This window comes from Legionella sp. (assembly GCF_047605385.1).
Classification (GTDB): domain Bacteria; phylum Pseudomonadota; class Gammaproteobacteria; order Legionellales; family Legionellaceae; genus Legionella.
Genome location: NZ_JASGFU010000001.1, coordinates 115,344 through 161,388, shown reverse-complemented (window position 1 = coordinate 161,388; position 46,045 = coordinate 115,344). Strand labels below are relative to the sequence as shown.

Genomic DNA, 46,045 nt, shown 5'->3' with positions numbered 1-46,045 from the left:
GACATGCATGTCTAGTCTTTCTAATTTATAACTCGTCTGTTTTATATCTCTTTTTTTAAAAAATTTGACGGGATACCTCAGGGTCAAGCCGCTTTTTGCTCAAGAGAAACAAACGACTACGGGCAGTTCTTGCTGTGTTCACAGAACCTAGGCAAAGACCCTATTTACGTTACTCTAAACTTCTCAAAAGCAATAACTAAATTCTATTGATAGTAAAAAAGGGTGTCTTTAAAGAAAGTAGAAATTATCTCAAGGGTGTACTCTAGTGAGAGTTAATAAATAATTTGGAATGTAAGTAAATGTCTTATATACTTAATGTAAGAATATTTCTTACACTTGCAGGGGTAGTTATGGCTCGCACAATGACCGTTGATTTAGGCAATGAACTTCGCAACTATGTGGAGTCACTTGTCGATTCAGGAGATTATCGAAGTAATAGTGAAGTCTTAAGAGAATCACTTCGGTTGCTTCGTGAAAGACAAGCCGAGTCAAAACTTGAACAGTTACGTCATCTTATCGATGAAGGGAAGGCGAGTGGAGATCCTCTAAGATGGGATGCGCATGAATTTCTTGAGCGAATGAATAAAATATCTCATGCTAAATAAAAAGTATCGTCTTTATTCCAAGGCTGTAGAGGATCTTGAGTCCATCTATTTGTACAGTGTGCGTGAATTCGGCATTAAAAGAACAGAAGACTATTGATTTCCAGAAAATGTGATTATGTTCGCGAGGATTTGAGGGCATTTAATATCGGTTCACATGTTATTTTCTTTAAAATCACAAGTTATGGTATCGCAGTTATTCGCGTGTTGCATCAATCTATGGATTTTGGCAGACATGTTTAGCTATAAGGGGTTTGGGTGAGTAGAATGGCCAGATCACTCTGACCAAACCTTCCTCAGAACCAGACTTGCAGAGCTACCGCATCCGGCTCCCGATAGATCAGTGCCCCCACACATATTCAGCGAGTTAGAACATCGATATTGTTTTCCACATTTTTGGAAATCCTAAGACCTTTAGTATGTTTAGCAGTTTATTCCAAGTGTGGACTAATCTATACCACAAGGTACCCAAAAATTAGAGTTTTCTCTCAAAAAATACAAAGATGAATTGAGTATAAAAGAATTACAAGAAAGGGATGCAGTTATGGCTGAAACAATACATAACGATCTTCAAATGACACTTTTAACTAAAGAAAATCGCTGTGGATTTTATGCCTCAGGGGCTCGCCATGTAATTGGTGAATATCCAAACAGCTTACCTAAATTGTTGAAACAAAAAGGCTGGATATTAAATAACCATCAGTTTTGCTGCTAGAAGAGAAAAATTCATTGAATAATATGCAAGTAGGGGTCTCACAAAATAGATTTTTCTCAATCGATGCCGAATTGCTTAAACCGCTTAAACCATTGTTAGAGGATCATACGCGTTGGACCTGGAGCAATTATTCTGTACAGAAATAGCTAATCCCCGAAAAGATATTTTTTGAGATGTCTTCAAGAATCGGTCTTGCTGTTTTTGCTCCGCTGCTCCCCAAGCCTGATTTTCACCTATAGTGTATAGTTTTGCTTGCCCTGGTTTTTTGTTACTGCAATTGTTGATGCTACACCGTGAGCAAAGATCAAGGGATCATACATTGCTTCAGCATATGCTGGTGGTACTGTATAAGTTCCCACGTTAACAGCCTTAATCTTATAAACAATTTCTTTAGTCGTACTGGTAACGCCGCCAAAGAAGTTCACTCGGTCTTCACGAACATCAGCATAATCCATATCTGCATTATTTTTTACTGAATTTGTAACTACTTCAAAACCACCAGGTAGCAAATCTTCTATGGCAATGTGGGATAAATAATCAACATCCAATGCGCGGATTTGGAGATGTACTTCAAGCTCACTGCCTAAAGTTACTGTATTCACTACTTGATTATTAACATCACGATATTCTCTAAAAACCTCCAATCCATGTTTCACGGCTTCTTTAGGCGTCGATTTATCAAATCCTGATTGACTAAGCAAGTAAAAAAAGCTTATCTTGCCTGGATTATCAAATCGTACTTGTTTGGTTTCGGTATCCAAACTTACTTTTTGATAATGTGTATCATTAACTGGAACCGGAATTTGTTGATTATTCGCCATAATTTTAGTTATTGATAAATTATCGGTATTAGGTGTTGTTGCGCTCGGATAAGCACCTAAGGCGAGGCTGATGTAGCCTGAGAGAATCGTATTCATATCATTCTCATTAATGACTTTAATCAAACGCATAAGTACAGCATCACTAATTTGTGGCAGTAAATTAGGAAAGTGTTTAGCCACAATATAGAGGTATTGGGCATCCGCAATAGTGCTATCATAAAAATCAGTATTCGACGATTGATTCGTTTGAGGAGTATATTGGCCAATTAGTTTATTAGCTTCTTGAGTACTTTGTAATAACTGATAAGAAGCAGCCAGATAAACTGCGCTGATGTCATTTCTCCAGCTTTTTGCATAGTTCTGTTCTAAATATAATTGCAGGTTGGTAAGGTAATTGGTGGTCACAATTTCATTACGAGTCAGTATGTAAATAGCATAAGCTTGAATTCTTGCGGCATCAAGACTGCTAACATTTTGACTTGCCAATGATTTTAAATACTCAATTCCTTTATAAAACATATCTAAAGGTATGGTTAAGCCTTGTGTTTTCATTTCAGTTAAGAAGTGCATTGCATAAACCGTTGCAAAATCATTGCTTTGGTTGCTGCCCAATCCTGGCCAATAACTAAAGCTTCCATTCGACATTTGACGTTGGTTTAACATTTGGATGGTGGCATTGATTTTTTTGTTTATATCTTTTGTTTCATCAGCAAATTCAGTATGGTTATGCATTGCCAGTAAAGGCATTACTTTACTGATGAGCTGCTCGGTACAACCATAAGGATAGTTATCCAGATAGCGTTGTAAACCAAAAACTAGAATCAGTGGGCTGGATGATAGAGTTGCGGTGGCATTGCGGTATTCTGGGTAGAATGTTTGCATTAGCTCCAGTGTTTTTTGTGCCACTTGTGATTTACCACTGTTGATGAGGGTCATCAATGGTGAAGAAGGTCGAACACTAAGTGTTGTGCTCATGGTGCTGGTTTTATCACCAGCACTTGCTTTAAGTTCTAAAGTTGCTGAACCTAAAATGTCTTTGGCTTTTAATTTAAATTGTACCGTTTGTTCTTTTCCTTCCGCTATTTCTATGGTTTGTGTTGAGGGTTCTATAATGCTTATTTCAGGTGTAGTGGAGAGCTCTACATTGATTTGGGCATGTTCACCAGAATCTTTGACGTTATTAGCAACCGAGGCAGAAATTTCAAACTCATCACCAGGAGCAACAAAGGTGGGAACGTTAGGACTAATGATGAAGTCGCCGCGAATTTCTGTAGCAGTTTCTTGAGAGCCAACTGCATTAGCTGCTACGGCCACAGCCATGATTTTAAGATTGCCATTAAAATAATCCGGTACATGATACATCAACTGTCTAGTTGTAGTGTCGGTATCTTGAATTCCTGACCAAAAGGCTACTGGTAAGTCAGTTTTGCGTTTAAAGGGGTTTAAACGGGTTGCCATATTTTCTTCACCATTATCACCACCAACTGCGAAGCGTTCACGGTCGAGGATAAATTGCGGCATGATTTGATCTACTGTTTGTTGAGTGATCACTTCTAGAGCGCGCTTTTGGAAAAAGAAGGATAATGGATCGGGGGTAATATATTTAGCAACTTGTAAAATACCTGCATCTACCGCAAAGATAAGGATCTTTCCTGGCTTATCACTGCGGTAGTCAATAGTTAATGATTCACCTGGGCGTGAGATTGCTGGTGTTTGCAGATCAATTTTAATGTTTTGTTGCTCGTGATTTACTGTAAAGGGAGCAATGCTGTAGCTTAGCGGGTTGACAAAAACTTCAGGGGAATTCCAGTCTCGGATAAATGCCACATTCACATAACCATTGCCTTTAAAATCTGCAGGAATGTGAACAGTTTGTACAGAGTTTGTATTGTCGGTTTTAAACCACTGCGTGGCATATACTTTGTCACGTTCAATGGTGATCAAGCCTGAACCGGTATAAGGTGATGTAACTTGAATTTCAATATCTTCATTGGCTTGATATTCTTTTTTGTTTAATTTAATCGATAATTCAGCATTTTTTGTAAGTTGTGCTTGACTCATACCAACAACGCTAAATTTTAATTGGCTTAGTACTGTATTGTCTTTGGCTAGAATCACCAAGGAAAAATCACCAATTTGTTGCGTTGGTAGCACATAATTGCTACCTTGTTTGTTGATACTAAAAGGTGCTGTGTTTAATACTGTTGACTGGATAATCGATTGATATTGATACGTTCCATCTGCTTTTTTCACCAGGGTAGTCACTGGGTGTAAAGATACTAATTGAATTTGTAAGTCTTTGACTTCAGCTGTGGCTAATTCTGGATTAATCGCCAGGTAATTAATTACCCGGGTGTCATTTTGTTTGATGAACGATAGATCTCCATCTGGTTTATAGCCAACAAAATAAGGCAACGGGCTTATCAGTGTTTGAGACTGGCTTGTAACACTGCGACCACCATCGGCTTCAAAACCTTCAGCGAAGAACGTTAATTGATAAGTTGCTTTTTCAAAGCGGTCTAAATTTAAATCAAATTCTGCTTCACCTTTGTCGTTTGTTTTAAGGTCAGTTAAACTTTCAGTAAATACTTTTGCAAGTTTTTTCGGATCTGCTAATGGATCAGCAAAAATATAGTCAGGATATTTAGAGAACTGTACTTTTTGAGGTACTAATAAAATTTTAGCATTAACTATTCTATTGGTTGCAGGGGCTCCATAAAGATTCCATAAGTTTACTTTGCCCTTTAACTCTTGAGGATGGCTCCAGCCCGCAGCTGGTTGGGGTATTAAATTGGTGGTAATGCGCATTCTATCGGGTAAAAACTCAGAAACACGAACGGTTGTTGAGCCTAATAAATTCTGTGGATGATTATCTTTCACTAAAAATAAATTGATGGTGTACTGGCCTGTTGGAGAACCTGATGTTGTTGCAAAATCAAACTCCATAAAGCCGGTGTCATTTAAGGTGATAATTTCTTCTTTAACGGTTGTTCCTCTTGGGTCAATGACAGAAACCTGCAAAGGCAAACCAGCTGGTTGCTCTTGAACGTAAGCTTGTTTTACAATCATGCCTACATGCGTGGTATCTCCTGGCCTGTATATGCCTCTATCAGAAAAGAGGTAAGCACTTAAGCTTTGCATGTCTTGGCCATAATAGGTATATAGTCCACCGACATCGAATTTAGAAAAATTTAATTGGCGATTGCTGCGATTAAAAGGAATGAAAGAAACATCATTTCCTTGTTGTGCTAGATAAGCCACTGGTTCGCGATCATCGATAAAATCTTTGAGGGTTGGGAAGTTTGCTCTTCCAGAAGCATCGGTAACACGTGATAAAACGGGTAAACCATTTTTGCCTAAAACGGTTACGGTGGCATTGGCAACTGGCGTTCCTTGAGTGATGGAAGCAACAAACACATCATGACTACCGTCATTATTGTCTTTTACTACAAGTGCCAGATCAGTGATTAAGATCATACGATTGCTTTTAACATCCAGTGCCGTATTTTGAGCAGGATCCCAACCGGTAGCCTGTAATAAAAATAAACCTTGAGGGCCTGTGGAATTGGGTTCCATCGCTAGATACTTGCTAAAATCAAGAGCAAGGTATTCTTGTTTTGCTAAATCAGAAGAAGATAAGTGTTGGATATCAGAAGCAATTTTACTGATATTTTGCTGATTAAAATTGGGATTAATAAAGTAAGGATTATTAAAATCACCTTGAGTCTGAGTGACTAATTGATTCACGTTGTCTGGCAATACTCGAGCAAACTCAAATTTGATGGCTGGGACACCGCGAGCAAGCACGGAAAGCTTTTTTTCACCACTAAGTGCTAAAAGTGAACCTTTGTGCAAAAAGCTAATTTCTTTTGGATAATCAGGTACTTGCACCACAGCTGCATAGTCATTATTTAAGGTATAATCGCCAAAGCCTTTCATGCCTTTATCGATTTTTATATAAAGGTAGCCTGGTGTTTGTGCAGTGAATTTAAAACTATGCAAGGTTGCATAATTTTGCTCTGTAGGGATGGCTTTTTTAGTTAATGGCTTAGCTAGAGCCAGGATGTTATTGGTCACTTCACCAGGGTTCATCCAATGGTAATCTTTTACTGCATTTTGTGATGCTGTTGCTGGCAGATCTTTAGGAAGCAAATACACATGAACGGATTTATTAAATTCAGTTTCGTTAATACCTATGGTCGTTTCAATGGTTAAAACTTGCTCTGGCCGATCTTGGGCATTGCGGACAATAGAAGCGGTTGCAGAAGAAACTTTAAGGAAGTCATGTGCATCAGGAATGTAAATCTTATCCGTAAGTTCTCGCCCGGTGACGCCAGAGTTTGTTGAAGAGCTCAACTTTTTATTTAACGTTAAGCGTAAAAAGCGGGCAATATCTTTAATTTTAATAAGATCTGAATGCAAATAAGCGACACGTTTATGGGCATCAAACGTATAAGTGAAGGGCAGTGACTCCTGCGTTTTGCCACTTTCTGTCAGGAAATTCAAAGAGGTGTGTTGTTCTAGGCTTTCAGGATTTACTGGGAAGTTAAATTCAATAGTGGCTATCGCTTTATTTATTTCTGCATGCAGTGGATCTTGGTAGAGCGAGAAGCTTTTAATATCCGCTTTAAAAGTATGAGTAGAAAATGAAAAAGTATGGGACTCCATATTGGCATTGGCAGCAAAGAACTCAGGAGCAAAGGTAATTGTATATTTTTGATTTGCAGGCCAATCTTCAGCTGGAGTAAAGGTCAGTTCACTGTCACTGGTCCAGACCCAGGTACCAGGTATTTCAGGTTTCATTTCAATGCCTTTAGTAACCAGTTTGCCAATCTGGTTTAATGGCGCAACTGACTTATTAATGAATCCATTTTGTTTGATACCAAAATCTACGACCAGATTATCAGGTACTAAAGTTTCTTCATTAGCGGTAATCTTAGGAGTATTGATGATGGCAGTAGTATAAATAGGTTGAGGCAGATTTTTATACCAATGAATGCCATAGCCAGAAGCAATTACTGCCAAGATAATAGCCCCAAAAAACGTTTTAGGAGACGTACTCGATTTACTTCGTAAATACGTTAACCAAGGAGGACTATTCCAGTTTAATTTTCCAAATACAGCGGAAAAAGCATTCACTAGTTTATTGCTCATAATTAATCCTGATTGATTGGTATATGCTCATTGGTTCCTGCACTGTTTTTAGTGCATAATAGCGCTTATGAAAAAAATTTTAAAACGCTTAAGCATAATATTTGTTTTACTGTTTGTCAGTGGGTATTTGCTATTATTTTTTTTACCTACACCAATTTTATTGCCAGAAAGTCGTTTTTCTAAGGCAGTGTACGATGAACAACATCATTTATTAAGGTTAACGTTAAGTAGTGATGAAAAATATCGGCTGTTCACGCCTTTATCTAAGATTTCTCCGCAGTTGGTTACAGCAACCTTATTGCAGGAAGATCAGTATTTTCGTTTTCATTTTGGCATTAATCCTATAGCAACCTTGAAAGCTTTTTGGCAAACCTATGCCTTAAAATCACGGCGTATGGGGGCATCGACAATTACTATGCAAGTTGCACGTATGCGTTTTGGAATTCACTCGAAAAAAATTAGTGGCAAGTTGTGGCAAATGGTTAAAGCCCTGCAATTAGAGATACATTATTCAAAGGATCAAATTTTAGAAGCTTATTTAAATCTGGCACCTTATGGTGGCAATATTGAAGGAGTAGGGGCAGCCAGTCTGATTTATTTTGGAACTTCAGTTGACAGGCTAACGTTACCTCAGGCTTTGATCTTGAGTATTATTCCGCAAAATCCGGGCAAGCGTACACTGAATAATCAAGACTTAAAAAGTATTCGTGCACATTTATATCAACGATGGTTATTGATTCATCCTGAAGATGCGAATAAAAAAATGATGATTGATTTGCCATTGGTTATGCAAAATAATCATACGTTGCCTTTTACTGCTCCTCATTTTGTAAACTTGGCCTTACATGATGCATCACAGCAAAATATCCTGACCACTTTAGATTCACGCGTGCAAATCATTCTTGAGCGAATTACACGTAGCTATCTGGCACGCAAACGCAGATTGGGCGTGAATAATGCCGCGGTTTTATTGGTCGATACGCGTGATATGGGGATTAAAGGAATGCTAGGTTCATCTGACTTTTTTAATCAAGAAATTAGCGGGCAAATTGATGGCACAAACACCAAACGCTCCCCTGGTTCTGCTCTAAAACCATTTATTTATGGTTTGGCCATCGATCAGGGCTTAATCCATCCTGATACTATGTTAAAAGATGTTCCTCATAGTTTTAATGGTTATAACCCCGAAAATTTTGATTATGATTTTATGGGCCCCATTAAAGCTAAAGATGCTTTAGTTTTGAGTCGCAATATTCCTGCAATTTATTTAGCTAATCTTTTACGTCAGCCTTCATTGCATCAGTTGCTCGAAATGGCTCATGTTAGTCATCTGCGTTCGGAATCATTTTATGGTTTGTCTTTAAGCTTGGGTGGTGTGGAATTAACCATGCAGGAATTAGTAAGTTTATATGTTATGTTGGCTAATGATGGTTTATGGCATCCTTTGCGTTTATTGCAAGATGATTTGCAAACAGCGGGTGTGCGTTTGCTTAGTCCCGAAGCCAGTTTTTTAGTTTTAGATATGTTACAAAATACACCGCGGGTGGATGTCAGTTATCTGCATGGTTCACTTCTGCCTGTAGCGTGGAAAACTGGAACCTCTTCGGGTTATCGTGATGCATGGGCTGTAGGTGTTTTTGGACCTTATGTTTTAGCAGTGTGGGTGGGGAATTTTGATAATTCAGCTAACCCTGCATTCATTGGGAAGGATATTGCAGCCCCTTTGTTTTTTGAGTTGATTGATGCAATAAAACAAGAGCGTGGGCCCTTACATGCTTTAGAAAAACATCCTGAATTGATGAATCTTAAAAAGGTTGAGGTCTGTAAAACTTCAGGAATGTTGCCTACTCGATATTGTCAGGATAAGGAGTGGACCTGGTTTATTCCTGGGAAATCACCGATCAAAACGGATACAATTTATCGTGAAGTAGCCATTAACAGTAAGACTGGGTTACGTACTTGTCATATCGATATGGACACACGTTTTGAGGTTTTTGAATTTTGGCCTTCGGATTTGTTGCAAATTTTTAAAAAAGCGGGGATTCATCGTCGTGCTCCGCCGTTTTTTGAGCCGGAATGCACTTTGTCCGGAAATTTAGGCATTAATCCGCAAATTACTTCACCACAAGTTGGATTAAGTTATATTATTAGAGCAGATTCACCACATAACAATACAATACCTTTTACTGCCGTAACTGATGCGGGTATTGCATATGTATATTGGTTTATTAACGACACTTTTGTTGCGAAAACCGTAGCAGGTAAATCCTTTATGTGGAAAGCTAAGCCTGGTCAGTATGTAGTTCGAGTTGTGGATGAACACGGATTATCGGATGCGCGGGATCTGCGGGTGATTCTGGATAGTTAGGGAGAATAAGGAATGTTTAATTGGATTATCCGAGCACTTTTGGTAATTTCAGGTTCCATTACCAGCTGGTTTGTTGCTCAGGATGCATTGAACTTTGCTATTGTGCAAATGGTCATCGCAGTTTTATTGTTTACATTAGTGATTTTTATTATTGCATTTTGGCCGTTAGTAAAAAAATTATTTAAACGTAAGGAGTAAGGGAATGAAACAACATTCACAGGGATTTTTAGCATTGGTTACAGAAGCGAAAAAACATATTAAAGAGCTTAGCCCTAAAGAGTTAAAAAAGAAGCTAGAACATCAAGAACCATTGAAATTGATTGATGTACGCGAGGAAAGCGAGTGGGCAAGTGGCGGTATTCCTTCTGCGATGCATTTGGGACGTGGAATTATTGAGCGCGATATCGAGAAAGTAATTCCTTTACGGCAGCAGCAAATTGTAGTTTATTGCAGTGGTGGTTTTCGTTGTGCTTTGGTTGCAGAAAGCTTGCAGAAAATGGGGTATCAGAATGTATATTCTTTAGATACTGGACTGCAAGGATGGATTGATGCAGGGTATCCAATGGAAAAATCGTAGGCGTAGTAAATGCTAAGAATCACTATAAAAAAAGCGCTTGAGCAATATGATAATAATAAAGGTTATGTTCGAGCACTTATCAAAGAAGAACCACATATCAAGGAATTACGCAGGTTTTATGAAGAGCTGAAAGAAGATAATTTATTCCCTGCTTCATTACTGAACTTAGCCTTGATTTTAATTGGCAAGAGCACACGTACAGAGCAAAGTGAAAGTGATAAAACATTTGAGGCGCTGGCTAAAAAACTAGGAGGGTATGAAGCACTTGATATCTTAAATAATTCGAAACAATTGACTGAAGAGAGCATAGTGTTACTGGAAAGATACCCAACTTCAGGAAAAACTTTGGCTGCTTTCATAGTCTCTATCTCAAAAAACACTCTAGTCGGTGATAGAAAAAAGATATTCCATGCTCTGGAAAAAATTAAAAATCATCAAGAACTAATCACTATTGTTAAAGAATTAGAGTTAATTTCACGAACAGAAGATGCTCATTTTTTTATTAATGTATTATCTATATTAAATAACTATGATTTAAATAGCGATGAAGTATTACCTTTATTGAAAGAAACAAAACATATTATCGGTATTAACAAGATACTAGAAACATTGGCAAAAGAAAATCCATTGCTGATTACTTTGCCTAATTTGATTAATATTTTAAAAGCAAAAAAACACTTTCTCTTTTGTGAGTTGTTTCTGAATCTTCCTCCGAATCAGCAATCTTTAGATAGTTTATTTCAAGCAAATGATACATTGAATTATTGGTCCAAAAATATCATTATAAATTTTAAAAAAGGTGGTTGGGATATACAACTGTATTTAGGAACGATTCTAAGCGGGAAAGTCGATGACTGGGCATTAAACACAGCTACTGAAGAATTAATTAAATTGGAATTAAAATCAGAGTGCTTGCCACTAATTCTGCAAACTATTTTTGCCTATTCAAATGAATGTCGCGCATTAATAGAGGCAGTAAAAACACTGAATAAAGAGGGTTTGGATGAACGTTTTCTTAAATTAGCCTTTGAAGTACCTAAATATTCCAATGAAGTTGCTGTAGCTCTTGTAGTACTACAAAAAGCACGATGCTTTAATGAAATTACACAAAAATATGTTTGTTCAAATCCCAAATACGCTTTGGGCTTGGCTCAATTTTGGATCCAATTTTCTAAAGCAAAATGCATCGATCTAAGCCTACGTGAGTCTATGTTAAAACAACCACAAAGAAATTTTAGTAAAAATTGCTCAATATTCTGGTAATGGACATTTAGAAGAAGAAACAGAACATCATATTGCTCAAGACTCTTATTCATCATTTTTTAAAATTTGATAAATAACAGTTTATCAGGTGTTTTGATGTTATAGAAATTTAAAAGTTAAATAACTGTTCAACAGTTTTGCTTTTCTATTGTTTTGATTAGGTTATTTGCAGTTTGAGCTAGAGTTGTTTGTATTAATTGGCTAGACTCAACCCAGCTAAATCCATCATTTTTGTATCGTGGAAACACATGCATATGATGATGGTTCACATCATTAAAATATCCACCATTTTGCATTACACTTGGGTTAAATTACAGAAACGGGGTAAATGCGAATTAGGGCTTTAATGGATCGGAGAATTTTGCATAAAGTTACCCCCAAAAGATGCTTAATAAATGATGCTCAATAAATTTGCAGAATTATGGTAGAATGGCAACATTCACGACTTTTTTGGAGTACTGATATGTCAACATTTTTTCGTATGTTAAATCCAACAGAAAAGCATACTGGATTTATTTATGAAGTTTTAGATGGGCCAGAAGAGATGGTTGATCTAACCGTTTGTGAAAATATTTCTCGGAGATATAGAGGAAACAAAGCACATTTCTCTTTAGGTAGAATTTTTGATTTATTAATGGGCGATCATTATTATATATTGCACCCATGTGATTCTCCTCCAACTGCTAAAGGAATATTGGATTTCTTAATATTTCCATTAATCTCTAGGGCATTAATTTTATCTCCCGAATCTGCTGTCGCAGGTATATTCGGTCTTATCATTGCTATTCCATTGGAAATTGCTAGATTTAGTCTTGGAGTTGGGTTAACTATACTTCTCGCTCCTATTGCGGCACTTATTGATCTTATTCAAGTTTGTCTTCCCAAGAAAAATATAGAAGACACGCATCCTATTCCAAGTAATGCCTTATAAAAAATTAATCGCATAATAATCCTTATGCGATGAAATTACCATCAACTCATCGCATAATCCATTTTTTTATGTTAGATTATCTCAAGAAAATCTAATCGTATAATTAGTAATGACGCAAAATACCCAAATTGAAGCATACATCACTTATCAAAAATCGACTGATAAATCGCCACTAACCTTGGAAAGTTATCAAAGCGATTTGCTTCAATTTGCGACCTGGTTTGAATCGGTTAATAAAGTAGACATGAAATTGACTAACATCACACCGACTGATGCACGCCAATACAAACAATATTTAATTGACTCAGGATTCAAAGCTCAAACGATTAATCGCCGATTACTGTCTCTAAAGTATTTTCTGGAGTGGGGATGGCTAACAAAAAAAATCAAATATCGATTCCCATTACCTAAAACAGTCAAACAATCTCAATCAATGCCAAAATGGTTGAATCGCAATCAACAAAATCAGCTACTGCGCCATGTTGAGCAAAATGGCCGCAAGAGGGATATTGCGATTGTAAAAATCCTACTGAATACGGGGCTTCGTGTCAGTGAGCTATGCAACTTAAAATGGAGTCATATTGTTTTAAGTGAGCGTAAAGGACACCTAACGATCAATGCAGGGAAAGGATGCAAATATCGTGAAGTCCCTTTAAATAAAGAATCACGATTTGCATTTCTTACGTTAGATTATGCTTTACATGCTGGAAGCGATGCATTTGTTTTTAATGGTCAACGCGGGGTACTTAGTCCTCGGGGAATCCAGCTCATGCTGAAGCGATTACGCACCCCAGAAGAGTTAGGCATGATTTCCCCGCATCAACTAAGGCATACATTTTGTAAAAATTTGGTTGATGCCGGCATTAGCTTAGAAAAAGTGGCTTCTCTTGCAGGCCATGAGCGACTGGATACAACAAAATTATATTGCCAACCCTCTTTTTCCGATTTGAGCGAGACGGTAGAGCGAATTGGGGAAATGGACTAATGCGTTTAATTGAAGTATTGCCAGATTATGAGGCCAAACGATTTAGCCGTCCACCTGTGCTCAGTTCGGATGAAAGAAAAGTAATTTTTAAACTCGATCCTTTGTTTAGTGAGCTTATTAAAAAAGCAAAACAAGCAGATAATCAAATTGGATTACTTGTTCAATATGGCTATTTCAAGGTAAGTGGTAAATTTTTTACAACAAAAACGTTCAGAGCATCTGACATCAAAGCGGCAGCAATTGCAATTGGCACCGATGTCCCAGAAGACTTTTTGAATCAATATCATGACCGCACTCGACAAAAACATCGATTACTCATTTTAGAGCATTGTGGTTATATTGATATTAACCATGCTCTACCTATCTTCGATGAAATGATTGAAGACATGGTAGATAAGCAAATGCATCCACGAAAACTATTCTATATCCTTATCGAGCAATTACGACAGAAAAAGATTGAATTACCAAGTTACGATCGTAGCGCAAGAACAATCACTGACAAATTCCATGATTTTGAGAAAAATGTCATCCAAAAAATGGCAGAAATTATTACGCCAGAACAACAAGAAGCATTAAATCAATTAATTATGAATGACGGCGAATACTATGAAAGAGTATTGCTGACGCGCCTCAAAACAATTAATCAATCCATGCGGCCAGCCAAAATCAAACAAGGCATACGTAATTTCCTTATCATTAAAAAGCTTCATCAGGAATTAATGCCTCTCATAAAGAAACTGGAGTTGTCTTCAGAAGCCACAAAATATTATGCCCAATGGGTAAACAAAGCTAAAGTCACACAAATTGCAGAGATGGTAGACCGTCATAAGAGAAACTTATATTTAATAGCCTTTATTGATCACTGGTATAGGCTTTGGCAAGATACATTTATCGATATATTGTTAAAAGCTGTCCAACAGCAGATAAATAAGGCTGCGCGTGAAGTTGATTTATTGGTTAAAAGCCGTCTCCCTGAAAAAAATAATCTCACTGAATCAGTGCTTTCTGGCTTTAATGAAGCCAGTGATACTTTACATGAAGTACGAACAGTTGTTCATGATAACGAATTGAATAATGATGAAAAAATCCAAAAACTTCATAAGATTTTACCTGCTCATAAGGAAAATAATGCATTTAGCCAAGCAGAAGATGCTGCGAAAAAATTATACGATCAAATTGAAGATGAGAAAAAAAGAACCGATGAGTTTGATGCTTTAGGTAATTTATCAAGAAAACTGCAAAATCGGGTAGCAGAAATTGTGAAATACTTGGAGTTTGAAGCAGCGAGCTGTGCCCAAGATCTCTGTTTGGCGATAGTACATTATCAGAACAATAAAAACATTACCTCTATGGCCCCAGATGGATTTTTAAATGATCACGAATATAAGGCAATTTATGGTGACGGGAAATTTAATATATCACTCTATAAATCAATTCTCTTTTGTAAAATTGCTGAAGCTATTAAATGTGGGAGAATAAGTCTTATCCATTCTTATCGATATCTTTCTATTGATGCTTACTTGCTTAACGAACAATATTGGCAAGAGAATAAAGCTCATCTCATAGAAAAGTTAGGACTAACTGATTTTAGTGATGTGGATAAGGTACTTTCTTTATTAAAAGGCATTTTAGACAAACAATTTTTTGAAGTGAATAGGTGTATTACCCAGGGAAAAAACAAATATGTGACCATTCATAAAGATGGACATTTCTCAATTCATACACCTGCTGTTACAAAGCTCGATTATGATTCAATAACTACCATTATTGGCAAGGACAAGTACATTCCAATCTTACAAATGATGGCAGAAATTAATGCTGTAATCAAATTCACTACTTGTTTCAAGCATCACAAAATCACAGGTTCGAAGTCAGTTCCTGAAAATGAGGTTTTTTATGCGGGACTCTTTGGTTTAGGCAGCAATATTGGGTTACATAAGCTGAGTCCTACAGCCATTGGGGTTAATTACAATACTTTATCAAATACGGTTAACTGGTACTTTTCTTTAGATAATCTTTATGCAGCAAATCAAACCTTGGTTGATTTAATGGGAAAATTATGGCTTCCTGAAAAATTTAAACGAGAACGCAATTTATTACATACCTCCAGTGATGGCAAAAAACAATGTGTTTCGGCAGAGTCTTTAAATACTAATCATTCGTATAAATATTTTGGTAATGGAAAAAGCGCTAGTGTTTACCGCTTTATTGATGAGCGAGGCATTTTATTCTATTCAACCGTATTTAGTAGTGCCGAGCGAGATGCAATCTATGTCATCGATGGCTTATTGCACAGTGATGCAATAACTAGCAATTTCCACTCAACTGATACGCATGGCTATACAGAAATGGTTTTTGCAGTCTCTCATTTAATCACTGTTACCTTTGCTCCGCGTATTAAAGATCTTGCTTCCACGAACTTAGTGAGTTTTGGAAGAATAAAAGCAGAATTAGAAAATAAAAGTTACGCTGTTAAGCCAACTTATTATGTCAATGAAAGCAAGATTAGACGTAATTGGGATACCATCTTAAGGTTAATTGCAACAATCAAATTACGTGAACATCGCGCCTCTACCATTCTTAAAAGATTAGGCGAATATTCAAATCAGCATCCCTTAGAAGACGCCCTCAAAGAATTTGGCCGCATCATTAAATCTATTTTTGTTTTGAAATACATTGATGATATGGAATGGCGACAAGCCATTGAAAAGCAATTAAATAAAGGGGAATTGGCTAATAAATTCTCAGCTGCTGTTTCATTTGCAGATCAAAACATCTTGGAATCTATTAAAGAGGAGCAAGAAATTGCGGTCATGTGTAAAACCATTATTCAAAACATCATTATTCTGTGGAACTACATTGAGCTAACTAAAATCATTATGCAATCTGATAATGAACAGAGGGAGCGCTTACTTGAAAGTATTACAAGTGCATTCATTCTTACCTGGAAACATGTGAATCTGCATGGGACTTATGATTTTAGTAATTTATTAAGCTCAAACGATCCAGAGTATTCCTTAGATGATGTGATTAATTTTAAGGTGGCTTAAGTTTTTAAATGAATTTTAGGATAAGAACATGCCTACTGTATTAAATATTAAAGGTTATCGATTTTTCTTCTACAGCTTAGAAGGAAACGAGCCACCCCATATTCATGTTGAACATGGGGATAAGGTTGGTAAATTTTGGCTAAATCCAGTAAGTCTTTCTAGCTCTTATGGTTTTAGAAGCCATGATCTAGGCAAACTTAGATTATTAGTTACTGAACATAGAGAATTATTTTTGGAGAAATGGTATGAGTACTTTGGCAATTAAATTTGATGATCATGCAGTGGACGTAGGTTTTACTAAAACCTCATTGCATTTTATTCTAGCTGATGGTAGAGAAATTTCAGCACCCTTGGAATGGTTTCCAAAACTACGAGATGCAACAGAGACTGAGAGAAAAGACTGGCGTTTTATTGGTAATGGACTTGGGGTTCATTGGACTCAGATTGATGAGGATATTTCAGTTAGATCTTTAATGCTTGGGGTAGATTAGTATATTCATCATTATGCGAACAGTTTTATTCGTAAAACCCCTTATGTATAGAGGAATATAATCAATTTTAAAGAGATTTTTTAGTGAGATAAAGTTTTGGGGCCTTAGCGATAAAGAACTTATTTTATACAAAATTAAGATCTTAGTTCGCATTTTGCCCCGTTTCTGTAATTTAACCCATCATTAAAATATCCACCATTTTGCATTACACTTACCCCATCTGGGTTATACAGTTTTTTGATTGCTGTTGATAGAACGGCTATGGCGTTCATTACCTCCAATCGAGTTTCTTTGTTCAGCTCTTCAGTGTCTAAACAATGTTTTTTGGGAACAATTAATGTATACCCTTCACTGATGGGGTTGATATCCAAGAAACAGCAAATGAAATTAGTTTGGTTTGATAAACAACATTAGCGAGTTCTTGCCTATTAGCTAAATTACAGAATTGACATACCATACGTAATCCCATCAAAAAATGTTATAAGCAATTAATCCTATCCTGGCATTTAGGTCCTAAAAATAAGTGCTTCAAGGGCAATAAATCATCAATGAAACAAAAATTTGATCTATAATAATAGAATAAATTCAATTATTAAGGCTGAGAGATGATCCTATCTGCAGATAATTTGATAGAAAAGCGATTTAGTGTCAAAGAGTTAGAAGAAGCGAAATATTTGGCTTTTTCTCAAACTGCCCTAATTAATGAAGTTAATGCAGCGCAAACTTGTGGAGTTTTTTGTAGCATTGTACTGCCAGATCTCACCAATTTGCAGGCGAACTATGATTTTAATAATGCTTATTATCGCATGAAAAATAAAGAAGGTGATAAACTTTTTTATCTAAATCTAGCTAATAAAGAAATAGTTGAAATTAAAATTGACTCCAATAAATTAAAAGATTTTGATAAAAAGATAACTAAGATTGCAAGAAAAGAAAGTTATAATCCTCACAACATAGAAAATATTTTCCTTCATTATGAAAAAGAACTTTCATTTTATAAAAGCACTGGTGCTTCATGTGTGACTGCTCTAACTGCTACTGAACAAGCAATTATTACTTCTATTACTGGAATTAGAACACTACAATATAAAGATCTTCATACCGTTATATTAAGATTCAATGGATTATGTGAATTAATTTCCAATTTTGTCGTAATGGAAGAAGCAACCTAACGAGACGGTTGATTTTGAATCATTTAAGTCAGAAAATTTTCAAATGACTCAATTAGATAGTGAGCATGTTGTATTAAAGGATAAACCAACCAATCAGTTTCATAATAAGATTACTTTGTTTGCGATTAATGAACCTAGAATTAGAAAAAGCCATATCTTAAACGTATTGGGCTTTTTTCAAAAAATGATTTCCTTTCTTTTTAATATTTATCCTAATGATATTTTCTCATTCAAGGAAGCTTCTTGCTTAAATAACAAAGTAAATGAAACACTGCTAAAAAATAAATTAGATGCTTTACCAGATAATTTTTACATTAATTTCTCTGTTTTTGAAAAGAAAAGGTTTAGTTTTTCTGGACACTCTATGATAATAAAAAAAACAGGTGATTCTTTTTCATTTTTTGATCCTAACTATGGGGAATATAGAAAATTAAATTTTAGAGAACTCTGCGATAAGATTAACGCAGCCATGAAAGAGTACAAAGGGACAGCGATGGTTTTTTTGAATGCAAAAAACTTTATTAAGGAATTGGAGGTTTCCCAAAAAGCAGAGGATAAGAAAATTTCTAAGCACCAACCATAGCACTCTATTTTTATAAAGGAAGTCTTATTATGACAAACACAACAACTGAACAGGAGCACAGCAATGCGTATGAGTTTTCATTTAATACATTAGTTGGACATCATCTCTTATCACTCGACTTGTTTCGTGGAAAAGTCTTAATTGTGGTGAATACGGCCTCGCACTGTGGATTTACCCCACAATACGCTAAATTGGAGAAACTTTATGAGCAATACAAAGAGCAAGGACTAGTTATTCTTGGTGTGCCTTCAAATGATTTTGGTGGTCAAGAGCCGGGTCAAAATGAGTATATTGCCAATTTTTGTCAGGTGAATTACGGTGTTTCATTTCCAATGACTTCAAAAGAACATGTTTCTGGGAAAAATGCACATCCATTTTTTCTCTGGGCTAAAGAAAAGTTGGGGTATGGTGCGGCACCTAAATGGAATTTCCACAAATACTTGATTAATCGCGATGGTGAATTGATCAATTATTTTTATTCAATAACCTCACCAACTGCGTCACGATTTATTAAGGCGCTTGAAAAAGCATTAAAAGAATAAAATAGAACCCTTCCGTATACCATTTTGGTGCGGAAGGGAAGTATTAATGAAAACGATGGATGTATTGTTTGATTTTCATGATTGGGAACATTTCACCTTCAATTGCTACAGCAAAAGTATCTGGATTGCCAGTATCATAAACACAGAATCCTTTATCCAAAACCACTCCAGGGGCATTCATACCACTTAAAATGTCATTTCCAGTGTTTATCGCATCATCTTCTGAATCTGCTTCAACAGGAGCGATGGCAAATGCCCAAATTGAATCCATATTAAAGTTGCTTAATTGACCCGCAGCGAAAAAGTTGCCAAAAATAGGTAATGCAAGTGAAAGCCCTTCATCTTGGATGGTACCCAATTTTGGACATACATTTTCTTGGCTAGCGAAGGTAGCCCCTGCAAAAACTAAGGCGCTTGCAAATGCAACCAATTTTGCTCTGAAGGTCATGTCTTACTCCTGTAATAAAAGTTGAATTCATTATTCTTGTGACGTGTAATCTACAGTAACTGATTTTTTAGTCAATCATCTTCCTCGTGATTTTCACTTTAAGTATGCGAATTTTCAGTGTGAGTATTATGATCTAAAAGCTTATTGGTAAAGGCAATTGCCAAAGCAGAAATAATTAAGGTTAGATGAATAAGTACTTGCCACATGATGCCTATATTATCCAGCTTCGTCGGATCAATAAAGGTACGTAATAAATGGATAGAAGAAATACCCACCAATGCTAATGCTAATTTTACTTTCATGCCACCAGCATCTAAATGTCCTAACCACTCAGGCTGATCAGGATGGGAGTCAAGTTGTAATGGTGAAATAAAGGTTTCATAACCTCCAAGGATGACCATAATCAATAAATTGGCGATCATTACTACATCGATTAAATCCAAAACCCCAAGCATAATATGAGTATCATCAATGTGATTTAGATGCATGATCAGTTCAAATAATTCACATAAAAACCGATAAACATATGCACCCAAAACGCAAATAAGTCCTAGATACAAAGGCAATTGAATCCATCGCCCCATAAAAATCACACGACTCATGTATTTTTTAACTAAACTCATACTCAACTCACTACAATTAGCTATGAGTGAGCATCATACTTTGTTTCAAAACAAGATGCATTAAAAAAAGGCATGATAATTACATAGAGCATAATCTATATTAATATTTTGCTGTAGCATCACTCGCAGGAAAAGTTTCTTCAAGTGCTTCATCTAACTCTTTATCTAAAATACGTTTTTCCTTTTTAAGTTCGCTTGCCAATTCATGTTTATGATGAGTATGTCTCTTTTTTCCATGAGGCATTTTTCTATTCATGTCAATTCTCCCGACAGGAAATTCTCATTTATTAAGTATAGCAAATAGTAACGATTAATTTAGGTAAGCAAAAGATTAGGCTCTTCTTCTTGCGCGGGCTCTTCCACAAAACGATATACATTATGAGTAATGTCTTTATGATTTTTTTCAAACTGCTTGTGATACACTTTATTTAACTGATACCCTACATAGGAGAGGGTAAGTACAAGTGCTACTGGCCAAGAAGCTACGGCGGCAGTAATAATAAATGCTAACCCTCCCATATTAAATGTTAAAGATTTCCAAAAAGCGGCATAATGTTTATGGCATTCTAAACTCAAGAGAACAAGAAGCTTATCATGGTGCTCATCGTGTACAATTAAACCATTTGCTGTTTCGCGTTTTACAGCAATCTTAAAATGTTGATAGCGCTTATATTCTTCAGCCGTATTATATAAAGCATTTCCTAACATACTACATAAAGCCAATCCTGCTAAGACAATAGGAAGAGAATACAGCATGGAAATCGCAAAGCTTAATGCCAAAATATTCGCACCTAAGATATTGATTGCATAATAAGCACATTGGACTTCCCATTCATCATTTAATATATCAATCTGGCGATTAATCATGATGAGCTCAAGCGGTGTTGCTTTTTCTTTTTGGCTTGAAAATTCTTGCAAACGCGCTTGGTATTTTGTTGCTTCATAATACCATTGGCTAAGCAGTAATAAAGTATCAAAAACCAAGAAAACAAGTACTATAGGAGCTATCACTAACGATGAAATATTAAATAAGTTATTAAAAGTAGTGAGTATGCCAACAAAACACCATACCAAATCACTGGCAATTACAAAGCCTCGTTGTTCTAATTCTTGTTTGAATACTTTATTTGCTGATAACTCCTTGCTAATTTTTGCTTGTAACAAGTGTTTAGTCATTAATATTAAATTAATTAACAACCGTATTGCAAATAAGCCAATGCCTAATAAGGTAATGACTTCACGTGACTTGTTTAATAAATTTAGTCCTTCAATAAAGCTATAGCGATTTCCAAGAATCTCATTAAGTTCATAGATCAAATCAGAAACAGTGCTCGCTTGTAAGTATCCAATTACTGCCGTTGCTAATGTACGGCTGTAATTAAATTGCGAGCGTTTGCTATTTAATAAACTAACTTCGTTATTTAATTTAGAAAGATTAATAAAATTAAAGCGGTTTTCTTCATTATGTGGGTAGGGGGCAATTGCTGTAGTTTTTATAAGATTATGCTTTTCTATAAAAGAATCTAATGTGTCTTTATGTTCTTTTAACTTTTCTAATTCTAAGTTCAAGTAATCATGTTCATAGTAGGAAATTAATAAATTACAAATATAACGAATGTAGTAAACTAATTCTTCATTTTTTATCCAATGTTTTTCATTGGCTAAAAATAATTGATATAAGGTAGAAAATTCGGTGCGTAATTGAAGCAAATTAAAATCATTATCTCTAAAAGAGAAAGGCTCATTCATCATTGTTGAATGATTAAAGAACGTATGTTTAACGAGACTAATTTTTGCTTTGGCCATAGAAGTAGTTGAAGTTATCTGTGGTTTTAATGATCACATAGTATCAAAAATGATAGAAATAGTAAAATTATAACAATTACTTTTCATAATTTTACTATTTCTTAAGATGAGAAAGCTTCTAGCACACTATATTAGGAAATTTTTCCACAAGCAATACGAGCACCGCCTCCGCCAAGAGGAGGGTTGTCACTGTAATTGTCACCACCTGCATGAATCATAATGGCATGTCCTAGGATATCTTTTGTTTTTAAACGCGGAGCAAGAATAGGTAGGTTAGACTGCCCCTTAACATCAACAACTAATATTGGTAAATCGCCTAAATGTCCGCTGCCATAAGGACCTTCGTGTTTATTGCTTCCTTGTGGATCTAGGTGACCACCAGCATTTTGCGCATGATCACCACAATCAGGGTGTTGATGGATATGAAAACCATGAACACCGGCAGGTAAGTTTGTCAGCTGAGGTTTGATTAATAAGCCATATTTGCTGTCTTCAAATATAATTTTACCTACTGGAACACCATCAGTAGTATTTACATCACTGCTTACTGTTGTGGCGCATGTCACTGAAGAAATAAAGAATGAACATACTGCAATCGCTAAAGACCTTTTTTGTATCCGTTGATTCATGTTTTATCCTTTTTTATTGAAGTTTTCTCATTTTAGCACAATAAATTAAAAAAATTGGCTACCTGAAAGTAAAGAGTTTAGTCCCTTGCGATAGCTACGGATATTTAAGATGAATTAGGGGTGTGACAATCAATGGAACGAAAAGGTACTCTAAGAAATGGAACAGGGGCTATATTTGACTTAACTTAACTAGCTCCTCGTGATCCTTAATGCCACCAAATGCTAGTAAAGAGTACCGGCGCCATATTTTGATACAACTCAATAAAGGTGAAAGCCGTCACAGTTTAGCACGCACCGTATATCATGGAAAACGGGGTGAAATTCATGAAAAATATCGCGAAGGACAAGAGGATCAGCTCAATGCATTGGAGTTAGCAACCAATGCCATTGTATTATGGAATACGGTTTACATGCAGGCTGCATTAGATTATTTGCGCGCGCAGGGTGAAGTGATAAATGAAGAAGATGAAGCAAGGTTATCGCCATTAGGGCGGAAACATATTAATTTCTTGGGGCACTTTTCATTTATGTTGGTAGGTAACGGGATCACAGCAATGTGGTTCTGTTACCTACCATGTTGCCTAAAGTTGTGGCAGAGGGTCAAAATGTTGCTGAAAAGCTAGAGCTGGCTTAATGAATTTTGCTTAGAGTACCTTTTCGTTCCATTGCTTGTCACACCCCAATTAGTTTTGGAGATCTCTCCACAATACCTTTATTAGAGCATGTTTGGTTGAGCCATTCTTCTAATGCATTAACTTTCAAAGATATTCGGATTGAATTTAATGATGTAATAAGAGGTTCATATCGTTTATATGGGCTACAATTTAATCCTTTTAATTTTAGCTGCTGAGCTATTTCTTCTATGGTCTCAAAGGCGACATCGGATGAGAATTCGACTTTTGTTATATCGATAATATTTAATGAATCAGAAATCATAACTTTATATTTTAAACTAGAGGGCATTACTTCAAGTTCTATTAATTGTTCAATTATCTTCTCATAGTCTTTATTTTGTTTATTTAGAGGTTGAGGTGAGCTCATTGTATTGAAAAAATTGGGTGAAGAATTTAACGAACTCTGCATGAAAGCACTCGGATTCATATTCTGTTTCGAATTTGGCAAACGATTTGGTTCAACTTGTTTAGTACTAGGTATGTTATTGGATCTGACAAGGAAATCTCTTAGTTTATCTATTTCCTGACTAGAGAGCAAATAAAAATAATATTTACCTTCATAGCAATATGGGCGGTCTAAGGGTATATTTTTTAATTCTTGAATCGCTGGCTCGAATTGTTGCTTAGCAGCTAATAACATAAGTGAAAATATATTGTGACAATTTTGGTATTCGTAGGCAAGAATATTTGCCAATGCAAATGCTTGCTCAGGTGTATTTTCTTTTTTTAGTAAAATCAACACATCCTTAAATATAATTTCACGTTGACTATTATATATAAAATCATTGTCATTCTGTGTTTTCATCAGACATTGAGAGGCATATTCTAAAGCTACCTTAGGATTATATTCACTGCTTTTTTCTGAACTGTAGTGAAAAAGAGCATGTATTTAACATGAATATTTTTATTTTCAATTCTTTTTAAGAAACAAATTGCCACAGGATCATTGTATAATTCCAACTCTTTTATATAGTAAATGAGGTTAGATTGCTCTGTGATGGGTACAATATCAGGCAGCATTTCAATAAAACGAAGAAAAATTAATACGGTTTTTTTATCTTCATTGTCGCCTGACGGTAAGACTCTAGAATTTACTAAAAGTTTAAATATGTTTGGGATTATTCTTTTTAATTCAAGTTCCTCAATTAGGGTGGGATCTTGTATGCACAGTCCATATAATTTATCTAAGAAGGTGGAAATAAAGGGCAGATTTTCTCTAATTAGCTGTGGTGAAATAAATAATATGCGCTCTAAATATTTTTTCATTTCAAAAGAATTTGTTAACGTAGGATTGTTTTTTAAACTTTCTGTGCTTTGTTGACTCAATTTTAGAGATTTTATATTAACAACAATTTGCTCGTTAGAAAGAGCTTGATGATTTTGCAAACGCTCTCTAAAAGTTATATCCATTAGTTGCTTAGGTGTGAAACAGTTTTTAATACTGCTGGATAAAGGTAGTCCTAAATCGAGTAAGAAAGAAAAAACCTTCATATTGCCAGCAACAGCAGCATTGTATAAAGCAATATTACCAAACTTATCACTCTCCAATAGCGAATAACTTTCATCTAAAATAATTAATTGTTTAACCAAATCGAGGTCGTCACGATTAGTGCTTACCGCAGAATGAATAGCTGTGTGATCTATGCTATTTTTTAATGACAGCAACTTATTTCTTTGTTCAGTATTTAATTTAGCAAATAAAATTTCAATCAACTTCTTTTTGTTATAACTAATGAAAAGAGTTAGGATATTATTTCGACGAGTCGGTTCAAGGTAATCAACAATTTCATTTTTTCTTTCTTCTATCAAAGATTCCATGTCTAAATCAGTTGCATTATTTTTAATTAGCAAAAAAAATCAACCCAGCCAATGCTAGATGGGCTCGAAAACAGCCTTCAGTTAAGTGATAGTTTTTAACCTCATTGCCAGAATGGTCTGGGTATGCGGAAAAACCCAACTCAGTGGGTGGGATGGTTCATTACATTGGTGCCAAAATTATTTTTGAAATATTATGGATAAAAGATCCAGCACTTTATTTTGAGCTTCCCTTTCAATAACACCTAATTTTTTAACAATACGAGTGCGATCTATTGACCTCAGCTGATCAAGCGCAATCTGCCCTTTTTTATCTTTAAATTCTGTCAATATCCTAGTGGGAAAATTGTCTTTAATGGTGCTAGTCATCGGCGCAATAATAACTGTTTTTAACTTGCTCAAATTCATTGAGTCCGGTGATATAATTACTGCTGGACGTGTTTTTTTTATTTCAGAACCAATCGTAGGATCGAGGTTTACTAAAAAAACATCAAACCTTTTTATTTTTACCATGTCCATTCATCCATATCAAAATCATTGCTTAGATTTAAATGAGTCTCCTCACTCCTATCATCTACAACAGCATTGAATTGCTCTAACCATCCTTCTTGCTGATTTTTGATTGGAATTAATGTAAGCACACCCTTTTCATCTGCTCTAATTTCCAATTCTTCGCCAGGATGTAAATGAGCTTCTTTAATGATAACTGAGGGAATACGAATTCCGATTGAATTTCCCCATTTAGTTAAAGTAACAGTAGACATTGTAACTCCATAATGTATATTCATAGTATTAATTATACATGGTATATACATTTATTCAAGCTTGCTGTGGAAATGAATAACATATAAAGGGGTGCGACAATCAATGGAATGGAATTGAGTTAAATTTATATTTAATAGACTAATATAGGTCTAAATTTTACCTTGGAGTATCTTTCAATTCCATTGATTGCCGCACCCCAATTAATAATTCTTTTTTGATTTTTCCGGCGATTTTGAGTATAAAACTCTTGTTCCATAGGGAACAATTATGATGTTGCGTAGGCAGCAATGATATATGAATGTATCATCGTTTGATTGTGTAAATTTATGTTGGGCCTTCCTGACCCAACATAAGAAGTAAAATTTAACTGGACTTACTCGTCATTCTGCTCTTCATAATGAATGCGTTGTGCTTCAATTACGAGTAGTTTAAAGTAATCATAAGACATATAAAAGTTACCATGATCACCCACTTGGTCACTCCATGAATTACGCAAGGTTAATAAACCTTGATGCTTTCTACCTTCATCATCAATAGCAATGGCGTTATCATCATAGCCTGTAATTATCATTTCATGGCCAGCAAAATCGTTATGAAGATAAACATCACGCGCGATTTCCGGTGTTAAGACCCAAGTATCATTTGTAGCATTTTTAGTCCCTACAGCACCCACAAAGCCAAACTTAAGATCTAGAAGCAAAGTACCAAAGGTTACACGATCACCTTGATCTAAAGATTTTTTAACATTAGCAAGCGTTTTACCAGTATCATTACGATCAACAAATGTTTGCATAATATCTAATATGCTAGACCAAGTAATTCCTTTTAATGGTTCACTGTTGTGGTGGTATTGTTCTAAAGAAATTGGCTCATCAGGTATTGCCTCCTTTATAGGGTATTGCGATGCGCCGCACCCAGCACTTGCTTCTTTAGTTTTGCTAATAATACCTAAATTTTCCATTTGCATTAAAACATTACGACCAAAAGAACCGTTCCAACCGCTAAGTCCATAGCCATTCTCTTCTAGATATTTTCCTACTTGTAATTGACATAATTGACTAATGTAATCGCCTTTATTCATGGCAGCATCTACAGCAGCTGTCGAGGCGAAGGTCACGCAGGTTCCATGTTCCCCTTGGTCAAGTACGGGTACAGCATTCATACCTAGCTGTTGTTTTGCTGATGGAAGTAAAGCATGCATCGCAAATTGATTTTTATGTGCTAACGCATCGTTTACTTTCGCAGCAAGAGCTAATTTTGCTTTATTAGACAGTTCAATTTTTAATAACTTGAGTTCTTTTGCTTTAGTTGGAACTGCAGTTTTACCCGTTGATTTAATTGTAGGCATTACTGTATGTGAAATAGTCCCTTTAATATTAATATCTTGAGCCCATAAACTACTACTTACAAGCATAGACGCTACAACTGGTATCAATTTCATAAAATATCTCCAAGAACCATCGACGCTGATGGCCAAGACAGTTTATTTAATGATTATGATTTAGTCAATAAGCCCGTTTTATGTGACTCAAGTTAAATTCGCAGAGTTGATCTGTAGAGCTTCAGGTTGCTGAGCTTCTTCTTGGGCTTTGGGAGCAGGTTTAAAAGTGCATAAGGTATTTCCAAAAAGAGATTTTTCAGATTGAGTTTTTGCTACTGCCTGATATATGGATATTTCTTTTTTCAATTGTTCGCTTAATTCCAGAACTTTTGAGATGTGCGGAGTAGTAATGAACATATTGGGATTTGTTGGAGATTGATCTTTTTCGTCTTTAGGAGCTAGAACAGCACCATTTGGATGTAGTTTACCTGCGGACACTGCGGCATCTAAATTTTCTTGACTGTCTTCTACTAAGACAACAATTGTATTGTTTTTATCTCGTTTAAAATGGGCAATGGACTCTTCAATATGTCTATTTTTACCATTACCAACATCACTAGGGTACATATAGCATACAATATGAATTTTACTTACAACGTCCTCTGATAAATTAATTTTATCTTTAAGATAACGTCGAATCAACTCAGGGAATTGACCATAAGTTGCAATACTAATGTGATGATTATCTTCAATTAGTTTTTCAAATAAAGCCTTCCATTCAGTCGCTTTGCCACGAGGTTCAATTTGAGAGGCAATTGCCCAGATTTTTTCTTCTATATTAGGCAGAGCTAGCATCGCTTCTATGTCTTTTTTATTATGTATGTTAAAAGCTTGAAGAATAATCTTATTCATATGTTTGCTTAAAATAGTTTCATCCCAGTCAAACGAAAATAGTCCTTTCATTTCAAGGGCAATTTCTTTTGTTTCTACTTTTGTAAACATAAATATTATCTTTAATAATCAAATTGACACACAGTATACCACTTGTTTCTTTATTGGTCAAAGTGAATGGTTATTATATTTAAGAATACTAATTCAGCATATTCTTGCTGATATTGAAGAAGATTCGCTAACGCAGATTTATCAATTAAATCCCTGATCCTCTTATAGAGCCGTTAAAAATAGCGATTTTCATCTTTTTTTCTCATTTATCTCTTCTCTTTATATGTTAAACTATTCTATTTTTCGACTGTTTAACCAATTTCATTACTCGGTTACGAAAAGAAGGGCCTGGATCTTGTTTATCTGTTTGATAATTAGGATCTTTTTCCAGCCAAAGTGGAGTATTTTTAAATTTTAAATATTCATTATGGCCAATCACATAACGTATTAGTGGATATTTCCTTTTTAAGTAGCAAATTAAAAACGCATTGGCTTTAGCTTGTGCTTCCGTGAGGTCATCTTTACCGTTGGCACCGCCGATATTTTCAATACCAATGGCATAATGATTTAATCCAATAATATGCCGGGCCATCCAATGATCAGGCATTAGCTGATAAATACTGCCGTTGCGGTCGACGACAAAATGACTAGATACATTTAATGCTCCTGGTAATTCTTTAATACGTGGTGAGTTCTGTGGAAAAGTGGGGGGATCAAATACACGAATCGTGGTCGTTAAACTGGGAATACAGGTCCAATGTAAGATAATCATCTTAGGCTCAATATCAATTGATTGTGAGTCAATTCCGTAATGCTCCAGTTGGTACCGTTGAGTTAAGGCGATACGTTCTTTGTTAAATTTGATGGGTACCTGATGAATGATTTGTGCGTCATTGCAAGAAAAAGCATGACATAAAGAGCAGATAAAGAATAAGCAGAAAATTAAAATATTCATATTATTTTTTTAGCACCATCAAATAAGCGGTTACATAATCAGGTAAATGACGACTTGCTTGTGAAAAGGCCGTTTTGCCAGCATAACTCCCTGTTAAAAAATCCACTTGATAAAAATTATTCGCAAAAGCTCCTCCAGTATCGGCTAAAATACCTGCCCTTGTCACTAATTTTCCGGAAGCTTCAGGATATTGCACCATCAGTACTTTGCCTAGACCAAATTGTTCTAAATCTGCAGCAAAGGTTACCTTGCTGTTAACAGTAATTTTATGATCCGCATCCTTACCATAGCCTTTAATCCCTTCTACCTCTTTGAAATACCAATAGCGTTCCTGGGCGTAGGGAGAGGTATTTTTATCATAAGGAATATAATTACATCGATGAACATTAAATGTTTTTGTTTGACGTCCTTTATCCATGAAGTTTGCAATTACAGTCCCTTGTAACAAAGCAGCCTCTAAGTCATCACGACTTAAATAAGCCAAGACTGGAACTCCCTTAAAAGTTAATGCACCGTTTAATATCGCTTGCTTTCCGTACTGAAAACGAATTAATTGGTGCTTTTTATCCGCTTGCTCTAAAGTTAAATAGTTTTCATCTTTGGGTAGCGCATAAAGTGCATATGGATGGGTCGTAGTGCGTTGAGAAGTGGCATAGGCTTTGTGAACATAATATTTTGTCATTAAAATTTTATCATGAGGTAAATGAGCAATTAAAGGCTTATGTATACCTAATTTTTTTGTCTGCTGTATATCAGGATACCAGCGTATAAATTCGAAATGCTGTTTTATAAAATCAGGATTGTTTAATTCATCTTGATGTTGGCAAATAAATTGCAAGGATGATTTAACTCGTGCCAAAGAGATCTTAATGATTTTTCCCTCATGAATTACTTGAGGGTCATAATGATTGCCTTTGTTTAAATAAGCTAATGTTTCTTTGGCTGTGGCACACAAAGCAGCCCCATGAATTTGAAGATAGGAGTTTTTCGGTAATTCAGCAGGAACAAAACGAGGAACCGCACTTACATTACAGCTTATTAATAGGACATAAAAGAAAATTTTTAATCTCATAAACTATATCAAATGATACAAAAGCTTACTATATCATATACGATAATTATTGCACCATTAGAGAGTATAGTGTCAATTTATGGGACAAATCATAGTATGATGACAAGACTTTTTAAACTAATCAAAGGTGTATCTATGCCAATTAGAGTACTTTCTTTCGATTGACTCGTATATAGAATCAGAATGAATAGTTACGTACGAGATTGACATAATATTGTCGATCGTTTCCGTCATTTTCTCTCATACCTATTGAAATCCTTGCAATAATGTAAGAGCCGCATTCATACCCATTTCTTCTTTAGGGCAAAAGTCCATGGCTACTGCAAAACCAATATGCTCGTCTTCCGGAAACATTAATTCTTTATTAAGAATTGGTTTAATGCGATTAATCATGGTTTGCATAGCCACATCATCAATGCTTGTAAAATGTAATTTTCTGTTCATCATCATTTCCTTCAAGGTCACATGCAATGCGTACTTCAATAAGTATAAGGCATCTTCATGTGCTTGTATTTGATGATTGGGGTGAATAGGACCTGATTCCTGATACAAATGAGTAAACTTATATTCATAAGGAGAAAAATCTTCATGAAGAATATCCGTTTGCTGCGCATGCGTGCTTTGACATCTAAAGAAAAAAAGGGCGTTATGCTCTTGATAAAGTTGTGTCACTTTAAAACAACCCTGGAAAATAAATGGATTTTCCCATACGGCTACTAACACTAGAGTTTCAATATTTAGATCGGTCAATTTTTTTCTTTTTGGTGTGCCAACAATGTTTATAAGAGTACAAATTACCTGCTAAATAGGCAAGAAGATCAATTTCTAATTGGATGATTTTTTTACGTCTCATCCTCATTTAATTGAATTTTTCATTAAATTTTGTTTTTTATTGCGTGAAATTAAATGAATAAAATCATAATGTTATCAATAAGTTAAATTGAATTAGGATAATTCTTTATCGATAAAAAGCAGATTAAGTGTTGATCTGAGGCTCATGTTGTGTAAAATTATTGCCGCTATGAACAGGAAATTAATTTATATAACAATTATTATTGGTTTTGCGTCTGGCTTATGGGGACTGTTACTTCATGAGAAATCTCAAGTGACACCAGTACGGCCTCATCTGATAAAAAAGGTTAGCCAGACTCAAATGAAAAAAATGGTACAAGTAATCGCAACTGCTTCAAAACGCGAAGCAGCAGATGCATGGAATGCCTATCAACGTGAAGAGATTAAGAAGTATAAAAATCACGAACAAAAGACTACTCTAAAACGCAAAATAGCCAGCAATCTTGCTTTATCATCTGCTTCCTTTGATGAGTTGCCAGGTTGGGATACTGCCGATGTGAAGAAATCTTTAATGGCATTTCAGTTATCTTGTGAGACTTTTTTAAAGCAAAAACCTTCACGTTCAATTGGTTCCTTGCATATCAAATTAAAAGCAGGGGATTGGCATCCTGCATGTAAAGCAGCGGTAGCTTTGGATTCGACTTCTGAAGAATCAGCAAGAACATTTTTTGAGAAATGGTTTCACCCCATTAAATTTGAACAAAAAAAGCCAGTACATGGTTTGTTTACTGGTTATTACATGCCTCAAATTAAAGGGGAGTTAAAACGCACGCCTAAATATAATACTCCTATTTATGGTTTACCCAAGGGTGATGGAAGGCATGTAACACGAGAAGAAATTGATAATGGTGCATTAAAGAAAAAAGCACCGGTTATTGCCTGGATACATAGCCCTGTAGAACGCCTTTTTTTAGAAATTGAAGGTTCGGGAGTTATTTTACTGCCTAATGGTGAAAGCGTTTACTTAGGCTATGCAGGTGAGAATGGAGCACCTTATACATCGATAGCTAAAGTGCTTATTGATAGAGGAATCATGACTCGTCATAATGCTTCTAAAGCAGCAATCAAACGTTATTTAGAAGAGCATCCTCAGCGAGCAAAAATCCTAATGCACAAGAATAAATCCTTTGTATTTTTTGAACCATTAAAGAAGCCGATGGCTCTAGGTGCACAAGGAATGGCATTAACTCCAGGCTACTCTCTAGCTGTAGATAAAAAATGGATTCCCCTAGGTGCACCATTATGGTTAGATACAACAAGACCCAATCGACAAAATGATGAGGAAAAACAATTGCAACGTCTCATGATCGCCCAAGACACTGGCGGAGCCATTCGTGGTTTTATGCGTGGTGATATTTATTGGGGCTCAGGAAAGTTAGCAACCTATTTAGGTGAGCACATGAAAAATAAAGGACACTATTGGTTATTACTACCCAAACATATACTCAATAGATTAGCACGGAAATGATTTATTTATAAGTCGCTGACTGAGATGGTATGGCGCTCAATGCGCCTTTATTACATGTGGATTTTATTAACTATCCAATAGCAAGTGCTGCAGGCTCATTTAGGCTACCCGATGTCATCGTGGTGCATAATTCTGATATATTATTTCCAACTATTGGCATTGAGTAATTGTATTATTACCTGCATTAGGAATATAAATAATAGAATTATTAGGGTTACGTGCTATAAATAATGGTCCATTTAATCCTGAAACATTAAGAGAAGCACATCCCGATAAAAAACCTGTAGTTGGATTAATATTGCATTGTGAAAGGGTAGTATCTCCATCACTAATGTATGCTATAGTATTATTACTATTTAAAATAACACCATATGTTGGCATTGAAAATAATGCGCCAGAATTAACACAATTATTCATTAACCCTGTATTCGAATTAATAGTACACATAACTATTATTCTACTTGAACCAGAAAAATTAGCGATATACGCCCGTGTTCCCGAATTATTGATTGCAATACCTCGAGGACGAACAACTAATGTAGCACCAGCATTAGAACAATTTTCTAATGCTCCATTATTAGAATTAATAGAGCATTTAGTGATGACATTATTATCATTAGTAATATAAATAAATGTCTTTGCCGGGTTTAAAGCTATTCCATGTGGACTATCTAATCCTCCCACTCCTGAATCAGCACAACGTTCTATGTTTCCGGTAGTTCCTAAATTACATAAAGTAACTGAATTTAAGCTCGAGTTAACAATGTAAATTATTTTTAATAATTGGATGAATACTAATCCCAAAAGGTGTGCCTAAACCATATGCACCGGAGTCAATACAATCAATTAAAGTACCATTAATTGGATCGAGGGTGCATTTGATTAACGAATTATTGTTAGCGTTCGTTATATAAGTATAAGTATTCAAAATTGGGGTTTTAGTAATATTTAACCTATTTATTATACTTGGTTGATAACATTGCAAAAGGTTTGCATGCTGACCTATTTTAGGGCCACCAGTGATATTAGAAGTTAATGTACTTCCGACAATTTGTAAAGTGAGTATGCAGCTTTGCTTAAAGTAAAGAGTAAAAGCTAAAGGACAATTACCTGTTGAGGTTATTTGATTTACTCCATTGATAGGAATCATGGTTAAAGTATGTGTTCTAGGTGACTGATTAGTAACCCTATATTGGATTGTAATCATACCATTGTTAGGTATAGAGTAGGTGGTTTGTGTTAGAGGTGTTAAAGTCCATAATGGAGTAGCTGCCTGAGTCGCTGTCATCATAAATAATAAGGGTAAAAAAATTTTGAATTATGCGCCGGTTCTATAGATTTTTTTCATGGTTTGCTCCATAAGCCATATAAAGTTAGAGTTTGCCTCAATATTATTACTTTGATTTATAACATTCGCAATGTACTGATATTTTCTGTAAACTTTAATCCTGTTAGATGGCTAGGCTAAAGGATATCAATGTTTCAATCGGTTTTAATAATTGCACTAATGACGTTTAGTATCATTACTCAAGCAGGACTCCCTACTGATGCAATTCAGCATTGTTTAGATGTTAGAAGGCTCGCAGACTTTACCGCAAGACAAAAAATGGCTGCCAAAGAACCCGGTGTATTGCGCTTTAAATTTCACAAAATTTCAGCATCAGAGCTGCCTTTAGATAACCCTGTGGGCAATATGGACGAAGTGATTAAAGCATTAAATAATCAGATTAAAAATTGTAATAGAAAACAAAGTGAATTTCAGACAGTGATTATTGCTGGTCATAAATTCACGCGCCAAGAGTGGTGTTTTAATACCAACAAAAAAATGCTCGCTCTTGCAAAATCAGCCCATGGCGATTTTCAAAAATATCTATCACGTATCAAAACCGAATTTGATTGGTATAAAAGTGATGGTTGGCCTGAAAACCATGCAGGATTTAAAAAAGGTGAGTTTCAATTTACTGCTTATTACGCGCCAGCCGCTCTGGAGGCTCGTACAAAACGTAGTAGAGCGTTTTTATATCCTATCTATAGTAACCCAGGTGTGGTGAGTGTAGCTTCCGAAGGCAAGAAATTGAATTTAAAAACTTCCCTTTGTGGAGTTGATCCACTTACCAACATGGTACGTGGATTTTGTCTGAAAAATGCCAATGGCACATACACTGTAGTGCCAGACCGAAATGAAATTGATCATGGAGCTTTAAATCCAAAATACATAATTGGCTACGTTAAAGATCCAAATGACCCGGCTTTTTTAATGGTTCAAGGTTCTGGTTCATTAATGCTTGATGGTAAATTACTCCATATCAATTACGATGGCGCCAACGGTAGGCCACGCACTATGTTGGGTCGTATAGTCCAATGCGCACAAGACCCAACCTGTGGTGGTAACCTTGATATAATTGAACGTTGTGCTAAGGATCCTAAATGTCATGATGAGGCAAAATTACGTTGTAATGTGTCTAAAGAAATTAGACAAAGTAGTGCATCAGAAAAACTAATTCGCCAATATCTAGATAACCCTCTTAACCGCGAGAAAGCCGCCGACTTGCGAAACCGCGATCAAAGCTATGTATTTTTCGCTAAAGAAAATGGTGGACCTTATGGCTCAGAAAATATTTCTCTAACTCCACATGCATCATGCGCAACAGATCACAAGGTAATTCCTATTGGAATGAATTTTATCTATAATTGCAAAAAATCTACGTCATGGTGTGTGGCTCAAGATACAGGTGGTGCCATTATTGGAGCTCATGTTGATATCTATAAGGGTGAGGGTGACCAAGCTGGTGTAGAAGCCAATGAGCTAAATCACGCAGGCGCATTATTTGTGGCACTGCCAAAACGTAAATAAAATTTAGCAGAAGACAATTAAACTTCAAAATGCGAGGTTTAAAGTCCATCTTTAATGACATGATCCATTGATAAAATTTTATACCCCCAAAGGAACTGGGCCAAATTTCCGCAAATTCCAATTGCATATTTTGTATGCAATAAGTTCAATGTAATATATAATATTTTATCATTATTCCTAGAACCCAGATGTATCCATGTCACAGAGCAAAGAAGAGAAGACGTTCGTACCCAAAGATATCAATAATATTTTTGGCCTGTTAGATGTTAAGACTATTGGAACTATAGCAAGCTACTTATCTGTTCCTGATGAATTAAACGCCATACGTTCCTCCATAACAACTTATAATTTATTCAAACCTCATCTACATCTACTATCCATTAAAGCCAGAGATTGTGTGGCTCAAGGTAATTTGGAAACGCTAAAAGCAATTGCAAAAAAAAGACCCTTTGTCATTATTCCAAAAAGGAAATGTCATTGACCCTGATGGGTGCACTTTTTATAATACATCCGCCTATCAACTCATCCACTTTCTGTGTGATGCAGATATGAAAAAACAACTACTGCCTTTGATTCCCGATAACTTCAAAACCACGTGTCAGATGCAAACGACTGAGCTAGGACGTGGTGGTGCTGATTTAGTTAAATTAGATCGCGCTCCTTTAGTTATGGCTTCTGAAGATTTCACAGAACTTACTCAATTTAAACAAACGGTTGTTTTGCCTGATGGCACACAACATGAAGTCAGTTTTCCTTTGTTGGAAAATCCAGATGGAATTGTTTATTATACAGACTCAAATAAAATGGTAAATTTTTACTATATCAAGTATGCAACAAAAGAAATTGTGCCAATTGAACCCATCTTCACCTCAGAAGAGGATAAAACCTTATTTGAAGCATTTAAACACTCCTTTGATGCCATGGAAAACAACTCCTCACGCCGCTCGAGTAATGTTGAGCACCAGCTCATTACTCGTTTATTTCAATACACGCTGCATCGACAAGGCATACTGTATGAACAAAATGGCATACAGTATTGTGATAATCGCACTGCATTTAGCCTAATTAATGCCTATAGAACCTCCATTAGACTCTATAATGAAGCAGAACAGAATAATCTATGGAAGACAGCTCACTCCCATTGGCGTGAAGGGGTAGGTAATGCACAGCGCAAAATAGTGTGGTTATTACAGAGGCTTTGTGAAAGGAACCGTTCTTTTTACCCTATTCTTGCTCAATTTGATGATTTCAATCGCGAGGTTAAATCTGGGTTGGAGACTAAAGAGGTAGCTGCGGTCGTGGAGGGAAAAATTATTGCTGGGCTTGGTTCGACTTTTGCATTATATAAGTCCGAGGGCATAACTATGGCTAGGCGTTGCCGCTGGCCGGGATACTCGCACCTGCTGGTCGATTTAGTTGTCGTTTGGCGGCTTATTGATGATGCTAAAGCAAATATTATGAAGCAGTCCCATGAATCAAAATTGGATTTTCAGGCGAGTGTACTATAGTGTTTTGATTTTTCTGAATAATGACCAATAAAACCTATAAAAGCGAAGCTTTAGAAGCAATTCATTCAATTTAAAAAGGTGTTCTATTTTATTATTCATTTCTGTTAACACTTATGCATAACTCTGTATAATAGTGTATAATAATAAAAAATACATATTAAGAGGAAATTGTTATGTCTATTGCCATTAGATTGCCTGATGAGCTTGAGCATGAATTAGCGGAAACTGCTAAAAAAGCAAGGCGTTCAAAAAGCTTTATAGTAAGGGAAGCTATTAAGTATTACTTAGAAGATTTAAACGACTACTATGTAGGAATGGAAGCTTTAAGGAATACAAAGCACATTTACTCTGCAGAAGAAATAAGGAAAGAACTTGGTCTGGACGATTAATTATAACGATATTACCAGAAAGCAATTAAGGAAAATGAACAAGTCGGTTGCTAAAAAAATAATGGATTATATGGACAAAAAAATAAGTCCTCTTAATAATCCACGCGATATGGGAAAAAGTCTATCATTTGATAGGTCGGGATTATGGCGTTACCGAGTAGGGGATTATAGGATAATTTGCAGAATCCAGGATGAAGATATTACTATTTTAGTGCTTGAAGTCGGTCATAGAAAAGAAATTCATGAGTAACAGTTTGTCCCAGAATTAACATTTGATCTTGACCCAGTTTTTCACACAATAAAAGTTGATATGACAATATTTATATTGTATATTTTGTTCAAATTAACAATAGAGAACTCTTGTGGCAGTATCCTTTTTTAACGCTTTAAATCCTGCATCAAAAAATTCTGGAATAGCATATCCTTCATATGTAGTAGCTGAAGAAAAATTAGGGCAAGAGATTATTGATAATACAGTATCTGAAAATATTAAAATGAGCAAAGGGGCATCATCCTTTTATCAGGTTTTTGAAATTCTAGTAGGTAATCACTATACCTTTGGATATCTTTAGGTAACCTCAAAAGGAATATTAGATTATTTAATATTTCCTTTGATTTCCCGGGCGTTGCTAAATGAGCTTGATCATAATGTTTTTATTAATATTTTAGCATTTTCTATTGCACTTCCTTTAGAAATTGCAAGATTTAGTTTAGGACTTGCTTTAACTTTACTTATTGCACCAGTAGTGGCTTTAGTCAAACTATTTAAACCTGACCTACCTACTGAAGAACAGCATAGTTTCTCATTAACCCAATAATCATCCTCTAATATTTAGACAAGCTCTTTTGATAGCGCAACCTTAAATCCGACGCTATTTTTATAATCAGAGGCAACTAATAAGCTCATCAATAAATGCGTTTTCATTCAGAAAGTGAATCATGGCATTGCCAGGTCCCAAATCAATAATTAAATCATAATTATATTCATGAATCAGGTCGCAAACTTTATTCCAATGCAGTGTAGAATAAAGCTCTTTATCGAGTAACTCTATTTCCTTCATGACTATTGCATGTCTTACTTAATGTAAGAGGACTAATTAATGGATATTTTAATCGTATAGAACGCGCACAGCGCATATTCTATTCATTTTATCTCTATTAATCAATAAGATAATTGAGAGTTAATGATTATATTGCTCAACTCTTGAAATTATGCTATTTTTGGCATATTATTTAATTAGTTGTGAAGGAATTAGTGTGGCTTGGTCGAAGCCTAGATGATTTAAAATCATTTCCTGATGAAATAGGTTATGCATTACATTGTGCTCAAATGGGTAACACATATTCATCAGCAAAGATGTTTTAAGGGACATGGTTCTGGTGTATATGAAATTGTGAGTGATTTTAATACGGATGCTTATAGAGCTGTCTATGTAGTAAATCTTGATGATTGTTTGTACGTTCTACATGCATTCCAGAAAAAATCAAAGTCTGGCATTAAAACATCTAAACCTGATTTAAATATCATTGAAACTAGGTTAAAGCAACTGAAGATGGCTTTACAGAGAGGTGAGTTATGAGTGATTCTGAAGAGTTAAAATTTACAAAATCATCTGGAAATGTTTTCCAGGATTTAGTAGGTTATCGTGATGCAGATGAACGTTTGCTAAAAGCTAAATTTGCTATGGTTATTAATAAAGTTATTACTGAGAAAAACCTTACTCAAGTTGAAACAGCAAAGCTTTTGGGAATTGATCAGCCGAAAGTATCCAGGCTATCTCGCGGTCAATTATCTGGCTTTTCAATTGACAAGCTGATTACTTTCTTGATCTTACTTAACCAAGATATTGAGGTTAATATAAAGCCTCATTCAAGAAGTGTTGGCCGTGATAATTTTGATAATCATTTTTCATTAAACTATTTGACTTGTTAAATCTCAGGAAAACATATGAATTCTGTTCAATTTAGTGAAAATTATGGCGGTCCTTTACATTACCTTGGGAATCGCTTTTTAAGCCTTCCTGATACCTCAGGCCATATGCATCCTGATAGCAGTTGGCTTAAAGAACATTTTTCAATTATTCAATTTAATAATGATGGAAAAAAATATAAACGTTGCATAGAGCCTTTTTCTGGCTGCGCTTCTTGGACTATTGCTGCTATGGAATTGGGGCTTGCTGAGCAATACATAATTAACGATAGCGATAAAATTCTTATTCTCTCGCTTAAGCTAATTAAAGATGAGCCAGCGCTTTTAAAAGAACGCTATACATTGCTGGAACAAGGGTTTGAACAATCGACTGCAAAAAAAGTTTACTTTTTAAAAATAATAGAAATTTATAATCATGCTAATAGTGATGAAGAAAAAGCATTGATATTGCCTTTTATTATTAACCATTCTTGGTCAGGTATTTTATTTCATAATAGTACAGGCGATATTCTCTATCGCGAAGGGCCGCTTTTTGAAGGTAAATCCAGTGAGAGATTTTTAGAGAAAGCAAATTTATCGATTGCGCAATTTAATGCAGAAATTGATAGAGTTTCTGGGCTATTTAATGCAAACCATATTGAATTTAGAAGTGGTGATTTTTTGGATACATTAGTTGATATTCATTCTGATGATTTTATCGCTCTAAATCCTCCTTATCCAGAGAATGAGCGCTCTGTAACAGAAAAAACTGGCATGTATACAGAATTATATTCGCCAGAAAAATTGCATGAAAATTTAAAGCAAGTAATTGAAAAAATGGAATATAAGGGCATTCATTATTATATGACTTATGGTTTCTATAATCCAACATTACATGAGTATGTGCTTCTTGATAGCATGAAAAATCCTAAAAATTATTTTAGGATGCTTGGATATGAAAATTGTGCCTTTGGTATAGGACTAGATCAGATGTATTTTACTTCGAAATTTTCCATTCCAACGCATTTAAAAACAAAAGTTATTTTAGCAACTAAAATTTTAGAAAAGGGCTCAACAATTAAGCCAGAGGAAGCACTTAGACAATATAATGCTCTTCTGCCTATTAGTTAGATTTGTTGTAAAGCGCAGCATAAGCAACTTCGAGTTGTTGTTTAAGCTCTTCATTTTGTTGCCTGAGTAATTTAATTTGCTTAATATTCCTATTTCACGTTCTTTAGTACTTAATTTAACCGCCTGATCTCTCATCATATTTTTAATTTGTTCTAATAAATCAGGATTATTATAAATCCAACGCTTTGAAACATTTGCAAATTTAGCAACTGACTCTACATTGATTGGTATATTATCTTTTTGCATAATTTCTAATGCTTCAAGAAATCGTTTAAATGTTTCGGAGCTTTTATTTTGCGCGGCTGTCTTCAAGGCATCAATCTGGCTTTCTGTTTTCATCAATTTTCCAGCCTTTCTATATTATTTAAATAACGAATAAACTCAGTGATTGGTTTGATGGGTAAATGATTATTATCTAAAACCAGCCAAGAATAATCATAAGCACCTAATTTAATTCTTTGAACTTTCATTGTGTATTTCTAAAACGAATAGAACAAAAATATATCATATTTCTTACGTTGTACACGTTGTACACGTTGTTTACGGGTTTAATATACGGTCTGATTATCAAAATAATCAGACTTAAAATGTCGTTTTTATACTCCCCATACGCCTCAACTCTTACTGATTCCTCATAAACTCCAGATCTCGGTAAAAGTTTTCATGTACACCAAGTGCTAATAGAATCCTTAATGCTGGATCCCATTCATAAGCTAAAAGAAATTGTTGATGACTGAATATAATGGATATAATAAACATATTGATTAACCTTATGGCAATCGCACTCAATCACGTGAACGTTTGCCTGCCCGCATGCGTTCCCGAAATACAGAATGTGTAGGTATTCTCAACATCTGTAGGCATTTCAATTTTTTCGATGAAAACATAAGCTTAAAATTACCTAACCTATTATTACGAATCGTTTCCATGTTGACCAAAATCGCTCGAATCACTTCGGGAACTCATGCGGGCAGGCAAACGTTCACGTGATTGAGTGCGATTGCCATATCGCTGCGCTCTGGCTTGTATTAACAAGATGCAGATCTGAGCACCTGAAGCATCGTACTGTAAATTTGTAGTCTGAGAATTGAAACACGTGCGCATTTTTATCTTTCTGCCACTATTGTAAGTAGTTATTCCGCATCAACAAGAATTTGTTCAACTTGATTGTTTTTAAATACAACATGTTTATGCAATCCAATAGAAAAAACAGCTGGTGCTAATTCTTTCATTTTGCTGTTGTTGCTCAGTCGCATTTTTATTTTCTAAACGATCGACGTTTAAAAAATAAGTAATTAATTTTTTTAGATTGACCTAAGCCAAATTCCCCTTTGTTGTTTTGTGAGATATACATGCTTGTTGATTTTTTAACTGATGAGCGATATCAGAGCTACGCCAAGTATCCTCATATATTGGCACAAGAGCAACTTGATAAATATTTTTTTATCTACGTTATTACTTTATATTCGATTTTTTGAGGTAAATCAACAGCAGTATTGCCCTCTAAGGAAGAATTATCAATATAAATAAAAAATCTTCCATATTGAGCATTCTTATTTTGCTCCGGTAGCTTTAATACATCAATTAGCCTACTTAGCATGGCAATAGATGAAAGTATGTCCTTATCATTTTGCTCTAGATGATCACTGATTTTTTTTGCCTGCTGTGCTAATTCAATTAAAACATCAGGAGGGCACTGATTAAAATAAGTTTTTCGTTGTTCTTTTATATTTTCCAATATTGCTTTATAGTGGATTTTGCCTCCATTTGTACCTTCTATAAGAGTTTGCAAATAATTCTCTTTTCCTGTGGCCGCAGTAATAATATCTATTAAAAATTTTAATATAGGGCTTTCTTGGTGTGCTTTATAATTTCCCTTCAGATGCTCTTGAAGGTAATCATAAAGGTATTTAGAAGATAATTTAGAGCACAGCGTGATTAAAGAACGCTTTAAAGCATCGGGTGTAAAACTTTCTTTTGTTTCTGCAATTAATTTCAATCGTTGTTCTCGGGCAAGATGCTCCATATCTGTATGTTGAGCCTTTCTATCTTGCACAGTAATTAATTTTAATAAGTCATATTCTGCAATAACTTCTCTTATGGCAAATGCAGCACGTGCGGTCAGATAAAACTCTTCTGTAGAATAATCATTTTTATAACCAATTATTTCAAGATTATTATCTTTATTCATGTCGATGCATTCATCTGCTACTTTTTCAATAACGCTTCGATTTTTATTATTTTTTGCAGGCATACTTTCGGCTGCAGAAGAACAAGCATCAATTAAAATTCTTTGTATATTTAATGAGTTACATATTGCTTGTTCGTAAGGACCATCAATTCCATCTTTACGTCCATGGGTATTTACGATATAAATATCACCAGTAAATAGCTCTTCAGTCTTAAGTTCAATATGCTCAAGAGAATAGTCTTCAAGATACGTGAAATTAGGTCTTATTGGAGTTCGGTCGTGCACTTCGTAACCAAGTTGTTTAGCCAACTTAAAAAGTTTTTTCTCCTGAATGGCAACCTCAAGATCACAACTTAATGCGTTAAGAAAATTGTAATTATAACTAAGAGATTGGCGCAGATGTTCAATTTTTCTTAAATTCTCTGCAGATACCTGTATCACATTATCTTTTATAAGCTCACTTAATAGGCTCTCAACTTGTTTACGATTATATTCAGTTGGTACTGTAGTCAGATCAACTGGGTCTAATTGACTTTGATAATAACTAGATATATATAATTTTTTCATAATCTTACCAATTTTATTCCATTCTAATTTATGGATGAAAAATATCGCTATCCTAAAACTCAGGTACGACCTTCATTTCCATACTGACTTGCTTATTTTTATTGCAATTAGGGTCTGTGATATTAGAGAAAAAACGATCTCTTTGCCCGTTAATTTGGCTTTCAGAAGCTTTAGTTACATCGTTCTGAATTGCTAATAATCCCCTACTTTTAGAAATCATTACTTGAAGCACGCTTATCGAAGAATTCAAGTCTTTATCATCATCTTGTTTGATTTTAAAGCAAACAGAGTCTGTTTGTTCAGCTAGTTCATGTAATTTCTTATGAGAACATTTGCCAAAATACTCTTTTCTATCCTTTTTGAGCTGCTCTAATAGTTTGTTAATACTTTTAGAATGAACATTACTATCCGAATCAAGTAGATTCTGTAAATAATGTTCATCACCTGTAGCTTCAGCTGCTATAGTCATTAAAAACTCAATGACTACACATCTTTGATAATCTTCTTTCAATTTTTTCCGATAATTATACACATACCTATAAAGAAAGTTAGAGGATAATTTTGAACATATATCAATTAAGCAATTTTTCAAATCATCAGAAGAAAAATTATTTTCATATTTCGCAAAAATTTTTAATTTTGCCTGCTGTGCTGCATACTGCTTTTCTTCATCCAGCTTTTGCAATACTCTCTTTCGATCTTCAATAGTGATTAATGTTAATCCGCATTGCTCAACAATAATTGATTTTTCACTAAATGCCGCAATAGCCGTTAGTAAAAATTGCTCGGTAGAAAAAGGTTTATCATAACCAACGATTTCTAAAGAATTTGCTTTATTGGTTTTGATGCACTCATCAGCAACCACCTCAACAACACTGCGGTTACCACTTTTTTTCATAGGGAAATTTTTTGACGCCGAAGAACAGGCGTCAAGCACGATTCGCTCCAACTCTAAACTATTGTAGATACTTTGTTGATAAGGTCCATCCATATCTTGTTCACGGCCATGAGTATTAATAATGTACAAATTACCTTTAATAAGTTTGTCTGCATCTAAAACAATATCATCCATAGAATAAGTCTCTAGATAATCCATATCTGGTCTGCAATCAGGATCATCAAGAATGGTTACTTCAAAACCAAGTTTTTGTGCTAATAGAATTAATTTTTGCTCTTGAATTGCTATTTCAAGATCGCAACTTAAAGCAGTGAGAAATTCATATTCATAATTTAATGTTGGGCGCAAGCGCTCAATTTTTTTAAAATTTTCTATTGAGACTTGTATCTTATTATCTTTTATAAGTTCTCTTAATAATGTTTCTATATTATTTTTATGCATACCACCAGATACAGAGTATTGAAGTGATTGATAATAGCTGTAAATATATGCTTTTCTCATGAATACCCTTTGGGATTTAATAAAAAAAGAGCTTTATGATTATATATCATACAGGCGATGTTTTTCAATATCTTTTGGCGACCTATCACTTATAATTTTCCCTGTGCTATTTTTAAGTTCGTACACAAATTAAACATACTAATCGCACCAGCAACTGCAAAGAGAATAGGAATAAAAAAACTAAAATCAATTCCCGTAAATTCAATAACCAAAATAATGGCCGTAATTGGCATTTTTTGTGCTGCTGCAAGAAAGGCCGTACTACCAATGACAGCAAAAGCAGTTATAGAAATGCCAGGCCAAAAGTAACTCCAAAAAATTCCCAAAATCACAGAGAGTAATGCACCATTAGCCAACGAAGGTGTTAATAGTCCTCCTGTGGCCCCTGCCCTAATACTGGTGCATACAATTAATACTCGTAAGATTAATAGAGTCACCGTTATGCTTAATCCCAAAGCATTTTCATCAAAACCTAATTGCGTTACAGAACGACCATTACCTAAAACAGCAGGAAAATCAATCGCGATTAAACCAATAACAAAAAAATTACCTAAGCACCATATAATAATTTTCCAATTATGAGGTGCTTTGTTTTGAGCTTGGTTTGTTAAATATTTAAACCAATAAGCCATAAATCCTAAAATAGGGCCGACAACTAGAGACCAAACCACCACAGATGAACTAAGCGTTAGGGTAGGAATATGATAAAAAGACTCATTACCCAAACCAATCCATGAAATAACAACCGCAATTGCAGAAGTGGTAAGCGCTGGGATCACTATAAACCAGTGAAAGGATTTGAGTAAAACCTCCAAGGTAAACATCGCCCCACCAAAAGGGACATTATACACCGCGGCTAATCCAGCCCCAGCAGCACAGGCAACCAATATTTGTCGTTCTTTAGTATGCAAATTGAGTTTATCAGTAAGCCAACAGGCAAAAGTAGCACCAAACTCTCTGGGGGCTACTTCCCGTCCCAAGGGAGAACCTAGAGCCACTGTTGTAATTTGTAAGAAAACATGAATCAGCGTTGTGCCAATAGGCATATAAGGTCGAGAAGATTTGATGGCATGAGCAATACTAATCAAGGGTTGTCCGTAACGAAATAGAGCCCACCAACCAAATCCTGCTACACACCCGCATAATAATAAAGCACTGACACGGATATGAGGTGATGCAATGCGAACATCATAAAGAAAAGTCGTGCCTTGAATAATCGGTGTGACTGTATGCTCATATGCCAGATGTTGGATAAAATGCAAAAACAAAGCTAAAAACATGCCGCCAATGCCAGAAATAATACCTATACAAATCATTGCTAAAAGAAGAATAGACCATCGGGAAGATGAGCTTTTAGCCATGAGTAACTCCTGTAATCATCATGCAGCCTTTAGAAAGTATATCCTAGGCTTTTTACAGAGCATACTAAAATAAATATCATAATATCGATTAATGTCTGGTTTTAGAATTTCC

54 protein-coding genes and 1 pseudogene (1 of these 55 running past the window's edge) are annotated in these 46,045 nt (G+C 35.2%); 28 read left to right on the top strand and 27 right to left on the bottom strand.

The features are described 5' to 3' along the window. Positions 1 to 350 precede the first annotated feature (350 nt). The 3 genes from QM652_RS00775 (at position 351) to QM652_RS00765 (ending at position 1,317) form a co-directional block, all read left to right on the top strand. Positions 351 to 605, top strand: a complete 255-nt coding sequence (locus QM652_RS00775) for a type II toxin-antitoxin system ParD family antitoxin (RefSeq protein ID WP_415072239.1) — start codon at positions 351 to 353, stop codon at positions 603 to 605. Between the two features lie 93 nt (positions 606 to 698). After that, entirely contained in the window at positions 699 to 845 is a 147-nt protein-coding gene (locus tag QM652_RS00770; protein WP_415072238.1) for a type II toxin-antitoxin system RelE/ParE family toxin, read from the top strand. A 301-nt stretch (positions 846 to 1,146) separates the two neighbouring features. Beyond that, positions 1,147 to 1,317, top strand: a complete 171-nt coding sequence (locus QM652_RS00765; protein WP_415072237.1) for a hypothetical protein — start codon at positions 1,147 to 1,149, stop codon at positions 1,315 to 1,317. 233 nt (positions 1,318 to 1,550) lie between these two features. Here the strand turns inward: QM652_RS00765 and QM652_RS00760 are convergent, their stop codons facing one another. Beyond that, on the bottom strand, positions 1,551 to 7,292 hold the full coding sequence (locus tag QM652_RS00760) for an MG2 domain-containing protein (RefSeq protein WP_415072236.1): 5,742 nt from the start codon (positions 7,290 to 7,292) through the stop codon (positions 1,551 to 1,553). Positions 7,293 to 7,359: 67 nt separating this feature from the next. On the opposite strand from QM652_RS00760, the gene pbpC reads away from it, so the two are divergent. From pbpC to QM652_RS00715, 9 genes are all read left to right on the top strand, one after another. Beyond that, positions 7,360 to 9,660 (top strand): penicillin-binding protein 1C, encoded by a 2,301-nt coding sequence (gene pbpC, locus QM652_RS00755; protein WP_415072235.1) that lies wholly within the window; start codon positions 7,360 to 7,362, stop codon positions 9,658 to 9,660. A 12-nt stretch (positions 9,661 to 9,672) separates the two neighbouring features. Beyond that, positions 9,673 to 9,858, top strand: coding sequence for a hypothetical protein (locus QM652_RS00750; protein WP_415072234.1), 186 nt, complete (start codon positions 9,673 to 9,675; stop codon positions 9,856 to 9,858). Positions 9,859 to 9,862: 4 nt separating this feature from the next. Continuing rightward, entirely contained in the window at positions 9,863 to 10,237 is a 375-nt protein-coding gene (locus QM652_RS00745) for a rhodanese-like domain-containing protein (protein WP_415072233.1), read from the top strand. A gap of 9 nt (positions 10,238 to 10,246) precedes the next feature. After that, positions 10,247 to 11,500 carry a hypothetical protein gene (locus QM652_RS00740; RefSeq protein ID WP_415072232.1) on the top strand — a complete coding sequence of 418 codons (1,254 nt, stop codon included), beginning with the start codon at positions 10,247 to 10,249 and terminating at the stop codon, positions 11,498 to 11,500. 463 nt (positions 11,501 to 11,963) lie between these two features. Further along, entirely contained in the window at positions 11,964 to 12,431 is a 468-nt protein-coding gene (locus tag QM652_RS00735; protein WP_415072231.1) for a hypothetical protein, read from the top strand. Positions 12,432 to 12,540: 109 nt separating this feature from the next. Continuing rightward, positions 12,541 to 13,416: a tyrosine-type recombinase/integrase gene (locus QM652_RS00730; protein ID WP_415072230.1), complete on the top strand. Its 876-nt coding sequence runs from the start codon at positions 12,541 to 12,543 to the stop codon at positions 13,414 to 13,416. Further along, positions 13,416 to 16,466, top strand: a complete 3,051-nt coding sequence (locus QM652_RS00725; RefSeq protein ID WP_415072229.1) for a Tn3 family transposase — start codon at positions 13,416 to 13,418, stop codon at positions 16,464 to 16,466. The genes QM652_RS00730 and QM652_RS00725 overlap by 1 nt, the downstream gene beginning before the upstream one ends. A gap of 28 nt (positions 16,467 to 16,494) precedes the next feature. Continuing rightward, a complete protein-coding gene (locus QM652_RS00720; protein WP_415072228.1) occupies positions 16,495 to 16,731 on the top strand; it encodes a DUF4160 domain-containing protein in 237 nt (78 codons plus the stop codon). After that, entirely contained in the window at positions 16,712 to 16,957 is a 246-nt protein-coding gene (locus QM652_RS00715) for a DUF2442 domain-containing protein (RefSeq protein ID WP_415072227.1), read from the top strand. Before QM652_RS00720 ends, QM652_RS00715 begins: the two co-directional genes overlap by 20 nt. A gap of 134 nt (positions 16,958 to 17,091) precedes the next feature. On the opposite strand, the gene QM652_RS00710 is transcribed toward QM652_RS00715, so the two are convergent. Next, entirely contained in the window at positions 17,092 to 17,328 is a 237-nt protein-coding gene (locus QM652_RS00710; RefSeq protein WP_415072226.1) for an HIT family protein, read from the bottom strand. 234 nt (positions 17,329 to 17,562) lie between these two features. Here QM652_RS00710 and QM652_RS00705 point away from each other — a divergent pair, with 234 nt between their 5' ends. From QM652_RS00705 to QM652_RS00695, 3 genes are read left to right on the top strand one after another with little or no spacing between them, the layout of a single operon-like run. Further along, on the top strand, positions 17,563 to 18,129 hold the full coding sequence (locus QM652_RS00705; protein ID WP_415072225.1) for a hypothetical protein: 567 nt from the start codon (positions 17,563 to 17,565) through the stop codon (positions 18,127 to 18,129). Positions 18,130 to 18,172: 43 nt separating this feature from the next. Continuing rightward, positions 18,173 to 18,712, top strand: coding sequence for a hypothetical protein (locus QM652_RS00700; protein WP_415072224.1), 540 nt, complete (start codon positions 18,173 to 18,175; stop codon positions 18,710 to 18,712). 29 nt (positions 18,713 to 18,741) lie between these two features. Beyond that, entirely contained in the window at positions 18,742 to 19,254 is a 513-nt protein-coding gene (locus tag QM652_RS00695) for a glutathione peroxidase (protein ID WP_415072223.1), read from the top strand. 43 nt (positions 19,255 to 19,297) lie between these two features. On the opposite strand, the gene QM652_RS00690 is transcribed toward QM652_RS00695, so the two are convergent. From QM652_RS00690 to QM652_RS00670, 5 genes are all read right to left on the bottom strand, one after another. Further along, positions 19,298 to 19,702: a DUF4949 domain-containing protein gene (locus tag QM652_RS00690; RefSeq protein ID WP_415072222.1), complete on the bottom strand. Its 405-nt coding sequence runs from the start codon at positions 19,700 to 19,702 to the stop codon at positions 19,298 to 19,300. A 98-nt stretch (positions 19,703 to 19,800) separates the two neighbouring features. After that, positions 19,801 to 20,325, bottom strand: coding sequence for a TIGR00645 family protein (locus QM652_RS00685; RefSeq protein WP_415072221.1), 525 nt, complete (start codon positions 20,323 to 20,325; stop codon positions 19,801 to 19,803). 100 nt (positions 20,326 to 20,425) lie between these two features. Continuing rightward, entirely contained in the window at positions 20,426 to 20,581 is a 156-nt protein-coding gene (locus tag QM652_RS00680; RefSeq protein WP_415072220.1) for a hypothetical protein, read from the bottom strand. Positions 20,582 to 20,640: 59 nt separating this feature from the next. Further along, the gene (locus tag QM652_RS00675; RefSeq protein ID WP_415072219.1) at positions 20,641 to 22,131 is read right to left on the bottom strand and encodes a hypothetical protein; all 1,491 of its coding nucleotides are present in this window, start codon (positions 22,129 to 22,131) and stop codon (positions 20,641 to 20,643) included. A 131-nt stretch (positions 22,132 to 22,262) separates the two neighbouring features. Next, the gene (locus tag QM652_RS00670; protein ID WP_415072218.1) at positions 22,263 to 22,760 is read right to left on the bottom strand and encodes a superoxide dismutase family protein; all 498 of its coding nucleotides are present in this window, start codon (positions 22,758 to 22,760) and stop codon (positions 22,263 to 22,265) included. Positions 22,761 to 22,996: 236 nt separating this feature from the next. Between QM652_RS00670 and QM652_RS00665 the strand changes: the two are divergent. Then, positions 22,997 to 23,383 (top strand): annotated as a pseudogene (locus QM652_RS00665) (Tn3 family transposase); the annotation flags it as partial. A 49-nt stretch (positions 23,384 to 23,432) separates the two neighbouring features. Here the strand turns inward: QM652_RS00665 and QM652_RS00660 are convergent. The 9 genes from QM652_RS00660 to QM652_RS00620 all read right to left on the bottom strand — a co-directional run bounded on the left by QM652_RS00660 (position 23,433) and on the right by QM652_RS00620 (position 31,054). Beyond that, on the bottom strand, positions 23,433 to 24,239 hold the full coding sequence (locus QM652_RS00660) for a hypothetical protein (protein WP_415072217.1): 807 nt from the start codon (positions 24,237 to 24,239) through the stop codon (positions 23,433 to 23,435). A gap of 26 nt (positions 24,240 to 24,265) precedes the next feature. Next, a complete protein-coding gene (locus QM652_RS00655) occupies positions 24,266 to 25,285 on the bottom strand; it encodes an ankyrin repeat domain-containing protein (protein ID WP_415072216.1) in 1,020 nt (339 codons plus the stop codon). 144 nt (positions 25,286 to 25,429) lie between these two features. Further along, positions 25,430 to 25,762 (bottom strand): type II toxin-antitoxin system PemK/MazF family toxin, encoded by a 333-nt coding sequence (locus QM652_RS00650; RefSeq protein ID WP_415072215.1) that lies wholly within the window; start codon positions 25,760 to 25,762, stop codon positions 25,430 to 25,432. After that, entirely contained in the window at positions 25,756 to 26,013 is a 258-nt protein-coding gene (locus tag QM652_RS00645) for an AbrB/MazE/SpoVT family DNA-binding domain-containing protein (protein WP_415072214.1), read from the bottom strand. The genes QM652_RS00650 and QM652_RS00645 overlap by 7 nt, the downstream gene beginning before the upstream one ends. Before the next feature lie 374 nt (positions 26,014 to 26,387). Then, entirely contained in the window at positions 26,388 to 27,455 is a 1,068-nt protein-coding gene (locus QM652_RS00640; RefSeq protein WP_415072213.1) for a C1 family peptidase, read from the bottom strand. Positions 27,456 to 27,542: 87 nt separating this feature from the next. Next, positions 27,543 to 28,337 carry a hypothetical protein gene (locus QM652_RS00635; protein WP_415072212.1) on the bottom strand — a complete coding sequence of 265 codons (795 nt, stop codon included), beginning with the start codon at positions 28,335 to 28,337 and terminating at the stop codon, positions 27,543 to 27,545. 226 nt (positions 28,338 to 28,563) lie between these two features. After that, complete coding sequence (locus tag QM652_RS00630) at positions 28,564 to 29,232, bottom strand: N-acetylmuramoyl-L-alanine amidase (RefSeq protein WP_415072211.1); 669 nt, start codon at positions 29,230 to 29,232, stop codon at positions 28,564 to 28,566. A 1-nt stretch (position 29,233) separates the two neighbouring features. Next, complete coding sequence (locus QM652_RS00625) at positions 29,234 to 30,304, bottom strand: hypothetical protein (RefSeq protein ID WP_415072210.1); 1,071 nt, start codon at positions 30,302 to 30,304, stop codon at positions 29,234 to 29,236. Between the two features lie 246 nt (positions 30,305 to 30,550). Next, complete coding sequence (locus QM652_RS00620) at positions 30,551 to 31,054, bottom strand: hypothetical protein (protein WP_415072209.1); 504 nt, start codon at positions 31,052 to 31,054, stop codon at positions 30,551 to 30,553. A 271-nt stretch (positions 31,055 to 31,325) separates the two neighbouring features. Between QM652_RS00620 and QM652_RS00615 the strand changes: the two genes are divergently transcribed. Together QM652_RS00615 and QM652_RS00610 are read left to right on the top strand one after the other, a co-directional pair. Beyond that, positions 31,326 to 32,624: a murein transglycosylase A gene (locus QM652_RS00615; RefSeq protein ID WP_415072208.1), complete on the top strand. Its 1,299-nt coding sequence runs from the start codon at positions 31,326 to 31,328 to the stop codon at positions 32,622 to 32,624. Positions 32,625 to 32,653: 29 nt separating this feature from the next. Continuing rightward, positions 32,654 to 32,791, top strand: coding sequence for a hypothetical protein (locus QM652_RS00610; RefSeq protein ID WP_415072207.1), 138 nt, complete (start codon positions 32,654 to 32,656; stop codon positions 32,789 to 32,791). On the opposite strand, the gene QM652_RS00605 is transcribed toward QM652_RS00610, so the two are convergent. Together QM652_RS00605 and QM652_RS00600 are read right to left on the bottom strand one after the other, a co-directional pair. Next, complete coding sequence (locus tag QM652_RS00605) at positions 32,775 to 33,428, bottom strand: beta-propeller fold lactonase family protein (protein ID WP_415072206.1); 654 nt, start codon at positions 33,426 to 33,428, stop codon at positions 32,775 to 32,777. The genes QM652_RS00610 and QM652_RS00605 overlap by 17 nt on opposite strands. After that, complete coding sequence (locus QM652_RS00600) at positions 33,382 to 33,915, bottom strand: hypothetical protein (protein WP_415072205.1); 534 nt, start codon at positions 33,913 to 33,915, stop codon at positions 33,382 to 33,384. The genes QM652_RS00605 and QM652_RS00600 overlap by 47 nt, the downstream gene beginning before the upstream one ends. Before the next feature lie 186 nt (positions 33,916 to 34,101). On the opposite strand from QM652_RS00600, the gene QM652_RS00595 reads away from it, so the two are divergent. The 7 genes from QM652_RS00595 (at position 34,102) to QM652_RS00565 (ending at position 38,193) form a co-directional block, all read left to right on the top strand. Beyond that, positions 34,102 to 35,478 carry an MltA domain-containing protein gene (locus tag QM652_RS00595; protein ID WP_415072204.1) on the top strand — a complete coding sequence of 459 codons (1,377 nt, stop codon included), beginning with the start codon at positions 34,102 to 34,104 and terminating at the stop codon, positions 35,476 to 35,478. Between the two features lie 196 nt (positions 35,479 to 35,674). Next, on the top strand, positions 35,675 to 35,959 hold the full coding sequence (locus QM652_RS00590; protein ID WP_415072203.1) for a hypothetical protein: 285 nt from the start codon (positions 35,675 to 35,677) through the stop codon (positions 35,957 to 35,959). Positions 35,960 to 36,026: 67 nt separating this feature from the next. After that, positions 36,027 to 36,986 (top strand): hypothetical protein, encoded by a 960-nt coding sequence (locus QM652_RS00585; protein ID WP_415072202.1) that lies wholly within the window; start codon positions 36,027 to 36,029, stop codon positions 36,984 to 36,986. A gap of 173 nt (positions 36,987 to 37,159) precedes the next feature. After that, positions 37,160 to 37,375: a ribbon-helix-helix protein, CopG family gene (locus tag QM652_RS00580; protein WP_415072201.1), complete on the top strand. Its 216-nt coding sequence runs from the start codon at positions 37,160 to 37,162 to the stop codon at positions 37,373 to 37,375. After that, complete coding sequence (locus QM652_RS00575) at positions 37,359 to 37,625, top strand: type II toxin-antitoxin system RelE family toxin (RefSeq protein ID WP_415072200.1); 267 nt, start codon at positions 37,359 to 37,361, stop codon at positions 37,623 to 37,625. The genes QM652_RS00580 and QM652_RS00575 overlap by 17 nt, the downstream gene beginning before the upstream one ends. Positions 37,626 to 37,737: 112 nt before the next feature. Continuing rightward, positions 37,738 to 37,947 carry a hypothetical protein gene (locus tag QM652_RS00570; RefSeq protein ID WP_415072199.1) on the top strand — a complete coding sequence of 70 codons (210 nt, stop codon included), beginning with the start codon at positions 37,738 to 37,740 and terminating at the stop codon, positions 37,945 to 37,947. Positions 37,948 to 38,001: 54 nt separating this feature from the next. Continuing rightward, positions 38,002 to 38,193 carry a hypothetical protein gene (locus QM652_RS00565; RefSeq protein WP_415072198.1) on the top strand — a complete coding sequence of 64 codons (192 nt, stop codon included), beginning with the start codon at positions 38,002 to 38,004 and terminating at the stop codon, positions 38,191 to 38,193. Positions 38,194 to 38,259: 66 nt separating this feature from the next. Here the strand turns inward: QM652_RS00565 and QM652_RS00560 are convergent, their stop codons facing one another. Next, a complete protein-coding gene (locus QM652_RS00560; protein ID WP_415072197.1) occupies positions 38,260 to 38,436 on the bottom strand; it encodes a hypothetical protein in 177 nt (58 codons plus the stop codon). 249 nt (positions 38,437 to 38,685) lie between these two features. On the opposite strand from QM652_RS00560, the gene QM652_RS00555 reads away from it, so the two are divergent. Genes QM652_RS00555 through QM652_RS00545 form a run of 3 tightly spaced genes read left to right on the top strand, consistent with a single transcriptional unit; the run spans position 38,686 to position 40,415 of the window. Further along, positions 38,686 to 38,955, top strand: a complete 270-nt coding sequence (locus QM652_RS00555) for a type II toxin-antitoxin system RelE/ParE family toxin (protein WP_415072196.1) — start codon at positions 38,686 to 38,688, stop codon at positions 38,953 to 38,955. Beyond that, a complete protein-coding gene (locus QM652_RS00550) occupies positions 38,952 to 39,308 on the top strand; it encodes a helix-turn-helix domain-containing protein (protein ID WP_415072195.1) in 357 nt (118 codons plus the stop codon). The genes QM652_RS00555 and QM652_RS00550 overlap by 4 nt, the downstream gene beginning before the upstream one ends. 15 nt (positions 39,309 to 39,323) lie before the next feature. Further along, positions 39,324 to 40,415 carry a DNA adenine methylase gene (locus tag QM652_RS00545; RefSeq protein WP_415072194.1) on the top strand — a complete coding sequence of 364 codons (1,092 nt, stop codon included), beginning with the start codon at positions 39,324 to 39,326 and terminating at the stop codon, positions 40,413 to 40,415. Here QM652_RS00545 and QM652_RS00540 read toward each other — a convergent pair. From QM652_RS00540 to QM652_RS00505, 8 genes are all read right to left on the bottom strand, one after another. After that, positions 40,356 to 40,754: a DUF6262 family protein gene (locus tag QM652_RS00540; protein ID WP_415072193.1), complete on the bottom strand. Its 399-nt coding sequence runs from the start codon at positions 40,752 to 40,754 to the stop codon at positions 40,356 to 40,358. The genes QM652_RS00545 and QM652_RS00540 overlap by 60 nt on opposite strands. Further along, positions 40,754 to 40,885 carry a hypothetical protein gene (locus QM652_RS00535; protein WP_415072192.1) on the bottom strand — a complete coding sequence of 44 codons (132 nt, stop codon included), beginning with the start codon at positions 40,883 to 40,885 and terminating at the stop codon, positions 40,754 to 40,756. The genes QM652_RS00540 and QM652_RS00535 overlap by 1 nt, the downstream gene beginning before the upstream one ends. A gap of 151 nt (positions 40,886 to 41,036) precedes the next feature. Further along, the gene (locus QM652_RS00530; RefSeq protein WP_415072191.1) at positions 41,037 to 41,174 is read right to left on the bottom strand and encodes a type II toxin-antitoxin system RelE/ParE family toxin; all 138 of its coding nucleotides are present in this window, start codon (positions 41,172 to 41,174) and stop codon (positions 41,037 to 41,039) included. Between the two features lie 374 nt (positions 41,175 to 41,548). After that, a complete protein-coding gene (locus QM652_RS00525) occupies positions 41,549 to 41,671 on the bottom strand; it encodes a hypothetical protein (RefSeq protein WP_415072190.1) in 123 nt (40 codons plus the stop codon). Between the two features lie 191 nt (positions 41,672 to 41,862). Continuing rightward, positions 41,863 to 43,173, bottom strand: coding sequence for a hypothetical protein (locus QM652_RS00520; RefSeq protein ID WP_415072189.1), 1,311 nt, complete (start codon positions 43,171 to 43,173; stop codon positions 41,863 to 41,865). A gap of 52 nt (positions 43,174 to 43,225) precedes the next feature. Beyond that, positions 43,226 to 44,572 carry a hypothetical protein gene (locus tag QM652_RS00515; RefSeq protein WP_415072188.1) on the bottom strand — a complete coding sequence of 449 codons (1,347 nt, stop codon included), beginning with the start codon at positions 44,570 to 44,572 and terminating at the stop codon, positions 43,226 to 43,228. A gap of 89 nt (positions 44,573 to 44,661) precedes the next feature. Next, positions 44,662 to 45,933 carry a chloride channel protein gene (locus QM652_RS00510; protein WP_415072187.1) on the bottom strand — a complete coding sequence of 424 codons (1,272 nt, stop codon included), beginning with the start codon at positions 45,931 to 45,933 and terminating at the stop codon, positions 44,662 to 44,664. 88 nt (positions 45,934 to 46,021) lie between these two features. Then, positions 46,022 to 46,045: the end of a hypothetical protein gene (locus QM652_RS00505; protein ID WP_415072186.1), read on the bottom strand. 213 nt of this gene lie beyond the right edge of the window; only the last 24 of its 237 coding nucleotides appear in the window; its start codon lies off the right edge, out of view — the gene reads right to left on this strand; its stop codon occupies positions 46,022 to 46,024.

Excerpts from the sequence above, each read along its gene's own strand:
- QM652_RS00640 (WP_415072213.1), bottom strand. The coding sequence starts at position 27,455 with ATGAAATTGATACCAGTTGTAGCGTCTATGCTTGTAAGTAGTAGTTTA.
- QM652_RS00675 (WP_415072219.1), bottom strand. The coding sequence starts at position 22,131 with ATGGCCAAAGCAAAAATTAGTCTCGTTAAACATACGTTCTTTAATCAT.
- QM652_RS00695 (WP_415072223.1), top strand. The coding sequence starts at position 18,742 with ATGACAAACACAACAACTGAACAGGAGCACAGCAATGCGTATGAGTTT.
- QM652_RS00745 (WP_415072233.1), top strand. The coding sequence starts at position 9,863 with ATGAAACAACATTCACAGGGATTTTTAGCATTGGTTACAGAAGCGAAA.
- QM652_RS00615 (WP_415072208.1), top strand. The coding sequence starts at position 31,326 with ATGAACAGGAAATTAATTTATATAACAATTATTATTGGTTTTGCGTCT.
- QM652_RS00660 (WP_415072217.1), bottom strand. The coding sequence starts at position 24,239 with ATGAAAACACAGAATGACAATGATTTTATATATAATAGTCAACGTGAA.
- QM652_RS00715 (WP_415072227.1), top strand. The coding sequence starts at position 16,712 with ATGAGTACTTTGGCAATTAAATTTGATGATCATGCAGTGGACGTAGGT.
- QM652_RS00650 (WP_415072215.1), bottom strand. The coding sequence starts at position 25,762 with ATGGTAAAAATAAAAAGGTTTGATGTTTTTTTAGTAAACCTCGATCCT.
- QM652_RS00645 (WP_415072214.1), bottom strand. The coding sequence starts at position 26,013 with ATGTCTACTGTTACTTTAACTAAATGGGGAAATTCAATCGGAATTCGT.
- QM652_RS00590 (WP_415072203.1), top strand. The coding sequence starts at position 35,675 with ATGTCACAGAGCAAAGAAGAGAAGACGTTCGTACCCAAAGATATCAAT.
- QM652_RS00630 (WP_415072211.1), bottom strand. The coding sequence starts at position 29,232 with ATGAATATTTTAATTTTCTGCTTATTCTTTATCTGCTCTTTATGTCAT.
- QM652_RS00740 (WP_415072232.1), top strand. The coding sequence starts at position 10,247 with ATGCTAAGAATCACTATAAAAAAAGCGCTTGAGCAATATGATAATAAT.
- QM652_RS00600 (WP_415072205.1), bottom strand. The coding sequence starts at position 33,915 with ATGATGACAGCGACTCAGGCAGCTACTCCATTATGGACTTTAACACCT.
- QM652_RS00750 (WP_415072234.1), top strand. The coding sequence starts at position 9,673 with ATGTTTAATTGGATTATCCGAGCACTTTTGGTAATTTCAGGTTCCATT.
- QM652_RS00580 (WP_415072201.1), top strand. The coding sequence starts at position 37,160 with ATGTCTATTGCCATTAGATTGCCTGATGAGCTTGAGCATGAATTAGCG.
- QM652_RS00540 (WP_415072193.1), bottom strand. The coding sequence starts at position 40,754 with ATGAAAACAGAAAGCCAGATTGATGCCTTGAAGACAGCCGCGCAAAAT.
- QM652_RS00735 (WP_415072231.1), top strand. The coding sequence starts at position 11,964 with ATGTCAACATTTTTTCGTATGTTAAATCCAACAGAAAAGCATACTGGA.
- QM652_RS00585 (WP_415072202.1), top strand. The coding sequence starts at position 36,027 with ATGAAAAAACAACTACTGCCTTTGATTCCCGATAACTTCAAAACCACG.
- QM652_RS00625 (WP_415072210.1), bottom strand. The coding sequence starts at position 30,304 with ATGAGATTAAAAATTTTCTTTTATGTCCTATTAATAAGCTGTAATGTA.
- QM652_RS00560 (WP_415072197.1), bottom strand. The coding sequence starts at position 38,436 with ATGAAGGAAATAGAGTTACTCGATAAAGAGCTTTATTCTACACTGCAT.
- QM652_RS00525 (WP_415072190.1), bottom strand. The coding sequence starts at position 41,671 with ATGCGACTGAGCAACAACAGCAAAATGAAAGAATTAGCACCAGCTGTT.
- QM652_RS00635 (WP_415072212.1), bottom strand. The coding sequence starts at position 28,337 with ATGTTTACAAAAGTAGAAACAAAAGAAATTGCCCTTGAAATGAAAGGA.
- QM652_RS00670 (WP_415072218.1), bottom strand. The coding sequence starts at position 22,760 with ATGAATCAACGGATACAAAAAAGGTCTTTAGCGATTGCAGTATGTTCA.
- QM652_RS00705 (WP_415072225.1), top strand. The coding sequence starts at position 17,563 with ATGATCCTATCTGCAGATAATTTGATAGAAAAGCGATTTAGTGTCAAA.
- QM652_RS00520 (WP_415072189.1), bottom strand. The coding sequence starts at position 43,173 with ATGAAAAAATTATATATATCTAGTTATTATCAAAGTCAATTAGACCCA.
- QM652_RS00720 (WP_415072228.1), top strand. The coding sequence starts at position 16,495 with ATGCCTACTGTATTAAATATTAAAGGTTATCGATTTTTCTTCTACAGC.
- QM652_RS00510 (WP_415072187.1), bottom strand. The coding sequence starts at position 45,933 with ATGGCTAAAAGCTCATCTTCCCGATGGTCTATTCTTCTTTTAGCAATG.
- QM652_RS00725 (WP_415072229.1), top strand. The coding sequence starts at position 13,416 with ATGCGTTTAATTGAAGTATTGCCAGATTATGAGGCCAAACGATTTAGC.
- QM652_RS00545 (WP_415072194.1), top strand. The coding sequence starts at position 39,324 with ATGAATTCTGTTCAATTTAGTGAAAATTATGGCGGTCCTTTACATTAC.
- QM652_RS00530 (WP_415072191.1), bottom strand. The coding sequence starts at position 41,174 with ATGTTTATTATATCCATTATATTCAGTCATCAACAATTTCTTTTAGCT.
- QM652_RS00535 (WP_415072192.1), bottom strand. The coding sequence starts at position 40,885 with ATGAAAGTTCAAAGAATTAAATTAGGTGCTTATGATTATTCTTGGCTG.
- QM652_RS00700 (WP_415072224.1), top strand. The coding sequence starts at position 18,173 with ATGACTCAATTAGATAGTGAGCATGTTGTATTAAAGGATAAACCAACC.
- QM652_RS00685 (WP_415072221.1), bottom strand. The coding sequence starts at position 20,325 with ATGAGTTTAGTTAAAAAATACATGAGTCGTGTGATTTTTATGGGGCGA.
- QM652_RS00610 (WP_415072207.1), top strand. The coding sequence starts at position 32,654 with ATGGCGCTCAATGCGCCTTTATTACATGTGGATTTTATTAACTATCCA.
- QM652_RS00690 (WP_415072222.1), bottom strand. The coding sequence starts at position 19,702 with ATGACCTTCAGAGCAAAATTGGTTGCATTTGCAAGCGCCTTAGTTTTT.
- QM652_RS00595 (WP_415072204.1), top strand. The coding sequence starts at position 34,102 with ATGTTTCAATCGGTTTTAATAATTGCACTAATGACGTTTAGTATCATT.
- QM652_RS00730 (WP_415072230.1), top strand. The coding sequence starts at position 12,541 with ATGACGCAAAATACCCAAATTGAAGCATACATCACTTATCAAAAATCG.
- QM652_RS00555 (WP_415072196.1), top strand. The coding sequence starts at position 38,686 with ATGCATTACATTGTGCTCAAATGGGTAACACATATTCATCAGCAAAGA.
- QM652_RS00550 (WP_415072195.1), top strand. The coding sequence starts at position 38,952 with ATGAGTGATTCTGAAGAGTTAAAATTTACAAAATCATCTGGAAATGTT.
- QM652_RS00765 (WP_415072237.1), top strand. The coding sequence starts at position 1,147 with ATGGCTGAAACAATACATAACGATCTTCAAATGACACTTTTAACTAAA.
- QM652_RS00775 (WP_415072239.1), top strand. The coding sequence starts at position 351 with ATGGCTCGCACAATGACCGTTGATTTAGGCAATGAACTTCGCAACTAT.
- QM652_RS00680 (WP_415072220.1), bottom strand. The coding sequence starts at position 20,581 with ATGAATAGAAAAATGCCTCATGGAAAAAAGAGACATACTCATCATAAA.
- pbpC (WP_415072235.1), top strand. The coding sequence starts at position 7,360 with ATGAAAAAAATTTTAAAACGCTTAAGCATAATATTTGTTTTACTGTTT.
- QM652_RS00515 (WP_415072188.1), bottom strand. The coding sequence starts at position 44,572 with ATGAGAAAAGCATATATTTACAGCTATTATCAATCACTTCAATACTCT.
- QM652_RS00760 (WP_415072236.1), bottom strand. The coding sequence starts at position 7,292 with ATGAGCAATAAACTAGTGAATGCTTTTTCCGCTGTATTTGGAAAATTA.